We start from the raw sequence: 57,671 nt of genomic DNA on the forward strand, positions 1-57,671 counted from the left end.
GCGAGCCAGGCTCGCAAATTTGCCGATCGTGTTCCAGTCCATGGTACGAACGCGAAAACCAAAACGTCGATAACCCGTTCAGGCTATCGACGCAAGTGGCAAGGACTTCGGTGCTCTGCGCTGGTCAGTGACCTGTCAGCGGTTCCCGGCTCCATCCGGAACGAACACATAACCCACGCCCCAGACTGTCTGGATATAACGCGGCTTGGACGGATCGGGCTCGATCAGGCGACGCAGACGGGAAATCTGCACGTCGATGGAGCGCTCCAGAGCATCCCACTCGCGGCCACGGGCCAGGTTCATCAGCTTGTCACGGGTCAGCGGCTCGCGAGCATGCATGACCAGCGCCTTGAGAACCGCAAACTCACCGGTAGTGAGCATGTGTACTTCATCGCCACGCTTGAGTTCGCGGGTCGCCAGGGACAATACGTAGTCACCGAAGCTGACCGACTCGTCTTCGCTGCCGGGCGCACCGGGCACCGGCGCGGCCTGACGACGCAGGACAGCCTTGACGCGGGCCATCAGTTCGTCCGGGTTGAAAGGTTTGGCCAGATAATCGTCTGCGCCCAGTTCCAGCCCCTTGATACGGCTCTGCTCATCGCCTTTGGCAGTGAGCATGATGATCGGCACCTGATTGTTGGCTGCACGCAAACGGCGGCAAGCAGACAGGCCGTCTTCTCCGGGCAACATCAAGTCCAGAACCACAAGGTTGAAAACCTCGCGGGACAGTAAACGGTCCATTTGTTCGACGTTCGCCACCGCACGGGCACGATAGCCCTTACTGGTGAAAAAGCGCTCTAACAGGCTGCTCAACCCCGGATCGTCATCGACGATCAGGATTTTTTCGCCTTCAGCATTTTGTGCAGTGCTGCTCATCGGATGCTCCTTTGATCTCGGGGCGCATTATGGCGTAGCTGCGGTGATGCGCACCGTGTGCATTGTTAGCAGATTTTACTGGAGCCTACATAAATGAGTGCTTCTACATGAGCAAAACCGCTCGCATTATCCGGCCAATCCCATAATTGGACCTGGGCGGGTATACTGCGCGGCCCTCAAAGTCGGGCAGTGCCTGACTATGGCGGTTCGCCGGTATTGTGACAAGGCTGGCGAGCGACGGGCAGGCAAGACAGTTTTTTGTACAGAATCCAGTTTTTTGCTCACAACTCCAGGTGGTCTTATGGACAGCATCAACAGCCGCATCGCCGAAGAACTGGGCGTGCGCCCTCAACAGGTCGCAGCGGCCGTGGAACTATTGGATGAAGGTTCGACCGTTCCCTTCATTGCCCGCTATCGCAAGGAAGTGACCGGTAGCCTTGATGACACGCAACTGCGCCATCTGGAAGAGCGCCTGCGTTACCTGCGCGAGCTCAGCGAGCGTCGCGTCAGCATCCTGGCCAGCATCGAAGAGCAAGGCAAGCTGACCCCGGAACTGGCCCGCGACATCAATCTTGCCGACACCAAGACCCGCCTCGAAGACTTGTACCTGCCTTATAAGCAGAAGCGCCGCACCAAAGGCCAGATCGCACTTGAAGCGGGCCTGGGCGAACTGGCGGACGGCCTGTTCAACGATCCGTCCCTGACTCCGGAAACCGAAGCCGCACGCTTTGTCGACGCCGAAAAAGGCGTGGCCGACGTGAAGGCTGCGCTGGAAGGCGCCAAGTACATCCTCATGGAGCGCTTCGCCGAAGACGCCACCCTGCTGGACAAACTGCGCAGCTTCCTGATGCAGGAAGCCGTGATCAGCGCCCGCGTAGTGCCTGGCAAGGAAGAGGAAGGCGCCAAGTTCCGCGACTATTTCGAACACGACGAACCGCTCAAGAGCATGCCTTCGCACCGCGCCCTGGCGATTTTCCGTGGCCGTAACGAAGGCTTCCTCAGCTCGGCGCTGAAAGTCGGCGAAGAACTGCCGGGCACCCTGCACCCGTGCGAACTGATGATCGGCGAGCGCTTCGGCCTGCAGAACCAGAACCGCCCGGCCGACAAGTGGCTGGCCGAAGTCGTGCGCTGGACCTGGAAGGTCAAGCTCTACAGCCATCTGGAAACCGACCTGCTGGGCGAACTGCGCGACAGCGCGGAAACCGAGGCGATCAACGTTTTCGCCCACAACCTGCACGACCTGCTGCTGGCCGCTCCGGCCGGCCCGCGTGCCACGCTGGGCCTTGACCCGGGCCTGCGCACCGGCTGCAAGGTTGCGGTGGTCGATGCCACCGGCAAGCTGCTCGACTACGCCACCGTTTACCCGCATGTGCCTAAAAACCAGTGGGATCAGACCATCGCCGTACTGGCCGCACTCTGCGCCAAACACTCGGTAGACCTGATCGCCATCGGCAACGGTACCGCCAGCCGCGAAACCGACAAGCTGGCCGCTGAGCTGATCAAAAAGTATCCAGCACTGAAAATGACCAAGGTCATGGTGTCCGAGGCCGGCGCTTCGGTGTACTCGGCTTCCGAGCTGGCCGCCAAGGAGTTCCCGGACCTGGACGTGTCGATCCGTGGCGCCGTCTCCATTGCCCGCCGCCTGCAGGACCCGCTGGCCGAACTGGTGAAAATCGATCCGAAGTCCATCGGTGTCGGCCAGTACCAGCACGACGTCTCGCAACTGAAACTGGCCCGTGGCCTGGATGCAGTGGTCGAAGACTGCGTGAACGCCGTCGGCGTCGACGTGAACACGGCTTCGGTGGCCTTGCTGGCGCGTATTTCCGGCCTGAACACCACGCTGGCGCAGAACATCGTTGCCCACCGCGATGCGAACGGTGCTTTCAAGACCCGTGCCGCGCTGAAAAAAGTCAGCCGTCTGGGTGAAAAGACCTACGAACAGGCTGCCGGCTTCCTGCGCGTAATGAATGGCGAAAACCCGCTGGACTCGTCTGCCGTTCACCCGGAAGCCTACCCGCTGGTACAGCGCATTGCGGCTGAAACCGACCGTGACATTCGTTCGCTGATCGGCGATGCCAGCTTCCTCAAGCGCCTGGACCCGAAGAAGTTCACCGACGAAACCTTCGGTCTGCCAACGGTCACCGACATTCTGCAAGAGCTGGAAAAGCCGGGCCGCGACCCGCGTCCGGAGTTCAAGACCGCCGAGTTCCAGGATGGCGTCGAGGACCTCAAGGACCTGCAACTGGGCATGATCCTCGAAGGCGTGGTCACCAACGTCACCAACTTCGGTGCCTTCGTCGATATCGGCGTGCATCAGGACGGTCTGGTGCATATCTCGGCGCTGTCCGAGAAGTTCATCAAGGACCCGCGTGAAGCGGTGAAGGCTGGCGACGTGGTGAAGGTCAAGGTCATGGAAGTCGACATCCCGCGCAAGCGCGTAGGCCTGTCGATGCGCATGAGCGACACTCCTGGCGAGAAGATCGACGGTGCCCGTGGCCCGCGTCCGGGTTCCGCCCCGCGCCAGCAAGGCAGCGCACCACGCAAGGAAACCACCACCGCGGCTCCGGCCAATAACGCCATGGCTTCGCTGTTCGCCAATGCCAAACAGTTGAAGAAGCGTTGATGGATATTCCGGAAGACCTGACCCACAGCGCCTACTTCAAGATGCTCGGCTGCGAGCTGCGGCGTCTTGATGAAGGTGTTGCCGAAGTCGCGCTGCCGCTGGAAGCGCATCTGCGCAACCGTGGCAACGTGATGCACGGCGGGGCGATCTTCAGTCTGGTGGATATCAGCATGGGGCTGGCCTGTTCCAGTTCCCATGGCTTCGACCAGCGCAGCGTCACCATCGAATGCAAGATCAACTATGTACGCGGCGTGTCCGAAGGCGAGGTTTTATGCACCGCCAAGGTACTTCACGCCGGACGCCGCACACTGGTCGTCGAAGCCGAAGTGGTCCAGGACGATAAACTGGTCGCCAAGGCGCAAGGCACCTTCGCTGTCATCTAAAATTTACGAAAGTGTGATGGAAGCAATCACTTGCTAGCTCTATAGAACCGATTTGGGGTAATTTCGGCACCATTAGCGTGGTGTCGGACCCATTTTGGTCCTACGACAAAGAGCCGTGATCGTGAGCAGGCGTTAAAGACCCGACCAGGCGACAACGCCAGTTCCTTTCTTCACCCTTGTAGACCGTTCTGTCCACCCCCATATTGGGGCGACCGATGCGTGAAGGAATCCACCTTGAGCGAATTTCTCAACCGCCGCCTGGCTCTTCTTGGCGAGCGTAACAACCTCTCTCTGCTGGAGCAGTGCCTGCACGGTATCGAGCGAGAATGCCTGCGCGTTACCGACCAGGCACGTCTGGCACAGACGCCTCACCCGCAATCCCTGGGTGCAGCACTGACCAATGGACTGATCACCACCGATTATTCCGAATCGCTGCTGGAGTTCATCACGCCGGCCCTGACGGACCCCGCACAGACCCTCGACAGCCTCGACCGGATTCATCGCTTCGCCTACAGCAAGCTGAACGACGAATACCTCTGGAGCCCTTCGATGCCGTGCCCGTTGCCGGCCGAAGAAGATATTCCGATTGCCTATTACGGCACCTCGAACATCGGCAAGCTCAAGTACGTGTACCGCAAGGGTCTGGCGCTGCGTTATGGCAAGACCATGCAGTGCATTGCCGGGATTCATTACAACTTCTCGCTGCCGGAAGACGTCTGGTCGCTGCTCAAGCAGACCGAAGACTTCGACGGCGACGCCCGGGATTACCAGTCGCATTCCTACATTGCGCTGATCCGGAACTTCCGTCGCTACAGCTGGCTGCTGATGTACCTGTTCGGCGCTTCGCCGGCACTGGACGCCGGTTTCCTGCGGGGCCGCGCCCACCAGCTGGAGCATTTCGACGCCGATACGCTGTATCTGCCTTATGCCACCAGCCTGCGCATGAGCGACCTGGGTTATCAGAGCAAGGCACAAGCCGACCTGACGCCGTGTTACAACGATCTGGTGAGCTACACCGACAGCCTGCGCAAAGCGGTGGCAACGCCTTACGCGCCGTATGTGGAAACCGGCACCCACGACAGCAATGGCGAGTGGATACAGCTCAACACCAACGTGTTGCAGATCGAAAACGAGTACTACTCCAACATTCGTCCCAAGCGCGTGACCTATTCGGGCGAACGCCCCATCCAGGCGCTGGTGGCCCGTGGTGTGCAGTACGTCGAGGTTCGTTGCCTGGACATCAATCCGTTCCTGCCGACCGGTATCAATCTGGAGCAGGCTCGCTTCATCGACGCTTTCATCCTGTTCTGCGCCCTTGAAGAAAGCCCGCAACTGGCAAGCCACGAATGCTCCGACGCGGGTTCCAACTTCCTGTCGGTGGTCAAGGAAGGCCGTCGTCCAGGCCTGACATTGCAGCGCAATCATTCGACTATCGAACTGAAAGCCTGGGCCACCGAACTGCTGGAGAAGATCACGCCCCTGGCACAGTTGCTGGACAAGGCCCAGAACAGCGACGAGCACATCAAATCGATTGCAGCCCAACAGGCCAAGGTCGATGACTCGTCACTGACGCCATCGGCACAAGTGCTGGCCAGCATGCGGGCAAATGAAGAAGGCTTCACCGCCTTCTCGTTCCGCCAGAGCCAGAAACATGCCGAATACTTCCGCAGCCACCCGCTGGGCGCAGAAGATCAGGCTCAGTTCGAAGCCCTGGCCAAAACCTCCATTGCGGAACAGGCAGAACTGGAAGAAACCGAAGAAGTCGTGGATTTCGACATCTTCGTCGGTGCGTATCAGGCGAGCATTCTGTCGATCAGTAACTGATCAGTAGGAATCGGGCGGCGCTCCGCTCATTCGCGAAAACGGTATTTCAAACGATGTTTATCTGTCGGTTGTGATAATGCTTTCGCGGATGAATCCGCTCCCACTTTGCGTGTGTGCCTGTTTTCAATCATGCCAATGCCAGGCAGGTGCATCCAAAGGCCTCTGGCCTTGTACTTCTGTCTGGCCAAGGGTCTTTTGCAGGACGATTTTCTGGCAGTCTTCATGGCGGCTCAGCTCCCTGATCAGGATGCTTGAGTGGGACACCACCCAGACCTGACAGCGCTGTGAAACCCGGATGATCAGCCGCGCCAGTGCTGGCAACAGATCGACATGCAGGCTGGTTTCCGGCTCGTTCAAGACCATCATGGACGGTGGTCGAGGCGTCAGCAGTGCGGCCATGAGCAGCAGATAACGCAGTGTCCCGTCCGAAAGCTCGGCCGCCGTCAGGGGGCGAAGCAGCCCGTGCTGATGAAAGAGCAGGCTGAACAACCCTCCGGGCGTTGCATCGATTTCCAGCCGGGTGCCGGGAAACGCATCCTCAAGCGCCTGATGCAGATCCTCCACTTCGCCCACTTCAATGATGGTCTGCAAAGCAGCCGCCAGGTTGCGCCCGTCGTGGTTCAGCACCGGCGTGCGAGTGCCCAGTTGCGGCTGGCGAACCGGTGCGTCCCGGTCGATGCGGAAATGGTCGTAGAAACGCCAGCCCTTTATAAGCCCACGCATTTCGGCGATTTCGGCAAAGTTTCTCGGGCTGCCCAGTTGCGCAAACAGGCTGTCGAAGGGTTGCCCATGTTGCTGCAGAATTTCCCAGTCCCGACCCTGACGCGCCCGGATCATCGGCCCCTTGCGATCCACCAGCAAGGAAGCCGGTCGGTATAAAGGCCCGGCCCAGATGCATTCCCGCTTGATCTCCGGGTCCAGCATGAAGGCGGTCGGGTATGGAAGTGGCTCAGGCAATCCCAGGGAAATAGCGAAACCGAAGTCCTCGGTGGCAAAACCCAGGCGCAGGCGTTTCGACTCTCGCCGCACGGATGCCTCCAGCGGCACTTCACCCCGTTTCATGCGCGAGCTTATGACTTCAGGACCGGCCCACCAAGTCGAATCAAGCCCGCCTTCATGGGCCAGGGCTTCCACCACACCGCCCTGAGCCGTCTCCGCCAAGAGCCGCAAAGCCTTGTAGAGATTGGACTTGCCGCTCCCGTTATCGCCCGTCACAAGATTGAGCCGCCCCAGGGGCACGACCAGGCTATTGATCGAGCGGTAATTGGCAACGGCCAGAGTTTTCAACATTGGCGTAACGACTCCTGAATCCATGGAGCCGCACTATCGCCCACCGGTCGGAAGCACTGCAACCGGTGTTCTGACCTGCTGGAGAAAACAATCGCTCTCCTGCATCAAGCGGTAAAACGGCCTACAACCTGATGCCGATCAACTCACTTTGTGGGAGGCAGCTTGCTGGCGACTTTCACAAGGCACTGAAAATGTGTTGCCTTCAGCAAGTCGTCGCGGCCAAGGCCCCTCCCACAAGTAACAGCCATGCCTCACTGATCGGAACCAGGCCTACAACCCACCCACATGAAACGCCTTCACTTCCAGATACTCGTCCAGCCCGTAGCTCGAACCTTCGCGGCCCAGGCCTGACTGTTTGATCCCGCCGAAGGGCGCGACTTCCATGGAGATGATCCCGGTATTGAGCCCGACCATGCCGAACTCCAGTGCCTCACCAAAACGCCATGAGCGGCGCAGGTCCTGGGTGAAGTAATAAGCGCCCAGCCCGTAAGGCGTGGCGTTGGCCAGGGCCAGAGCTTCGGCTTCGTCACTGAAGCGCATCAGCGGGGCGACCGGGCCGAAGGTTTCTTCGTTGGCGAGCAGCATTCCGGCATGAGTATCGCCCAGGACCGTCGGTTGCACGAACTGGTTATCGCCATCCGGAAGACCGCCGTACAGCAGCTTCGCGCCCTGGCTCAGGGCGTCGTCGATGTGTCGGGCGACCTTGTTCACTGCCGCGGTGTTGATCAGCGGACCAATGGTGACGCCCTCCTCCAGACCGTTGCCGACCTTGAGTTTGGCGACCTCTTCCACCAGTCGCTGGGCAAAACGATCATAGATGCCGTCTTGCACCAGAATGCGGTTGGCACAGACGCAGGTCTGCCCGGCGTTACGGAATTTGCTGAGCATGATGCCGGCCACGGCCTGTTCCAGGTCGGCATCGTCGAACACGATAAACGGCGCATTGCCGCCCAGTTCCAGGCTCAGGCGCTTGATGTGCTCGGCACTCTGGCGCATCAGCAAGCGCCCCACAGGCGTCGAGCCGGTAAAGGAAATCTTGCGTACCGCCGGGTTGCCGGTCAGCTCTTCGCCAATACCGGTGGGTAAACCGGTAATGACGTTGAACACGCCCGCCGGAATACCCACGCGCTCGGCCAGCACCGCCAGCGCCAGGGCCGACAGCGGCGTCAAGTCCGACGGTTTGACGATAATCGGGCAACCCGCTGCCAATGCCGGTGCGCATTTGCGGGTGATCATCGCGTTGGGGAAGTTCCAGGGCGTGATCGCAGCGCAGACGCCCACAGGTTGCTTGAGGGTCATCAGGCGGCGGTCGGCGCTGGGCGTCGGGATGGTTTCGCCATAGGAGCGGCGCGCCTCTTCGGCGAACCATTTGACGAAGCTGGCCCCGTAACGGATTTCACCACGGGACTCGTTGAGCGGCTTGCCCTGCTCAAGGGTCATGATCAGCGCCAGGTCTTCAAGGTTGTCGAGCATGGCCTGACACCAGCGCTCCAGCAGCAGCGCACGCTCGGCGGCAGGACGTGCGCGCCAGGCAGGCCAGGCACGCTCGGCAGCCTCGATGGCGCGACGAGTCTCAGCGCCCGACAAGGCCGGAACCTGCGCCAGGCTTTCGCCTGTTGCCGGGTCAGTCACCGTCAGGGTTGCACCGTCATCGGCGGTCATCCACTGCCCATCGATGTAAGCGCGTTCTACCAGCAGGCTGGGGTCTTTCAACTGATTCTTGAGCATGATCGAGTCCTGTTCCGGGATGACTGCCAGTCTAAGCAGCCGCCACAGTCCAGGATGCTGAAAGCGGCGAACCAGCAGCGTCGGATGCTGAAATTCGCCGCCCCACGGCAGCCTCTACTGCCGCAACGAACCCAGCAGACTCTGCAGGAAACGCTCGCCAGCGGTCATCTGGCTGACCTCGATAAACTCGTCGGGTTTGTGGGCCTGCTCGATGGAACCCGGCCCGCAGACCACCACCGGCACATTGAGACGTCCGGCGAACAGGCCGCCTTCGGTGCCATAGGAAACCTTGATGTGCTGCGTCCCAGGCTCGGCGAAGGCATGCAGCAGGCGCACGGCCTCGACGCTGGGGTGTGTTTCCAGCGCGGGGTACTCGTTCATGATTTCAATTTCGATGTCCGCCACGCCGGACAATTGCCGGGCCTCGCGCACCAGCACTTCGGCGCGCTCACGCAATTGCGCCAGCAGCAGATCGGGATCATCCCCTGGCAGGTTGCGGTACTCGAACTCCAGGGTGCAGAGGTTTGGCACGATATTCAGCGCCTTGCCACCGTCGATACGACCGATATGCACGGTGCTGTAAGGAATGTCATAGCCTTCGTCCCGCGCGCCCTGCTGCTCGACCAGTGCCTGGCTCTTGCGCAGCTCGGCAATGAAATCGCTGGCCAGATGAATCGCGTTGACCGCACGAGGCGCCAGGGAGGAATGCGCTTCCTGGCCACGGCAGTAGGTGCGATAGGAACTCTTGCCCTTATGGCCGATGGCGAACTGCATCAGGGTCGGCTCACCGACCACGCATAGAAAGGGTCGTAACGGCGCCAGATGCAGCACGTCCAGCAAGCGCCGCACGCCGACGCAGCCAATCTCTTCGTCGTGGGACAGCGCCAGTTGCAGCGGACGGCTGAGGGTCATGTCCGCCGCATCGAGCATGGCGTCGATGGCCAGGGCAATGAAGCCCTTCATGTCGCAGGTGCCACGGCCATAAATGCGCCCGTCGCGTAGCGTCGCTTCAAACGGCGGCACGGTCCAGGCCTGACCGGCAGCAGGCACCACGTCGGTATGGCCGGACAGCAAAACACCCGGTTGTTGCCGTGGACCGGTGCTGGCAAACAGGTTGGCCTTCTTGCCGGTTTCGTCCTTGACGATCAACGACTCGATGCCCTTGCCCGCCAGCAGGTCGCGAACGTATTCGATCAGCGCCATGTTCGACTCCGACGACACCGTATCGAAAGCAATCAGGCGCTTGAGGATTTCCAGTGCACGGGGCGTCATGAGGCTTTACTCGCTTGCTCGTTGGCCATGGCGAAACGACGGATGTCGAATGGGCTGATGGACGTGGTGGTGCTACCGGTGCTGATCAGCTCGGCCATCACATCTCCAACCCCCGGACCAAGCTGGAAGCCGTGCCCGCAGAAGCCGAAGGCATAAAACAGGCCATCAACCGCGCCGCTACGCCCCATGACCGGCAGCGAATCCGGCGTATAGCCTTCGATGCCGCTCCACACCCGAATGATGTTCAGGTTGCCCACACCGGGCAGCAACCGGCGCATCTGCTGCACCTGATTGATGATGCTGCGCGGCTCGACATAGGCGCGCCGGTTGATCATGTCCGGTTTGCTGCGAAAGCCACCGCCAATGATGATGTTGCCCCGCGGGATCTGCCGGAAATAGATCACTTCGTGGGCAATCTTTGTGTAAACGCCAATCACCGTCGGCAGCGCGTAAGGCACAGGCTCGGTCACCGCCATTTGCGGCCCGTGGGTGTCCAGTGGAACCGGTTCGCCGAACTGCTCGGACAGCTTCTGACCCCAGGCGCCTGCAGTGATCAGCAGGTTGTCGGCGGTAAAGATCCGGCCATCGGTGGTGGTGACTTCAAATTCGCCACCGACCTTTTGCACGTGGGCGACCTCGGTGCGCTCCTCGATCCGCGCGCCGGCCCGAATCGCGGCACGGGCAAAGGCCGGTGCGGCCAGACGCGGGTTGGCGTGACCGTCGTGAGGCGCGTAGGAGCCGCCCTTCACATCAGGCCCAAGAAACGGGAAACGCTCATGCAGCTCTTTGCCACTGTAGACCTGCAGATCCAGCTGCCGGGCTTCGGGGGCGGCGGCATAGGCTTCCAGTTCCGGGATTTCATCTTCGCGGTAGCAGACCCGCATGTGCCCTGAAGGAATGAACTCCAGATCGTCGTCAATCAGTTCCGGCAAGCGCTTCCACAAACCCCACGAGCGGTTAGCCAGCTCCAGTTGACCGAGAAAACGGCCCTGACGACGGACGTTGCCAAAGTTAACGCCACTGGCGTACTGGCCGATCATGTCGCGCTCCAGCAAGGTTACCGACTGGCCACGCTGGCGCAGGAAGAAGGCCGAAGACGACCCCATGATCCCGCCACCAATGATCAGCACATCGACTTTCGGCTGCTTCATGACACCACCTCATCTGTGAGCATGGACAAGGGTTTGACCGGCGCCTGCCCGCGCTGCCGCCCGACCTGTTCGACCGGCACGCTCGCAGCGGCAGCAATCACTTCAGCGCCCGCCTGTGAGCAATAACGTCCCTGACAGCGCCCCATGCCGACCCGGCTGAACGCCTTGGCGCGGTTGACCTCGCAGGCGCCTTTCTGGCGCACGACGCCCCGCAGTTCGCCCGCGCTGATCATCTCGCAGCGGCAGACAATCGCATCGTCAGGCAAGGCCGCGGCCTGGGCAGCGGGCCATGGAAAGGCTTCGGTCAACCCGACACGGAAACGATCCATGACCTCAAGGTCCTTGCGCACCTGGGCCTGACGCCCCGGATCCACCGGTATATCCAGATCCTGCAACACGGCCAGGGCCGCCAGACGTCCCGCCTGCTCGGCAGCGTCGGCACCGCGAATCTTCGCTCCATCGCCAGCGGCGTAAACACCTTTGACCGAGGTCCGGCCTTCGTCATCGACAGCCAGCAGCCATTGGCCGGAATCCTTATCGAAACGCAACTGGCAACCTGCAAGGTCGGCCAGCTGCGTTTCAGGACGCAGGTGATACCCAAGGGCCAGGGCATCGCAGTCGACCGTCAGGGACGAACCATTGGCCAGACGAACCCGCACCCCACTGACGCCTTGCTGTTCATCACCCAGAATCTGTTCAGGCTGAACGCCCATGTGTACCGGCACCTTGGCGCTATAGAGCTGAGCCAGCAGTTTCATGCCGTTGAACAGCAACCCCGGACGCGCCAGCAGTTTGGGCAGTGCGCCGATTCGCTTGCTGAAGGGCGATGTATCGAGTACTGCCGCCACGTCGGCACCCGCTTTCACGTACTGGCTGGCGACCAGATACAGCAACGGGCCGCTGCCCATGAACACGACCTGGCTGCCGATGGATACCGACTGCGCCTTGAGGGCAATCTGCGCGCCGCCCAGGCTGTATGTCCCCGCCAGTTGCCAGCCCTTGATGGGCATCAACCGGTCGGTGGCACCGGTACACAGAATCAGCGCATCGAAATCCTGCACGGTATGCAGCCCTTGGCTGACACAGCACAACTGGCCTGGGGTCAGGTTCCAGGCCAAAGTGTCGGGCCGATAGTCGATCTTTGAGCGCAGGCGGTCGAAGCTTTCATGCAGCGCACGGGCCTTGGGCGCTTCGGTGCCATACAGCGCCGAATAGTCACGCTTGAAACCTTCGGGCTGACGTCGGTAGATCTGCCCGCCGTCACGGCGGTTCTCATCGATCAGAATCGGCTTGAGGCCCGCCGCCAGCAGCGTCTCGGCACAACGGGTGCCCGCAGGCCCGGCACCGATGATGACGACCCTGGCAGCCTTGGGGTCTGCAACGCCTAACCGTGAAGTGGCCATGTCGCCTCCGGTTGTGTAGTGACGATATCCAGCCCGTCGCGGACTTCATTGGAGCAGGCGCGCAGGCGTTCGCCGCTGCGGGTCCATACCCAGCAATCCTGGCAGGCGCCCATCAGGCAGAAACCGGCCCGACGTCCCGGATCGAATTCGGACTGGCGCAAGGCTGCGCCCTGGGTCAGCAAGGCGACCATCAGGGTGTCGCCCTGCAAGGCTTCGACGGACTGACCATCGACTTTGAGGCTGACAGTGGGCCGATCACGCTCGCCCAACCTTACGAAACGCCCTTTCATGCATAGGCTCCCACGGTCACGTTATTCAGGTTCTCTTGTGCGCCCTGCAGTTCGGCGCTTTCACGATGACAAAGGATTTCGCTGCCACCACCGATCTGACGGCGACCCGGCGCGGTCTTGTTGCACAACCCCTCGATACGGACCGGGCAGCGATTGAGGAAGGTACACAGCTCGGTATCACGGGCCGGGGCGCTGGTCGGCGGCAGCTTGCCGCAATTGGAAGAACAACCTTCCAGCCAGCCCTGACGCAACTCCGGCACCGAACTCACCAGCAAGTCCGTGTAAGGATGGAAAGGCGCCTTGCTGAAGGATTCGCAACTGCCCTCCTCGACCTTGTGGCCGCTGTACATCACCACAATGTCGTCGCACAGGGCGCGTACGGTGGAAATGTCATGGCTGATGAACAGGTAAGAAACCCCCAGCTCGCGCCGCAGGTCGCCCAAGAGTTCAAGAATCGCTGCGCCGACCACGGTATCCAGCGCCGAGGTCACTTCATCGCAGAGGATCAGGTCCGGCTTGGCCGCCAGGGCGCGGGCCAGGTTGATACGCTGTTTCTGGCCACCGGACAGTTCGTTGGGGCGGCGCTCGGCCAGCTCACGGGGCAGGCGCACCAGATCCATCAGCTCATCGATACGCTGGCGCAAGGCCTGACCCTTGAGGCCGAAGTACATTTTCAAAGGCCGGGCCAGGATGGTGCTGACGCTGTGCATCGGGTTGAGTGCCGTATCGGCATTCTGGAACACCATCTGGATACGGCGGAACTGGTCTGGCGTACGCCCGGCAAGGGTGCCGGACAGTTCGGCACCATCGAATACCAGGCTGCCCCGTGCCGGGTCCAGCAAACCGGCGACCACACGCGCCAGGGTCGACTTGCCCGAACCGGACTCACCGATCACGCCGATGGCCTGGCCACGGCGAATGGTCAGGTCGATGTCTTCGAGCACGCGAATCATCGGCATGCCTTGCAGGTTCTTCTTGCCGTAACCGGCGGTCATGCCCTTGATGGTCAGCAGCACACGGTCACTTGCCACATCGTCGGGCGGGCTCAGGGTTGCATCCGGTCGGGCCGCGGCCAGCAGGCTGCGGGTGTAGGCTTCTTCGGGACCTTTGAGCAGTGCCGAGGTGCTGCTTTTCTCGATGATCTGCCCGCCATTGAGCACAACGATCTGATCGGCCATCTGCGCCACGACCGCCAGGTCATGGGAGACATACACCGCCGTCGCGCCCCGCTCGCGCACCACGCGCTTGAACGCGCGAAGCACGTCGATCTGAGTGGTCACGTCCAGCGCCGTGGTGGGTTCGTCGAGAATCACCAGCAAAGGGTCGCTGATCAGCGCCATGGCCGCCATGACCCGCTGCAACTGACCACCCGACACCTGATGCGGATAACGCTGGCCGATCTGCTCCGGGTTGGGCAGTGCCAGATCGCGGAACAGCTCGACAGCCTTGGCTTCCAGCGCCGCCCGGTTGCCCAGGCCGTGAATCAGCGCGCCTTCGATCACTTGATCGATCAGCCGTTTGGCCGGGTTGAAAGCGGCGGCAGCACTTTGCGCGATGTAGGACACCCGATTGCCGCGCAAACCCTGCAATTGGCTTTCCGGCAGGCTGAGCATGTCGTGTTCGCCAATCTGCACCACACCGCTGGCCAGACGGCAGCCGCGTCGCGCATAGCCCAGCAGCGCCAGGGCGATGGTGGTCTTGCCGGAACCGGACTCGCCGATCAACGCCAGCACTTCGCCTTTTTCCAGTGCGAAACTCACGCCTTTGACGATCTCGGTTTCGCCACGGTCGCCGCTGGCAACCACGCGCAGGTCTTGCACCCTTATCAATTCACTCATCTCATCGACCTCCCGAGCGGCGACTACGGCTTGATGACAGCCGGTCGATGAAGAGATTGACCCCGATGGTCAGCGTGCCGATGGCCAGTGCCGGAATCACGATGGCAGGAGCGCCCTGATTGAGCCCGCCGATGTTCTCACGCACCAGCGAACCCAGGTCGGCATCCGGCGGCTGCACGCCCAGCCCCAGAAAACTCATGCCGCTGAGCAGCAGCACGATGAAACCGAAGCGCAGACCCAGGTCGGTCATCACCGGGTTGAGCATGTTGGGCAGGATTTCGTGGCAGGCGATGTAGAGGCGGCTTTCTCCACGAGTACGAGCCACCTGCACGTACTCCAGCGCCTCGATATTCACTGCCAGGCTGCGCGCAATGCGAAAGGCGCCGGGCATGAAACTCAGGACCGCCGTGCAGATCAGCAGAGTGATGGACGAACCGAAGGCCGACACCATGATCAGCGCAAGCATCTTGCTGGGGATCGAGATAAAGGCATCCATGAGACGGCTGATGACTTCGTCCAGCCATTTGGGCGCAACCACTGAAATCAGCGCGAAGAAAGTGCCGATACTGCTGGCGAGTATCGCGGCAACCAGAGCCAGGCCAATGGTGAAACGCGCACCGACCAGCACCCGACTGAGCATGTCACGGCCCAGATAATCGGTGCCGAACAGATGCGTGGCACTGATGGCATCGAACACGTTGTCGGAAACCACTTCTCCCACCGAATACGGCGCCAGCCATGGGCCAAACAGCGCGACCAGCAGCCACAGGAAACACATCGCCGCGCCAATCAGGCCCAGCCAGGAAGGGCCGTGGGATATCTTGCCCAGCGCCAGGTCCGGCGCGGCTGGCGTCGACTTCACAATGACGTCTCTCATTGGGTTCTCAGCCTCGGATTGGAAAGGATTGCACACAGGTCGGCCAGCAACACCAACCCCAGATAAGCCGAGCAGAACAGCATGGTGCAGGCTTGCACCAGCGCCATGTCCCGGTTGGTTACGGCATCGACCATGAGGCTGGCGATGCCGGGATAGTTGAAGATGGTTTCGACAATCACCACGCCACCCAGCAGGTAGGAAAGGCTCAATGCCACGGCATTGGCAATCGGCCCGATGGCGTTGGGCAAGGCATGTTGCAGCACGATGCGCGTGGGGCTCACACCCTTGAGCCGGGCCATCTCGACGTAAGGGCTATCGAGCTGGTCAATGACGGCAGCGCGGGTCATGCGCGCCATCTGGGCGACGATGACGCAACACAGGGTCATCACCGGCAAGGCATACGTGCGGATGAATTGCAGCGGCGAGCTGACATCGCTGGCGTAGGACAACGCCGACAGCCAGCCCAGGTTCACGGCAAAGATCAGCACTGCCAGGGTCGCCACCAGAAACTCGGGCACCGCCACCAGCGCCAGGGTGATGAAACTCAGGGCGCTGTCCAGACGACCGCCCCGGCCCATGGCCGAGCCGATGCCCAGTGCCAAGGCAACCGGCACCGACACCAGCGCGGTGGTGGCCGCCAGCATCAGGGTGTTGGGGAAACGCCCGGCGATCAGGTCGGTCACCGGCATGGCGTTGGACACCGACTCACCCATGTTGCCGCCCAGCAGGTTCATCAGCCATTGCAGGTAACGCACCACACCCGGCTGATCCAGACCCAGCTTGATGCGCAGGGCCGCAACCTGTTCAGGGGTCGCGAACTGCCCGAGGGCGGCTTGCGCCGCGTCGCCGGGCAACACTGCCGTAATGGCGAACACCACCACGGAAACAATCAACAAGGTCACGATCGCAGCGCCCAGGCGCTGGACGATCAGCCAGAATGTGTTGCTATTCATCTGCCTGCTCCCGCATCAGTCCACAGCCGTTGTCACGCGTCCAGCCACACCTGCTCGCTGAACATGTACCCCATGAAGCCGCCCAGCGGGTTGCTGGAGTAACCCTGGATACGCTTGTCCACGCCGTCGATATTGCTGATGAACACCGGGATGCCGATGCCGCAGTGCTGACTGACCAGCGCCTGCATGTCGCCATACATCTTGCCGCGCTTCTCGTCGTCGGTTTCGCCACGGGCCAGCATCAGCAACTGGTCGAACTGGTCGTTCTTCCAGGCCGACTCGTTCCACGGCGCGGATGACTGGAAGAACTGCGAAAAGATCACGTCGGCATTCGGGCGCGGGTTGATGTTGCCGAAGCTCAGCGGATGCTTCATCCAGTGGTTGGACCAGTAGCCATCGCTGGGCAGACGGTTGACGTTGAGGGTCAGGCCGGCCTGTTTGGCCGACTGTTGCAGCAGCACGGCAATGTCCACCGAACCGGTTGCAGCCGGCGATGCCGCCACCGGCATGGTGATCTTTTCCAGCCCGGCTTTCTTGAGCAGGAACTTGGCTTTTTCCGGGTCGTACTGACGCTGCGGCAGGTCGGCATTGAAGTAGCGCGAACCGGGCGCAATCGGGTGATCGTTACCCACTCGTGCGTAACCACGGAAGACCGCCGACTTGACCTGCTCGCGATCCAGCAGGTACTTCATGGCCTCGGTGAATTCCGGGCTCTTGCCGGGCATCTGGTCCTGGCGAATGATCAGGTCGGTGTAGTTGCCCGACGGCGCATCCACGACCCGGTGACCGGCGCTGGCGGCAATGCGGGTGGTGGAGCGCGGGTTGACCTCGTTGATCATGTGCACGTCGCCGGACAGCAGGGCATTGACCCGCGATGGCTCGTCGCCGATGGCAATGAACTCGATCTCGTCCAGATACGGCAGGCCCGGTTTCCAGTAGTTCGGGTTGCGGGCGCTGACGGAACGCACGCCCGGCGTGAACTCCTTGACCGTGAACGGGCCGGTGCCGATGCCCTTGCTGAAATCGGTGGTGCCTTCGGGCACGATCAACAGATGCGACACCGCCAAGATCGACGGCAGCTCGGCGTTGGGAGAACTCAGGGTGATCTGGACCTCCAGCGGGCCGGTCGCCTTGATCTCGGAGAACTGCGCCATCAGCGGCATGACTTTCGAGCCGGTCACCGGATCCTTGTGGCGCGACAGGGAGAACACCACATCGGCGGCGCTCAGCGGCTTGCCGTTGTGGAAGGTGACGTCCTTGCGCAAGGTGATGGTCCACACCGTTGCGTTGCTGTTTTCGATCTTTTCGGCCAGCTCCGGATGCGGCACCAGATGGCTGTCGAAACGGGTCAGGCCGTTGTAGAACATGAAGTGGCGAACATAGTCGGTGGACAGCGCGCCCTTGGCCGGGTCGAGGGTATCGGCCGTGGAGCTGGACATGCCTGCCACACGAATGCGTCCGCCCGGCTTGCCTTTCACAGGCGCCGCATCGTCATCGGCAAACACTTTCCCCGCCGCACCGAACAGGCTGCTGGAGCCTGCCGCCATGACACCGGCGACACCCAGCATGCGCAATGCATCGCGGCGCGACAGACCGCGGTTGAGTCCCTCGAAAACCCGCAGGCTGTCCTGGCCGGAAATCAACGGGGAATCATTTTTCTTGTCAGCCATATCAGTTCTACCTGTCGAAAAAGGGAATGTCCGAGTTGCTCACGGTTGACCGGAGCGTCCTTTAAGCACACGCGACGACGGTGAAACAAAAACTCAGTAGCGACTGTCCTGATAGCGGTAATACGCTCCCACCAGCGGCAGGAACCACGGTTTACCAAAATGGCCGGGAATCGCTGGCCAGCTCAGGTCGCGCCAGGGGTTGGCCTGTGCCTTGCCTTCCATGACTTGCGCCATGATCTGGCCCATGTGCACCGACATCTGCACGCCATGGCCGCTGTAGCCCATCGAGTAGAAAACCCCGTCATGCTCGCCTGCACGGGGCAGACGGTCGGAGGTCATGTCCACCAGCCCGCCCCAGCAGTAATCGATCTTCACGTGGGCCAGTTGCGGGAACATCTGCACCATGGCCGCCTGCAGCACCTTGCCGCTCTTGGCATCCGAGCTGCTGTTGGACATTGCAAAGCGCGCACGACCGCCAAACAGCAAACGGTTATCAGGCGTAAGACGGAAATAGTTGCCGATCAAACGGCTGGTGACATAGGCACGCTGGTTGGGGAACAGACGGTTGATCAGTTCCTGAGGCAGCACTTCAGTGGCAATCACGAAACTGCCCACCGGAACGATCCGGCGCCGATACCAGCCCAGCCCGCCGTGCTGGCAAGCGCCCGTGGCCAGCAACACTTGCCCGGCCTGTATCGAACCCTTGGAGGTGTTGACTACAAAGCCGTTGCCGCGGGCCTTCCAGTCCTTGACCAGAGCGTCCTGATAGACGCGAGCGCCATGGCGCACCGCCGCATCGGCCAGCCCCACGCCAAAACGACCCACATGAATCTGCACGCCGTTGCGCTGCAACAGGCCGCCATGAAACTCGTCAGAATCGATCTCAGCGCGCACGTCCTGAGCCGAGAGCAACTCGACATCGGCATCCACTTCACGCCGGATCAGCTCGCAGGTGCGGGCCAGCCCTTCGTAATGACCGGGCTTGGCGGCCAGCTTGAGCTTGCCGTTGCGCTTGATGTCACAGGCGATGCTCTCCTGCTCGATCACATCGACAACGCTCTGCACCGCGCTTTCATAAGCCTTGTAATACTCGCGGGCCTGCCCGGCACCCAGGCTCTGGCTCAACGAGGCATAGTCCTGGGCAACGCCGGTATTGCATTGCCCGCCATTGCGGCCGGACGCTTCGCCGATCACACGGCCCGCTTCCAGAACCACAACACTGGCGCCTTTCAAGGCCAAGGCACGAGCTGCCGCAAGTCCGGTAAAACCGCCCCCGACAATCACCACATCTGCCTGCCCTTCCACAGCACCTTCGCAGGCACCGGTAAAGGCCGGAGCAGTATCGAGCCAGTAGGACTCACTGTGCATCTCGTTCTCCTTGTCGCTTGATGGAAAGCACCTTGAACACGCCGCCTTTACAGACCGACCAGCCCGGCCAGACCGCCGATGTCCGGGATCTGGTGATACTCATAGAAACTGTTGGCCGGCTGTTCGTGGCCTCGGGCCACAAATGCCTTGTTCCTGATCTTCATGTCATGGGCTGAAAACAGGTCGTAACGGAAACTCGAAGACACATGCAAAATGTCTTCCGGGCCACAGCCGAGGTTGTCGAGCATGAACTCGAACGCTGCCAGACGCGGTTTGTAGACCTGAGCCTGTTCGGCGGTGAACACCTTGTAGAAAGGCGCGCCGAGCTTGTCGACGTTGGACATGATCTGGCTGTCGCTGGCGTTGGAGAAAATCACCAGCGGGATCTTGTCGGCGATTTTCGACAGGCCGGCAGGTACATCGGCATGCGGGCCCCAGGTGGGAACGGCGTCGTAATAGAGCTGGCCTTCGCCACGGTATTCAACGTTCCAGCGCTTGCAGGTACGTGCCAGAGCGACCTTCAGGATTTCGTCATACGGCATCCACTCACCCATGACCTGATCCAGGCGATAGGCCGAAAAGTCTTTCACGAACTGATCCATCTGCTCGGCAGGTACACGGTCGGCGAACAGCTCGCGGGTCATGGTGCCCATGTGGAAGTTGGTCAAGGTGCCGTAGCAGTCGAACGTAATGAATTTTGGTCGAAGAAAGCTCATTTTGTGCGGTCCTGAAGTTCGTTGAGGTCATGGCAAGACGCGCAATCAACCCGGTCGAAACGATCGTTGATGCACGCTGAAGCACACCCTCATTACAACACCGTGAAATCAGCATATGGCGTTAAAAGTGCTGGCTGCTTGATAGAAAGCACCGTTTTAAGGTGCGCGCTCAGCAGACTTTGCGGGGCGCTCCAGCCTTGGGCAAACCCCGGTTTCAGGCGCTTTTATGACCCTTTTCGGGGCGCTGTCGCTCAAACACGGGGGTTTGCGCCGCAGAAACTGCGTTTGGGGTTCTTCGCGAATGAATTCGCTCCCACTGGGCCCGCGTCTGCCCTTGTGTGCGAATTCATTCGCGAAAAAAAACGGGCGCTTCCTACTAGAGGAAGCGCCCGCCTGACAGACCTTGAAAAGATCAGCCGATATCGATCAGCACACTCTTGAAACGCAGGTTGGCCTCGAACGCCTCCTTGCCCAGATCCTTGCCGATCCCGGAACGCTTGTAGCCTCCGGTGGGCAGAATGTAATCGTTGCTGCGGCCATAACGGTTCACCCACACCGTCCCGGCCTCCAGGCGACGAATCAGGCGCAAGGCACGGTTCAGGTCCGCCGTGTGCAGCCCGGCCGCCAGCCCGTAGGTGTCGTGCTCGGCCAGGCTCAAGGCCTGCTCTTCGTCATCGAAAGCCTGAATGGTCAGCACCGGCCCGAAGACTTCTTCACAAACGGCCGGGTTCCGGTTGTCCAGCCCTGTCAGCAGAGTGGGCTGGTAATAGGCGCCGCCCAAGCCTTCGAACAATCCGCCACCGGTCAACACCTCGGCACCCGCCTCGCGGGAGCGTTGCACGATGTTGTCGATGCGCATGGCCTGCTGGCGAGAAATGATCGGTGTCAGCGTGCTGTCTGGCGACCAGGTCGGGCCGGGGCGCAGCTCCTTGAAGTACGCCTGCAGATGCTCGACGAAAGGCGCCATGATCGAGCGCTCGATAATCAGTCGCGAACCCGACACACAGACCTGCCCGGCGTTGCCGGTAATGGCCAGTGCAACGGTGCGGGCTGTCTTGGCGATATCCGGAATATCGGCAAACACCAGTTGCGGGCTTTTGCCGCCCAGCTCCAGCGTCACCGGCTTGGGACCGACCAGTGCGCAGGTGGACATGATGCTCGACCCGGTCGCTGTCGATCCGGTGAAGGTCACTTTCGAGACAAGCGGATGCCGACACAAGCCATCGCCAGTGGTGCGGCCATCACCCTGCACCACGTTGAAGATGCCCGCAGGAATCCCGGCCTTCACCGCCAGCTCGGCATAACGCAAAGCCGAAAACGGCGTCAGCTCCGAAGGCTTGAGCACCACGGCATTACCTGCTGCCAGCGCGGGCGCGACTTTCCATGAAGCCATGCTCAGCGGGAAATTCCACGGCGCGATGGCTGCGATCACACCGTAAGGCTCGGCAATCTGCATGCCCAGTCGATCCGTCTGGGTAGCTGCAACTTCCCCGCCGTGCTTGTCCGCCAGCTCGGCGAAGAAACGAATGCCTTCGGCCACATAAGGAATGTCCCAGGCCAATACATCCTTGTGCGGACGTGTAGAACCCACCGCTTCCAGAGGCCCCAACACCGCGCCATCGGCTTCGATCAGGTCGGCCCAGCGACGCATGACCCGGGCACGTTCACGAGGCGGACGACTGGCCCAGTCGCTGCGCTTGAACGCCTGCCAGGCATCGCTCACGGCTTCGTCCACCAGCGCGGCATCGGCAATCGGCAGCTCTGCATAGACCTGGCCATCGGAGGGACGGGACACCGCCATACCCGATTGCGCATCGCGGTATTGGCCGGCAATGAAATGAGCGCTGCGCACAGCAATAACACGAGGATCGAAGCTATCCATGAAGGACTCCAGCCAATGACAAGCGAGGTGTCCATGCTAGAAAAAAACCGCAAGCATTTGCTGCCGACCTTTTACCCCGTTTAAGAAGTAACTGCGGTCTGGAGCGCTCGCGATTATTGAATCTGCCGAATGCTTGCACCCCTCTTGTCACCCTTGCTCACAGGTGGGATACAGCAAGCCTGCCGCAGACTTTTATAGCTTTTCACGGAGATACCTCATGCTCGCTCAACAACGCATCGACTATGAATATCGCCCCATGACCGCCGACGATGTCGGTCATGCCCACACCCTGTCCCTTGACCTGAAATGGCCGCACCGGCTGGAAGACTGGGCCATGCTGCAACGTGTCGCCCAGGGCTTTGTGGCGATCCATAACGGCAGGCTGATCGGCAGCGCCTTTGCCTGCCATCAGGGCGACTATTCCACCATCGGGCTGGTGATTGTCAGCGACGACTATCAAGGCAAAGGCGTGGGCCGCAAGCTGATGGAAATGGCCGTGGGCAGCGTCGCACCGCGTACCGCCATCCTCAACGCGACACTGGCTGGCGCGCCGTTGTACGCCAAGATGGGCTTTGTCAGTTTTGGCGAAGTCGAGCAACGTCAGGGGCAGGCGCAAGTACCGTCCGTAACCCCATTGAAAGCAGGCGAACACTGCCGCCCGCTGAGCGATGCAGACAAGCCTCGCGTGCTGGAACTGGCCAATGCCGGCAGCGGCCTGGATCGCACCGTCACCCTGGGCGATGCGCTCAACAATGTCGAACATGCCGTGGGCATCGAACGTGACGGCCAGCTTCAAGCCTTCGCCATCATGCGGCCTTTTGGTCGCGGCCTGTGCATCGGCCCGCTGATCGCCGAAGACGTCGAGCAAGCCAGACACCTCATCGAACAACTGCTGGCCAAGGTGCCTTATGCCTTTGTGCGCATCGATATTCCGGTGGACAGCGGCCTGCCGCAATGGCTGGAAGAAGCCGGCCTCAAGCGCGTGGACAGCGTGACCTGCATGAGCATGGGTGCCGTACCGCAACCGTCACAGGGTGTTCGTCAGTTTGCCCTTATCACTCAGGCCATCGGCTAGATTCCAGGAGATTCAGCGCACATGTCACACCCAACCGCCTTGTTGCTGGCCCATGCCGATAACACCCCTGTCGACACCGAATTCACCTCCGGCCCGTTGAGCCCAAACGACCCGTTCGCCAGCCAGCGCCGCATCGCCTTCATCGATGACCAGGGCATTGCTGCCGGCCTGGTGAACCTCGGCGAATCGTTAAGCATGAAGCATTACCCCTACACCGAAATGCTGGTGGTACACCGTGGCGCAATCACTTTGCGCTCGGGGCAAACCAGCATCACCGTCAGCCCTGGAGAAAGCGCCGTGATCGGGCGCGGTACCGACCTGCGCATTGAGGCACAGCCACACAGCATCTGGGCCTTTTGCGCCGCAACCCAGGCGAGCGGCCCGGACAAGCCCGGCATCACCCTGATCGAGCGTTACGCCCCGCTCACGCCGTCATCGCCACCGGAAGCCGGCATCCTGATCGGCACAGCCCCGCAATGTCGCAGCAACAACATCTTTGAAGATACAGCCAGCACCTTGCGCATCGGCGTCTGGGACTCGACCCCTTACGAACGCTTCGCACGCCCGCACAAGATCCACGAACTGATGCACCTGATCGAAGGCAGCGTTGACCTGCAACTGGACAACGGCCCGACCCTGAGCGTAAAGCCGGGCGATACCGTATTCGTCGCCCAGGGCGCACCATGCAAATGGACCAGTACTGTGTATGTACGCAAGTTTTATGCAGTGACCTGACATTGAAAACAGGCGCTCTTCACTTTCTTGAAGGGCGCTGCAACACTTCTGAAACAAAAAGACTTATTACTTTATTTCTTCAGAAAATTATTTTATCGGCTACCGCTTTTGTATTGCCCATGATACAAACCCTGCCGTGGATAGAGTGATGCTGAGTATTCGTATCAGTATCGGCACAGGGAAATGTGCATGTTTTATTGCCCGCTGGTTACCCCGCACTCTTCTCGTCTCTGAATCCATACCTGAAACATATGAAAACCCGGCATGACGGCGGGCCATCGCTTTATTTTCATACGCAAAAACAACAAGAAGTTGACACTTTTACTCAAGGAGCTTTACTGCTATGAAATTTTCAAAACTGCTGTTGTCCTCTCTTGCACTGGCCACAATGACTGTCGCTGCAACCGCACAGGCGGGTCCACCGGTTACTGTGACGTTCAAGAATCTGGGAACGGCTGCTGCGGAATACAAGGTTGTTTCTACCAATGAGCGATCGACCCAGTTGAACGCCAAGGAGACGATCGATGCCGTTGTCGCTGCCGGCGGCTCTGACACCTATGTTGTTCAAACCGCTTTGCCAGACTCAGGCTATGCCAGCGTTCGCTACGCCATCGGAACAAAGGTCTGTGTATTCTCAACAACCTTCATCAACGCCATTTCAACAGGTGGCGTGAAAGTCCCGAAATGGACCCGTACAGCGACGCCTAGCGGCGGCGCCGTCTGCACAGCAACCTCTAGCGTCACCAACCTGTCCACTTACGCCTGGTCTGCTGAATTCACAATGAAATAAGCCTGTACACGTGTGCATCAGTGCCTGATGCACACGCTCCTGCGACAAAAACTAAAGCTTGCTCCTCTCATGCCGACACAGTGGCGATAGAACCATGGACAGGATCACCGCTGCGAGGAAGCACATATGATCGATACCAACTCCATCTCGTCTTTTCTTGCCAGCAACACGATCAAGACCGTCGCAAAAACGGCTTCCGTGGCCACGGCCAGTGTCGATCCGAAAGCACTGTCTTCAAAAACAGAAAATTCGGACACTGCAACACTTTCAACCTTGGCCAAACAGCTGAATGACAGTGCCGCTCGCGCCGAATCTCGCGACTCGACACTGGGCAGCAAAGAGCTGGGGAAATTGGCCACCAGCATCATTTATAAACTTGTTGGCCCCGAATACTCGGATAACCGAAAGATTCACGATGCCGAAGTTCCGGATACCGATGATCCCGAACTGCTGGAAAGAGCCAAGCAAGCGACACAATTCATGAATGGTACTGGCTCAAACCCTTTTGCCAGCTTGTCCCAGGATCAGTTGCGATTAGTCATTTACGATGAAAGTGGTGATTACACCATCAACGAGCGAAATGCAGCATTTTCCGAAAACCACGACCGTGAGCAAGTATGGAAAAGGGCTATTGCCAAACAATACGTAGACGAATACAACGAAACCGGCAAGAGCACCAACACACTGGTCGAAATGCTCGCGCATTACAACGACCTGCCGCCGATAGAAAAAGCACAATACCCCAGTAACTATGTGGCCAACCTGACAGCGGGCGACAGTTCGGCTCTGGATATTTTCAATAGCGGGAAGAACAGCGCAGTCAACGTATCGGACAGTAAAGAAGTCTGAGCAGGCAATCACGTGTACAAGCACATTGCCTGTCCCCGTTTCATGTAGTGAACGTTAGCTAACGCTGGCAAACGGCATCCATCCCGTTTACGCTCTCGACTCAGCGCACGGGACGCGCAACTATGTGAATGGATGCCATGCAAGAAAAACGCAACTCATACGAGCACTTCAGTGCCAATGAGGAAGACGCGGCGCATTACGTGCGACGCCACTCATCGAACTTTTCGACGTTCTACCGCAACCTGTTGGCCTTGCTCATATTCATGGCCCTGAGCAGCTACGGCGTACTCTATTACAGCGGTGTCTTGCGGCTGATCGCGAACAATTCCGCCTCGCCCCCGATTCACAAGGTCACGCAGACCACTGCCTCTACCGCGCCCGCTCAAACCTCACAACGCCCTCAACCGCTGGCCGATTGCATAGGCCCGGACAATCTCATCGACGAAGCCGTTGCAACCTGCCGCTTTGGACAGTTCCCCCGGGCGACCCAAAACCATGAGGCCCAGGGCATGGTGTCCGACAGGTTCATGGCGCAATACATGGCCGACCAGCAAGCGCCACAAGCCGGACGCGCCAGCGTGGAAAGCGTCGAATGGGCGACTGTGAACCAATGGGATAAAAAGCGCACCTACCGGGCGGTCTGGAGCATTACCGACAACCGCATCGAAGGCAGCAGCGTCTGCACCAACTGGCCCAGAGGCTCGATCGAATACCGCGAATGCCGAAAAGGCGCGAAGGTGTATTTCAGAGAGCAATGCAAAAGCTGGAGCCGGCAATGGGACCGAAGCCATGCCGGCTCAAGCAAGGCTGCGCAGCAACGTTATTGCAGCGCAGGTGAAGGGTTCAATCCGTTGGGGTGAGCCCTGTTATTGCGGCGTGTCAGGCTTTCAGCTTTCGTGAAAGGAAATCGCGAATGTACCCGGCAACCTCCGGAGCGTGGGTTTCCAGAGCGAAGTGTCCTGCGTCCAGAAGATGAACTTCGGCAGTCGGAATATCCTTACGATACGCCTCGGCTCCTGGCGGGATAAAGGCCGGATCATGCTTGCCCCAGACAGCCAGCAATGGCGGCTGGTGTTTGCGCAAATACTGCTGAAATGCCGGATAGGCTGCCACGTTGCTACGATAGTCGAGTATCAGATCGAGCTGAATCTCTTCCGCGCCCGGCCGCGCCATGTAAAGGATGTCCAGGTTATAGCCGTCCGGTGACAGTTTTCTCGGATCGGAGCCCGTTCCATATTGCCAGTCACGGATCGTTTCCGGCGATAACGAAGCACGGCATGCCTCACGATTGGCCGCCGTCGGTTCGCGCCAATAGGATTGCCAAGCCCCCCATTGATCGCTGAAGCCTTCCATGTAGGCATTTCCGTTCTGACTGATGATGGCCGTGACTTTTTCAGGATTGGCGACGGCAAGACGCAGGCCTGTGGGCGCGCCGTAATCGAAAATGTAGAGGCTGTATTTCTTCAGATCCAGAGCCTGGGTAAAGCCTTCGATTACCTTGTAGAGGTTTTCAAAGGTGTAATCAAACTGACCGCGCGGTGGTGCTTTGGTGTTACCGAAACCTGGCAGGTCTGGCGCGATCACGCGGTACTGACTTGCCAGCAACGGCATCAGGTTACGGAACATGTGGCTGGATGTCGGGAAGCCGTGCAACAGCAACAACACCGGCGCATCCTTGGGGCCGGCTTCGCGATAGAACACCTCGACCTCGCCAACCTTTTGTGTTTTGAACGTAATACGGAAGGCATCATCAACGGGCAAAGCGCTTTTTCTGGAAGCAGAACCTTGAGCGGTAGCTCCGGCAGCACCTGCCGCCGAAACGACAAGCGCCGAAGCAGCACCCACTGCCGATGCCATGAGGATTTTGCGCCGGCTGACATCCAGCGTGTCACTGCCCGTCCGGGAGTTGGAATGGTTCATGGTTAAACCTCAACAGAATGGAATTGAGGTCCATACTAGGCATTGCGTAATTCGCAGAGAATGACCACGTACGTCAATTCACTGTTGCAGAGACTGCAATACCGACAGGAAACCTATGGACCGAATTCAGGAAATGACCCTTTTCTCCGCTGTGGCGGAGCAATCCAGCTTCGCCAGCGTGGCTCGCCATTTCGGTCTTTCTACCGCCACGGTGACTCGTGCAATCGCTCAACTGGAAAGCCGCCTGGGAGTTCTGCTGGTCGTGCGCACAACCCGCAGCCTGCGCCTTACGGAAGCAGGACAGCGTTTTGCGATGGACTGTCGTCGCTTGCTTGCAGACCTTGAGGAGGCGCAAAGCGCAGCGGCAGGCGTCCACGCCAATCCCAGTGGGCTACTGACGATCACAGCACCACAGATGTTTGGCGCATTGCACGTCACGCCGGTGCTGACTCGCTTTCTTGAAAAGCACCCCACCGTAGACATTCGCGCCATCCTGGTGGATAGAGTCGTCCACATGCTGGATGAAGGCATCGACGTAGCCATACGAATCGGTGCCCTGCCCGATTCATCACTGACGGCTATTCCTGTCGGCAGCTTACGCCGCATGGTTTGTGCATCCACAGCCTATCTATCGGCGCATGGCACCCCGCAACACCCTGACGATCTGCGGCTGCATTCAACCATTTCAACATCAGCTTCCGAACGCTCAGCCAAATGGGCTTTCCGGGTCGATGGACGCGACCATTCAGTAGACGTTGCTTCAAGACTTCGCCTGACGTCCTTCAACGCAGCCATCAGCGCAATGATGCAAAACTGGGGGCTGACTCAGGTGTCGTCGTACCAGGTACGTGAGCACCTGCAGAATGGGAGCATCCAATGCGTGCTGGAAGCCTTTGAAATTGCCCCGGAGCCCGTGCATGTGATCTATCTGGAAGGTCGCCGTGGATCATCCAAGGTGCGCGCCTTTGTAGACTTCTGCGTCGAGGCCCTGAGGCGCGATTTAAGCCTTGGCAGTTGAAGAGCTTCGCGACTGAAGTCGCTCCTACCCGGCGCTGCAGGAGCGAATTCATTCGCGAAGGCCTCAGGTCACCTCAATCTTGTTTAGCGAACGCTCAACCAGCGCATGAGCCATTTCCACCAGATAGATCACCGAATACGCCAGATCACGTTTCTGGCCACTGAGCTGGTCACCGGTTTCATAGGCCGCAGCCGAAGCACTGCGCAAGAGGTCGAAAACCCGCAGGAGGGTTTCTTCGAGTTTGATGGGTTCGGGGGTTACTTTTAGCATTTCGATTTCTCCCTGCGCTGAATGGGAGCCAGCTTTTATCGTTCTCACACGACAAAGGGTGGCAACTGTGTACAGGGTGAGAAACCGGTGCAGGGACCCGGCCAGACCGAAGTCTGCCCGTACACAGCCGCCATAGAGCGCGCCGAAAGACGACGAACAATTGACTGCTCATTACCCAAACAAACGGGTTCTCACACCCGATCGCTGATTTGTCAGCGAAGGAACGCAGCCTAGTTCCCGGATTTGGCAGGCACAAGCGGGGTTGGATTGTCAGGGAAGTTTCACGCAGAAGATACGGACGAGTCTTTCGAAATCGTCACATTTCTTGAGCCAAAAACCCTCGTGGGAGGGAGCTTGCTCGCGACAGGGCAGTGAAGTCAGCACATATTTCAGCGCCTGAAAAATCGCTTCGCGGCTAAAGCCGCTCCTACACGGTTTGCGTTGATGTTGTGGGAGCCAATTCATTCGCGAAGGCTTCAGATGGGTTCGGGGGTTGCTTTGAGCATGATGAAACTCCTACACATTCCGGAGCCATCCCTTAACGTTTCCACACGACAAAAGGTGGCAGCTATGAACGGGGTGGAAAACCAGGCTGTAGGCACCCGGCCAGACCGAAGTCTGCCCGCACATAGCCGCCATAGTGCACTCGCCGATTACATATCCGGCAAGCAACTTGGTGACGCTTGTGCGCCTACAGAAAAGAACAGGTTTCCACACCCGATCGCTGATTTGTCAGCGAAGGAACGCAGCCTAGTTCCCGTATTTGGCAGGCACAAGCGGGGCTGGATTGTCAGGGAAGTTTCACGCAGAAGATACGGACGAGTCTTTCGAAATCGTCACATTTCTTGAGCCAAACCCTCATGGGAGGGAGCTTGCTCGCGACGGGGCAATACAGGTATCCACAGAATCACCGCAAACCGAGTAGGAGTGGCTTTAGCCGCGAAGCGATCTTCGGGCGCTGAAATGTGTGCTGACTTCACCGGCCCCGTCGCGAGCAAGCTCCCTCCCACGGAAACTCACTTCACGCCGCAGCCCCAAATAAAAAACCGCCCCGAAGGGCGGTTTTTTGTGCAACTGACCCGAATTACAACTTCGGACCAGCAGCCTTGATGGCGTCGCTCACGTCGAACTTCTTGAAGTTCTCGATGAACAGACCAGCCAGGCCTTTGGCGGCCTCGTCGTAGGCAGCTTTGTCAGCCCAGGTGTTGCGTGGGTTCAGCAGACCGGTTTCAACGCCCGGTACCGACTTCGGTACGTCGAGGTTGATGGTGTCCAGGTGCTCGGTTTCTGCGCCGATCAACGCGCCGCTCTGGATCGCTGCAATCACGCCACGAGTGGTCGGGATGTTGAAGCGTTTGCCGACGCCGTAGCCGCCGCCGGTCCAGCCGGTGTTGACCAGGTAGACCTTGGAGCCGAAGCCGCGGATGCGCTTGATCAGCAGCTCTGCGTATTCGCCAGCCGGACGCGGGAAGAACGGTGCGCCGAAGCAGGTGGAGAAGGTGGACTTGATGCCAGCGCCCGAACCCATTTCAGTGGAGCCGACCAGTGCGGTGTAACCCGACAGGAAGTGGTAGGCAGCCTGTTCTTCGCTGAGGATCGACACAGGTGGCAGGACGCCGGTCAGGTCGCAGGTCAGGAAGATCACGGCGTTTGGCTCGCCGCCCAGGTTCAGCGGTGCGCGTTTTTCGATCAGTTCACGCGGATAAGCTGCGCGGCTGTTCTGGGTCAGGCTGTCGTCGGCGTAGTCGGCTTTCTTGGTGACCGGGTCCAGAACGACGTTTTCCAGTACGGCGCCGTGCTGGATGGCTTTCCAGATGACAGGCTCGTTCTTCTCGGACAGGTCGATGCACTTGGCATAGCAACCGCCTTCGATGTTGAACACAACGCCCACGCCCCAGCCGTGTTCGTCGTCACCGATCAGGTAACGGCTTTCGTCAGCGGACAGGGTGGTCTTGCCAGTGCCGGACAGGCCGAAGAACAGGGTCACGTCGCCCTCTTCGCCCATGTTGGCCGCACAGTGCATCGGCAGAACATCGACTGCTGGCAGCAGGAAGTTCTGGACCGAGAACAGGGCTTTCTTCATTTCGCCAGCGTAGCGCATGCCAGCGATCAGCACTTTCTTGGCGGCGAAGTTGATGATGACGGTGCCGTCGGAGTTGGTGCCGTCGCGCTCTGGCTCGCAGACGAACCATGGGGCGTTCTGGATCTGCCACTGGTCCTTCTCGGCCGGGTTGTACTGCTCAGGGTTGATGAACAGGCAACGGCCAAACAGGTTGTGCCATGCAGTCTCGGTGGTCATCTTGACTGGCAGGTAGTGCGCAGGATCGGAACCTACATGAACGTGGGAAACGAAACGCTCGCGCTCGCTCAGATAGGCCGCAACGCGGTCCCACAGAGCATCAAATTTGTCAGCCGGGAACTTGCGGTTGATCGTGCCCCAGGCGATTGCGTCCTGAGTGCTCGGCTCTTCAACGATGAAACGATCGGCTGGCGAGCGGCCAGTGCGATGGCCTGTTTGCACAACCAGCGCGCCGGTGTCGGAAAGCTCGCCTTCACCACGGGCAAGGGCTTCCTTGACCAGTTCGTCGATGCTCAGATCGGTGTACACAGCGTTGTTTGCTTGCGTCATCAGGGTCCCCGTCGGCCAGTGGCCGAGTGCTTCAAACGGTTTTGTAGTAAAAAAACAACCACTACTACAGCGGAAAAGTGGGCGGGATTATGCCAGAAAAGCCCAAAAATGGTAGGACCCTCCTGTCAGAACCGCATTACAACCGCCCACACGATGTTCTGAGACAGTTTCTCTGGCGATTAGTGGCGCGTGTCAGATGGAGAATCGACACCACCGCCAGCAAACAGCTGGGCGACGTCAGCGGCATCGAACAAATAGCGCTCATTGCAGAACTGGCAGTCGATCTCGATCGCGCCGGCATGCTCCTGAACCAGTTGCTGTGCATCCTCCAGACCCAGGCTGACCAGCGCATTGGCAGAACGCTCACGCGAGCAACTGCAACGGAAGCAGATCGGCTGGATATCGAACAGGCGAACCGGGTCTTCGTGGTACAGGCGATGCAGGATGGTCTGGTTGTCCAGGCCCAGCAATTCCTCGGCCGACAGGGTGCTGGCCAGGGTGATGACATGTTCCCAGCTGGCGTCGCGCTCTTCGGGGTCGGTGATCTGTGCCACGGGAAGCTGTTGCAACAATAGACCACGGGCGCGATGTCCGTCGGCCTTGAGCCAGAAGCGGGTACCAAGCTGCTCGGACATCACGAAGTAGCTGGAGAGGCTTTCCGAGAGGTCGACGCCGTCCAGAGCCACGATGCCCTGATAACGCTTGCCCTTCTTGGGGTCCACGGTCAGGGTCAACGAACCTTCCGGCATCAGGTCTTGCAGGCCGGCACCCGGAGCGATCAGGGATTCGTCATAACGGGCAATGCCGCGCAATTCCCGCTCGCTGGAGCACTCGACCATCAGCAGCGGCACAGCGCCGCTGGAGCGCGCCTGCAGAATCAGCAAGCCGTCGAATTTCAGTGTCCCCACCAGCAAGGCAGCAGCGGCCATCAGCTCGCCGAGCAGTTGCGCGACCGGCTCCGGGTAGGGGTGCTTGGCAAGCACTTCGGCGTAACTGCGCTCCAGCGCGACCAGTTCTCCACGAACGTCGCTTTCGTCAAAGATGAAGCGCTGGGTGAAGTCGATGTCCGGTAAATCATGCATAAGAAGAAGGTATCTGAAGGAATGACAATTGATGGCAGTGTCAGGCATCCATGGATGCACTCTGCCATACCGTTGCTGGGCATTTTATGGGCTACGGAGCGCTCTTCCAAGCCGGATGGCGATTCGTGCTGATTACTGGCGCACAGTTTCAGTCGCCGTGATTGCTGCCGTGAAACTCGAAAAGCTGGCGACGCTGCTTCTTGGTCGGTCGCCCGTCGGTGGTCACGCTCAGGTTGCCCGCCTTGCGTTGTGCGGCTGCGTGTTCGCGTTTTGCGATGCTGTCGGGTGTTTCGCGATACAGGGTTTGCGCCTCGGGCGCGCCGCGCCGCACGATGGACAACGCCTCAACCACGACCGTGCGCTCATCGAAACCGGTGCGTACCAGAATCTCGTCACCGATATGAGGCTCCTTGCCCGGCTTGCAACGCTCGCCACGGCAATGCACCTTGCCGCTTTCTATAGCAGCCTTTGCCAGCGCCCGGGTCTTGAAGAAACGCGCCGCCCACAGCCATTTGTCCAGACGAACCTTGTCATCGTCTTCTTCAGTCTTTTTTGCCATGTGAATTCCTCACTCGTGAAACAGTCAGAACTATCGGGTTCAGTATAGAAAGTGACTGCATGCAGTCGCCGGTCTACGTACACTCCCTGCGCCCTGTCGAACATGAAGCAATCAATCCTTGCGTGTCAAAGCCGGTCAGTGCGAATTTATTCCCAACCTCAGCATGGAAGAGCGACATGACAGAGTTCCCGACCTCATTGACCGCACCCCGAAAGGGCTGTGAAGGCTGCACCGGCAGCCCGGAACTGGACTTCTCGTTCGAGTTTGCCTACCAGCCGATCGTGGACCTGCGCGACCAGTCGGTATTTGCGCATGAAGCACTGGTCAGAGGCCCCAATGGCGAGGGTGCCTATTCGGTCCTCGACAAGGTCACGGACACCAACCGCTACCGCTTCGATCAGGGCTGTCGCACCAAGGCCATCGCGGGCGCGGCCCAACTGGGAATGACCGAGCGTTTATCGATCAACTTCCTGCCCAATGCCGTGTACCGTCCCGAGCTGTGCATCCGCACCACCCTGGAAGCCGCACGCCAGCACAACTTCCCGCTTGAGAACCTCATATTCGAAACGCTGGAAACCGAGCATGTAAATAACGATGGCCATTTGAGTAATATTTTGCGCGAATATCGCGAATTCGGTTTCATGACCGCCATCGACGATTTCGGCGCCGGCCATGCCGGGCTGACGCTTCTGGCGAATTTCCAGCCCGACCTGATAAAACTCGACATGGATTTGATTCGCAACGTCCACCGTGATCGGGCGCGTCAGGCTATCGTTCGTGGTGTTGTCACAATGTGTGCGGAGTTGGGCGTTACAGTGATCGCCGAAGGCATCGAACACGCCGAAGAACGGGACTTCCTCGCTGACTGCGGAATTTTCCTGATGCAAGGCTACTGGTTCGCCAAGCCTGCGTTCAAAGCACTGGCCCAGGTTGATCCTGGTGTCTGGAAGACGTCTTGAATCATATGGAATCGCATTGAAGACATTCGATCATCTGACAGTTGTCGGCCTGCGTGAGTGGGTGGCGCTACCCGATCTGGGAGTAGCGGGCCTGCGAGCAAAAATCGATACCGGTGCAAGCACTTCAAGTCTGCATGCCACCGAGATCGAACCTTTTGAACGCGACGGCCAGAAATGGGTTCGTTTCAATGCTCATCTGGGCACCGTGGTGCAGTTGCGTCATCGCCGATGCGAGGCCCAACTGGTCGCCATGAAAACGATCAAAAGCTCCAATGGCCAGGCGCAGGTTCGCTATGTGATCCGCACCACGCTGGCCCTGGGTGATCGCGTCTGGCCAGTGGAATTCACCCTGGCCTGCCGCAAGTCGATGCGCTATCGACTGCTATTGGGTTCAAACGCCTTGATCGACGGCCAGCTGGTGGTCAATCCGGGCATTACTTACGTTCAAGAAAAGCCGGTGTTCCCGGCCTCTACTTCCTCAGGTGCTGCATGAAGATCGCTGTGCTTTCGCGTAATCCGCGTCTGTATTCCACCCGTCGTCTGGTCGAAGCTGGTATCGAGCGTGGCCACGAGATGGTGGTGATCGACACCCTGCGCGCCTATATGAACATCGCCAGCCACAAGCCGCAGATCCACTATCGCGGCAAGCCGCTGGAAGGCTTCGATGCGGTCATCCCGCGCATCGGCGCTTCGGTAACGTTCTATGGCTGCGCGGTGTTGCGCCAGTTCGAAATGATGGGCGTGTTCCCGCTCAATGAGTCGGTGGCCATTGCCCGCTCCCGGGACAAGCTGCGCTCGCTGCAATTGCTGTCGCGCCGTGGCATCGGCCTGCCGGTTACCGGTTTTGCCCACTCGCCGGACGATATTCCCGACCTGATCCAGATGGTCAACGGCGCACCGCTGGTCATCAAGGTACTCGAAGGCACCCAGGGGATCGGCGTCGTGCTGTGTGAAACAGCCACAGCCGCCGAGTCGGTGATCGAGGCGTTCATGGGCCTCAAGCAGGACATCATGGTTCAGGAGTACATAAAGGAAGCGGGTGGCGCGGATATCCGCTGCTTCGTGGTCGGCGACAAGGTCATCGCTTCGATGAAGCGTCAGGCCAAGCCGGGGGAGTTCCGTTCCAACCTGCACCGTGGCGGCAGCGCCAGCCTGATCAAGATCACCCCGCAGGAACGCATGACCGCCCTTCGCGCCGCCAAGGTCATGGGCCTGAGTGTCGCGGGCGTGGACATCCTGCGCTCCAACCATGGTCCGCTGGTGATGGAAGTGAACTCGTCGCCGGGGCTGGAAGGTATCGAAGTGACGACCAGCAAGGACGTGGCCGGCATGATCATCGAGTATCTGGAGAAGAACAGCGGGCCGCACATGACGCGGACCAAGGGGAAAGGGTAACTAACCAACGCTGTAGGAGCGAATTCATTCGCGAATAAATTCGCTCCCACAAAGTTGAATTGAATGAATTTTGCCCAAAAAAAAGCGCCTCTCGAGGCGCTTTTTTCGTTTACTGCACGGTTGGCGTTTCGCCGGCTTCCTGCATGCGTTGCAGCTCTTGAGCATACAGCGCGTCGAAGTTGACCGGGGACAGCATCAGCGCAGGGAACGAGCCACGAACAACCAGGTTGTCGATCGCTTCACGAGCGTAAGGGAACAGCAGGTTCGGGCAGAACGCGCCCAGGGTGTGGCTCAGGGAAGCGTCGTCCAGGCCCTTGATCAGGAAGATACCGGCTTGCTGGACTTCAACGATGAAGGCAACTTCATCACCGTTGTTGACGGTTACGGACAGGGTCAGCACCACTTCGTAGAAATCGCCTTCCAGCTGCTTCTGACGGGTGTTGAGGTCCAGGCTGACGCTTGGAGTCCATTCCTGACGGAAGATTGCCGGGCTTTTCGGTGCTTCGAACGACAGGTCGCGAACATAAATACGCTGCAAGGAAAACTGAGGGGAGTTTTCTTCGTTGGTAACGCCGTTGGTCGATTGCTCGGTCATGTCGAATCCTTATGAAAAATAGGGTGTGAAGTTGAACTCAGTTTTCAAGCCACTGGTCGAGCTTGCCTGCGCGCTCAAGGGCAAAGAGGTCGTCGCAGCCGCCGACGTGCCTGGAACCGATCCAGATCTGCGGAACAGAGGTACGACCGGCCTTCGCAACCATTTCGGCGCGAACCTGCGGTTTGCCATCGACTCTTATCTCGTTGAAGGCAACTCTCTTGCTTTGCAGCAACTGCTTGGCGCGTGTGCAATAGGGGCAATAGTCGCTGGAGTAGACGATGACTTCAGGCATTTCATTTCACCAAAGGCAAGTTATCGGCGCGCCAGCTGGAAATACCGCCAGACAATTTGGCTGCCTTGAAACCCGACTTCAGAAGCTCGCGGGCTGTGCTACCTGCATGCTGCCCGAATGCATCGACTATGATCAACGTCTTGTCCTTGTGTTTTTGCAGTTCAGACGTGCGGGTCAGCACTTTGTCCTGCGGAAAATTCAGGGAGCCGACGATATGGCCAGTCGCGAAATCCTTGGTGGAACGCACGTCGATGACCACGCCCTGGTCGCTGTTGACCAGAGCTGTCAGCTCGCGTGTGCTCAGGCTGCGACCGCCCTTGCTCAATTCATAGGCAATCAGCAATGCCAGCAGAATGAAGAAAGCACCGGTGATCAGGTAGTGGTTAGTGGCGAATTCAAGCAGATGAGCAACCATCAGTAGGTTCCAGGGCGTTAAAATGTCGGCCAGTATACACAGCACCCAAGGTGCGCCAAAGTCCGTGCGGCAGTGACGTGGTTTGAACTTGCCCCTAAAATGCGGATCTTTTTTGTACTTTCTTTAACCAGCCTCGAGTGGGTTCTATGACTGCCACCCCAAAACCTCTGGTCCTTATCATCCTGGATGGCTTCGGACACAGCGAAAACCCTGAAGGCAACGCCATTCTGGCCGCCAAGATGCCAGTCATGGATCGTCTCTACAAAACCATGCCCCACGGCCTGATTTCAGGTTCGGGCATGGATGTGGGCCTGCCGGACGGGCAGATGGGCAACTCCGAAGTCGGCCATATGAATCTGGGCGCCGGGCGTGTGGTTTATCAGGACTTCACTCGGGTGACCAAGGCCATTCGCGACGGCGAGTTCTTCGAGAACCCGACCATCTGCAAGGCCGTGGACAAGGCTGTAGAAGCGGGCAAGGCCGTTCATATCCTGGGCCTGCTGTCCGACGGTGGCGTTCACAGCCACCAGGATCATCTGGTCGCCATGGCCGAACTGGCTGTAAAACGTGGTGCCGACAAGATCTACCTGCATGCTTTCCTCGATGGCCGCGATACGCCGCCGCGCAGCGCGAAAAGCTCCCTTGAGCTTCTGGACGAAGCCTTCGCCCGCCTGGGCAAGGGCCGCACGGCGACCATCATTGGTCGTTACTTCGCCATGGACCGCGACAATCGCTGGGACCGCGTATCAACCGCCTACAACCTGATTGTCGACAGCACGGCAGAATTCCAGGCTGAAACCGGCGTTGCCGGGCTGGAAGCGGCCTACGCCCGTGACGAGAACGACGAATTCGTCAAAGCCACCCGCATCGGCGAGCCGGTCAAGGTCGAAGACGGCGATGCCGTGGTCTTCATGAACTTCCGCGCCGACCGTGCCCGCGAGCTGACCCGGGTTTTCGTCGAAGACGATTTCAAGGATTTCGAGCGCGCCCGTCAGCCGAAGGTCAACTACGTGATGCTGACCCAATACGCTGCCAGCATTCCCGCGCCATCGGCATTTGCGGCCGGTAGCCTGAAGAACGTGCTGGGCCAGTACCTGGCCGATAAGGGCAAGACTCAGCTGCGCATCGCTGAGACCGAAAAGTACGCCCACGTGACGTTCTTCTTCTCCGGTGGCCGCGAAGAGCCGTTCCCGGGCGAAGAGCGCATCCTGATCCCGTCGCCAAAGGTCGCCACCTACGACCTGCAGCCGGAAATGAGCGCGCCGGAAGTCACCGACAAGATCGTCGACGCCATTGAAAACCAGCGTTATGACGTGATCGTCGTCAACTATGCCAACGGCGACATGGTGGGTCATAGCGGCGTGATGGAAGCGGCGATCAAGGCCGTGGAATGCTTGGACCTGTGCGTCGGCCGCATCACCGAGGCCCTGGAAAAGGTCGGTGGCGAAGCCCTGATTACAGCCGACCACGGCAACGTCGAGCAGATGACCGATGACTCCACAGGCCAGGCGCACACCGCGCACACCTCGGAGCCGGTGCCTTTCATCTATTTCGGCAAGCGTCCGTTGAAAGTCCGCGAAGGCGGGGTTCTGGCCGATGTCGCGCCGACCCTGCTGCAACTGATGGATCTGGAAAAGCCGCAAGAGATGACCGGCCATTCGATTCTGGTCGCGGAGTAAGTGCTCTGAACCGGCATTTCGACATCAGGAAATGCCGGTTTTTTGTGTATCAGGCCCCAAAGCAGTGGCTGCGGGGCGTTTTTTTTGTGTCGTATGGCGGGCATACTAGGCCTGTCATTTTTTCTCACAATTCCTCGGTATCGCCCACCCTCATGCTCCGCGCCTTGATTGCCCTTGTCCTGCTTTGCCTGCTCAATCCGGCGTTCGCCGATGACGAGCGTGCGCAAACCCAAAAACAGATAGACGCTGCGCGCCAGGATGTTGCCGAGCTGCAGAAAGTCCTGAACAAACTCCAGGAAGAGAAAGCGGGCGTCCAGAAGGACCTTCGCGCCACTGAAACCGAAATGGGTAAGCTGGAAAAGCAGGTCGAGGTCCTGCAAAAGGAACTAAAAAAGACCGAAACCGAGCTCCAGCGGCTCGACAGTGAGAAAAAAAAACTCAACACCGCTCGCGCTGAGCAGCAACGCCTGATTGCCATCCAGGCCCGTGCCGCCTATCAGAGTGGCCGTCAGGAATACCTGAAACTGCTGCTCAACCAGCAGAACCCCGAAAAATTCGCCCGTACCCTCACCTATTACGACTACATCAGCCAGGCCCGGCTGACCCAGTTGAACAATTTCAATGAAACCCTGCGCCAGCTGGCCAGTGTCGAGAAAGACATCGACCTGCAGCAGGCGCAATTGCTGGTCCAGAAAAGCAACCTGGACAGCCAGAGCGAAGAACTGGCCAAAGTCCGCCAGGAACGCCAGCAGGCACTCGCCAAGATCAATCAGGATTACAAGGCCCGGGACCAGAAGCTCCAGGCACGCCAGCAGGATCAGGCCGATCTGGCCAAGGTGCTGAAGACCATCGAGGAAACCCTCGCCCGTCAGGCTCGCGAAGCCGAGGAAGCGCGTCAGAAAGCACTGGTTGCGGCCCGGGAAGCCGAAGAGCAGCGCCAGCGTGCCGCCAGCAGCAGCCGAAATAATGATGAACCCGCGCCGAAGCGACCAGTCAAAGCCCCCGGCGCCATGGTTTCCAGTGCCGGCGCGTCGTACGGCGGCGCTTTTGCCGAAGCCAGGGGTAAACTTCCCTGGCCTGTCGATGGTCGATTGCTTGCCCGCTTTGGTGAAGCCCGTGGAGATGACGAGCGGACCAAGTGGGATGGTGTGATGATCAGCGCTGCTGCCGGAAGCCAGGTCCATGCCGTGCATGGCGGGCGTGTGGTTTTCGCTGACTGGTTGCGCGGCGCCGGTCTTCTGGTCATTCTCGACCATGGCAACGGATATCTGAGCCTGTATGGTCACAACCAGAGCCTGCTCAAGTCGGCAGGCGACATCGTGAAGGCCGGTGAGGCAATATCCACCGTAGGCAATAGCGGCGGTCAAGACACATCAGCGTTGTATTTTGCTATTCGTCAGCAGGGTCGCCCCAGCGATCCAGCCCAATGGTGCCGCACTCAAGGATAAGTCGGCCCCAATATCTGTAGGAGTTCGTTAGACATGCTGCATTTGTCCCGCCTCACCTCGCTGACCCTGGCTATTGCCATTGTGATTGGCTCGCCTCTGGCACTGGCTGCCGAAAAAGCCACGCCAGCACCAGCGCCAGCAGCTGTCGCGCCCGCCAACGCCAAGGCACCGCTGCCGCTCGATGAGCTGCGCACCTTTGCCGAAGTCATGGATCGGGTCAAGGCCGCTTATGTCGAGCCGGTGGACGACAAGACCCTGCTGGAAAACGCCATCAAGGGCATGCTCAGCAACCTTGACCCGCACTCGGCCTATCTGGGCCCGGAAGACTTCCAGGAGTTGCAGGAAAGCACCAGCGGCGAGTTTGGCGGCCTGGGTATCGAGGTCGGCATCGAAGACGGTTTCGTCAAGGTGGTTTCCCCGATCGACGACACCCCGGCATCCAAGGCCGGCATCGAGGCTGGCGACCTGATCGTCAAGATCAACGGCGCACCGACTCAAGGTCAGACCATGCAGGAAGCGGTCGACAAGATGCGGGGCAAGATCGGTGAAAAGATCACTCTCACGCTGGTTCGCGATGGCGGCACGCCATTTGACGTGACGCTGGCTCGCGCCACCATTCAGGTCAAGAGCGTCAAGGCGCAGATGCTGGAGAACGGCTACGGCTATATCCGCATCACCCAGTTCCAGGTCAAGACGGGCGACGAAGTCGGCAAGGCACTGGCCAAGCTGCGCAAGGACAACGGCAAGAAAATGAGCGGTCTGATCCTGGACCTGCGCAACAACCCGGGCGGCGTACTGCAGTCGGCGGTGGCCGTGGCGGATCACTTCCTGACCAAGGGTTTGATCGTCTACACCAAGGGTCGCATCGCCAACTCCGAACTGCGCTTCTCCGCCGACCCGGCAGATGCCAGCGAAGGCGCGCCTCTGGTGGTGCTGATCAACGGCGGCAGCGCCTCCGCCTCGGAAATCGTCGCCGGCGCCCTGCAAGACCAGAAGCGCGGCATCCTGATGGGCACGGACAGTTTCGGCAAAGGCTCGGTGCAAACCGTATTGCCGCTGAACAACGACCGCGCCCTGAAGATCACCACGGCGCTGTACTACACGCCTAACGGTCGCTCCATTCAGGCTCAGGGCATCAACCCGGACATCGTTGTGCGCCGCGCCAAGGTCACCAACGAAGCGGACGGCGAGAACTACAAGGAAGCCGACCTTTCCGGCCACCTGGGCAATGGTAACGGCGGTGCCGACAAGCCGACCGTCAAGGGCGGCGCAGCGGCCAAGGCGCGTCCGCAGGATGAAGACTTCCAGCTCAATCAGGCGCTGAGCCTGCTCAAAGGCTTGAGTATCACCCGCGGCAACTAAGGCATGCGTTTTCTCTCATGCCTGCTGCTGGCCTTCTCGCTGACCGGTGTTGCCCATGCGGCACCCGACGGCGAGAAGGCTGACAAGCCGCCCGCCATCTATCTGAGCCTGATCATCGACGATCTGGGCCAGAACCCCGCTCGTGACAGCCGCACTCTCGCCCTTCCCGGCCCCGTGACGCTGGCGATCATGCCCGACACGCCTCATGCCACCGATTTCGCCCGACAAGCCCACGCTGCCGGCAAGACGGTCATGCTGCACATGCCGATGGACCCGGCGACCGGCCCGTATGCCTGGCATCCCGGCCTGCCCTTGCCCGAGCTTGAAAGCCGTCTGAACGCCGCGCTGCTCAAGGTGCCTTATGCCGCAGGCATCAATAATCACATGGGCAGCCGCATGACCAGCGAGCCAGTGGCCATGGCCTGGCTCATGGAGGAATTGCAGCGCCGGCACATGTTCTTCGTCGACAGCCGCACCAGCGCCAAGACCGTGGCCGCCGCCGCAGCCCAGCGTATCGGGCTGGCAAGTGTGTCTCGCGATGTATTTCTGGACGATGAACGCACAGCCGAGGCCATTACCCGGCAATTGCAGATCGCGATCAAACTCGCCCATAAACAGGGATCGGTGGTCATCATCGGTCACCCTTACCCCGTGACCCTCGATGTGCTGGAACGCGAGTTGCCCAAGCTCAAGGCACAGGGCGTTGAATGGATCGAGCTGCGCCACATGATCAGCGAGAGAGGCAACAAGGCCATGGCCGGGCATGGGAAGGAAGGGATCTACCGCTGATTACCGACCTGAACGGCTTGAATCTTCCACACGCGCTGTAGGCTCCGCCTGCTTTAAATGTCCCCTGCCATTGCTGCCTTGATAACAGCATCAGCCCCCGCTTAAAGGGACTGATCGTCATAGCTGTTATCAAGGAAGAATCATGAATCTTCGCGTTTTTGCTGGCGCCTGCTGCATCGCCAGCCTTATGCACTTGCCCACCGCCATGGCCCAGGATCTGGGCGAAGGCCTGATTTCTCTTGCCCCGTCAAAAGTGCTGCTCGAAGCAGATGGCCAGAGCACTCACTGGAACGGAATCGGCCGCATAAAGAGCACAAAAGGCTCGCATTGCACCGCCACCCTGATCGATACACGTAGCCCCGGCAGCCCGGACGACGCGCCTGCCTACCTGCTTACCAACGGCCACTGCATCTCTCGACGCAACGGGCTGATCATCACCGACAGTGAAATCGAGGGGACCGTCCAGTTCAACTTTTTCACTGACAGCCTCGCCTACAGCTATCCATTGAAACGCGTTAACTGGAGCAGCATGCAAGGTGTGGATCTGGCGATTGTCGAGTTGCAGCCGACGCTGGCATCGCTGATCGCTGACGGCATCCAGCCACTTCGCCTTACCAACCAGATGCCGGAGGACGGTCGCGAAATCCTGTCCATTGGTGCCCCGCTCTATATCGGCACAGGGCACCTGCGCATGGCGGCCTGCGTTCATCAGTCTTCAGGAGAAATCCTGCAGCGACCCTGGGTCTGGCGTCACACGGTCAGTAACCAGTGCAAGGATATCGCTCAGGGCTCATCCGGCAGCCCATTGCTGACCCGTGATACCGGCGAAGTGTTCGCAGTCTTGAATTTCACCAACCAGCCATCACCCGAAAGCTCTGCGGTAAAGGGTGAAGTGACGTTACCACCCGGTTTCCCGCCCCAGGCTACCGACAGCAACTTTGGCATCCCGGTCACGAGCCTGAACGAATGCTTCATTGATGGCGTGCTCACTACCGATCCCCAGCAGTGCCGGCTCTTTCCTGTGCACTCGATCATCTTTGAGTCACCACCCAGACAATATGTGAAGGTCAGGCTGGATGCTCTGGGCAATGAGGTTTATCCATCGTGGGGCCTGCATTTCAAGGTGGATAAACCTTTCTATCGCTACAAGAAGGCCGACTCGCCGCTGGAATGTGAGAATCCGGTGGGCTACAGCGCCGCGATAACGTCCCGTGATGCCCGTATCGATGACCCGATAGACGCACGGGTCGGCATCAACTGGCTATGTATCATCGGCGTCTCGTCCGCCGATGACCGGCCCAGCCACGGGATGATGCGCAACGCCCTGACACTGGCTGTGGAGTTGCAGGCAGCAGGCCCCACAAGCGACCCGCAAATGCATATTGAAAAGAATCGCTTCGGTACTTATGAGGTCAACTGGTTAAGTGACCCCGGACGCATCGATTACTACACCGCGAAGATCGGCCCGCCCGCAATAACGGATTGCACAGAGCCGCAAGGCTTCAAAAGACGCCTGGGCAGCAATCTGGTACTGCGTACCAAGTCACTGCCCGTGAAAATCTGTACTTACGCCCACGATATCAACGGCCAGCGCTCCAGTGTGCGCGAGGACATTGTGTCCGTGACCCGATGAAGTGTTATTGATAACGCGCCTGAACCTTGTCCACCCAGCCTTCGGCGCGCATGTCATCCAGCTGCTTTTGCAGACGGCTGACAACGTCGTCGGGCGTTTCCTTGTTCAGTGCCAGAAACAGCTCGGCCGTATGGAAGCGCAAGACCGTTTTCAACCCCGTGATGCCTTCCTGCCTGGCCAGATAACGACCAACAGGATCGGCAGTGGCCCACAGGTCGATCTGGCCAGTGGCAAGTTTTCTGGCATTGTCCTGATCCCGCAGCATCAGCACCGGGGTGAAGCTCTTGAGAATCAGGCTCTGGGCAACCGCATCACCTTTATAGGCGCCGACCTGATAAGCCTTGGCCTGCTCCAGATCTGTCAGGGTGATGGTGCTGTCCTCACGGGCCAGCATGACCCAGTCAACCGGGCCGATGGGGCCCACCCATTTGAAGAGTTTTTCCCGCTCGGGCGTACGCACGGTGGAGAACACACCATAGCCGCGCTTTTCCAGCGCCAGCTTGTAGATGCGCTCCCACGGAAAACGCAGGGTCAGGTTGTAGCTGATACCGGCCCGCTTGAACATCTCGCGCACGATCTCGACAGCGATGCCATCGAGGTTGTTTTCCTGTGCGAAGTTCTTGCCGTCCACCGCCATGTTGTAGGGCGGATAGTTTTCGGTCAGCAACACGATCGAAGGCGTCGGCGCATCACTGCCCCGAGCACTCAAACTCAGAAGAGCGCTGGCGCCCAGTAGTGCAAGAAAAAGACGTTTGAACATATTTCGGCACTCGAGCATGACGACCTCGTGCAGAGTGCCGCTATACCATGACAGTGTCTAGCAGTGTCGCTGCAACCGGAAAACTCATGACAGGGCGAGCAAGGGCTGCCCGCCTGCCAATCAACGAACGACGATACCGCGCTGAGCCATGTAGGCCTTGGCTTCGGGCACAGTGTATTCGCCAAAGTGGAAGATGCTTGCCGCCAGAACAGCGCTCGCATGCCCCTCAATGACGCCCGCCGCCAGATGCTCCAGGTTGCCGACGCCACCGGAGGCAATCACCGGAATGCCCAGTGCATCGCTGATGGCCCGGGTAACGCCCAGGTCGAAACCGTTTTTCATGCCGTCCTGGTCCATGCTGGTCAGCAGGATTTCACCGGCACCCAGGTCTTCCATCTTTTTCGCCCACTGCACGGCGTCCAGACCGGTCGGCTTGCGACCGCCATGGGTGAAGATTTCCCAGCGCGGGGTTTCGCCGGGCAGGGAAACCTTCTTGGCATCGATAGCGACCACGATGCACTGCGAGCCGAAACGGGAAGCCGCTTCGCCAACGAATTCCGGGTTGAACACCGCCGCCGTGTTGATCGATACCTTGTCGGCACCGGCGTTCAGCAGGTTGCGGATGTCCTGGACGGTACGCACGCCACCGCCGACGGTCAGCGGAATGAATACCTGACTGGCCATGCGCTCGACGGTATGGAGCGTGGTATCACGGCCATCAACGCTGGCGGTGATGTCCAGAAAGGTGATTTCGTCCGCGCCCTGCTCGTTGTAACGACGAGCAATTTCCACCGGATCGCCCGCATCGCGGATGTTCTCGAACTTGACGCCCTTGACCACTCGACCGTTGTCGACGTCCAGGCAAGGGATGATGCGTTTGGCCAGGGCCATGGGGTCAGTCTCCAAAACAGATCAGACCCGTAGGAGCGAATTCATTCGCGAAATCAGCGTGTCAGACAATGAAGATGTCGACGCTGAAACCGCTTCGCGAATGAATTCGCTCCTACGGTTGGATTAGCGTTGTTCCAGATCGCACAGCGCCTGCGCCTCAGCCACATCCAGCGTGCCTTCGTAGATCGCGCGGCCGGTGATTGCGCCGATGATGCCCGGTGCCTTGGCGTCCAGCAGGGCCTTGATGTCGCCCAGGTTGTGGATGCCACCGGAAGCGATGACCGGAATACGGGTCGCAGCAGCCAGCGCGGCGGTGAACGGGATGTTGCAGCCCTGCATCATGCCGTCTTTGGCGATGTCGGTATAAACGATGGCCGAAACACCATCAGCCTCGAAACGCTTGGCCAGGTCGATGACCTGCACGGTGCTGACTTCAGCCCAGCCGTCGGTGGCGACGAAACCATCCTTGGCGTCCAGGCCGACGATCACTTTGCCAGGGAATGCGCGGCAGGCTTCAGCCACGAACTCTGGCTCCTTGACGGCCTTGGTGCCGATGATGACGTAGCTCACGCCCGCCTTGACGTAGTGCTCGATGGTTTCCAGCGAGCGAATGCCGCCGCCGATCTGGATCGGCAGTTGTGGATAACGCTTGGCAATGGCCGTAACGACGTCGCCATTGACCGGCTGACCTTCGAACGCACCGTTCAGGTCGACCAGATGCAGGCGACGGCAGCCACCGTCGACCCATTTGGCAGCCATGCTCACCGGATCATCGGAAAACACCGTGGAATCTTCCATGCGGCCCTGGCGCAGGCGTACACAGGCGCCGTCTTTAAGGTCGATCGCGGGAATAATCAGCATACTTTTTCCTTCGTCAAAGAGCGGCAAGCGTCAAGCGTGCGTGTCTGTCTAATTCAATTCTTGCAGCCTGAAGCCTGAGGCGTTCAGCTGCTCTTTTCGAGCGACCACAGATCGCTTTCGATGCTCTCGAAACGCTCCTTGAGGAGCTGCTGGGCATCGAAAACCGCTCGGTTGTAATAGTGCGGGGCAATCTCGCTGGTAAAGAACTCCAGCACCTCGGCCACTTCAAACGACCCCAGATCCATTTCAAAGCGCTGGGCGAACAACCGCTTGAGCTTGTCGATGGCCTGCTGCTCCTGTTCAGGAGTGAGGGTAAGAATCGGGGCCTTGGCTCTGGCTTTACTCATGGCGATTACCAGCGACCGTCCCAGGCCACGAAGTTCTGCAGCAATTGCAGGCCATGGGTATGGCTCTTCTCGGGGTGGAACTGCACGGCAAAGCGCGAGCCGTCCGCCAGGGCTGCGGCGAAATCGACGCCGTAATGCCCGCTGCCCACCACCTGACGCTGGTTGGCCGCCTGGATATAGAAGCTGTGGACAAAGTAGAAGCGCGCCCGGTCCGGGATGTCGTGCCACAGCGGGTGATCCACCGACTGGGTCACTTCGTTCCAGCCCATGTGCGGCACTTTCAAGTGCTCGCCCTGCTCTTGCAGGTCCTTGCCGAAGAACTTCACCTGGCCGGGGAACAGGCCGATGCAGTCCACGCCGCCGTTTTCTTCGCTGCGATCGAGCAAAGCCTGCATGCCGACGCAGATCCCCAGAAAAGGACGATCCTTGCTCACTTCACGCACCAGTGCATCGAACTCCAGGCGGCGAATTTCAGCCATGCAGTCGCGAATCGCGCCCACACCCGGAAACACGATGCGGTCGGCTTCGCGAATCACTTTGGCATCGCTGGTGATCAGCACACGACCGGCGCCCACATGCTCGAGCGCCTTGGCGACCGAGTGCAGGTTGCCCATGCCGTAATCGATGACAGCAACCGTCTGCATCAGAGCACACCCTTGGTCGAAGGCATTTGCCCGGCCATGCGCTCATCCAGCTCGACCGCCATGCGCAGGGCGCGACCGAATGCCTTGAAGACGGTTTCGATCTGGTGGTGAGTGTTGGTGCCGCGCAGGTTGTCGATGTGCAGGGTCACGTTGGCGTGGTTGACGAAGCCCTGGAAGAATTCCTGGAACAGGTCCACGTCGAAGCCACCGACCACGGCACGGGTGTAAGGCACATGCATCTGCAGGCCCGGACGACCGGAGAAGTCGATGACCACGCGGGACAGGGCTTCATCGAGCGGCACATAGGAATGGCCATAGCGACGGATGCCTTTTTTGTCCCCGATAGCCTGGCTGAATGCCTGGCCCAGGGTGATACCGACGTCTTCCACGGTATGGTGGTCGTCGATTTCCAGGTCGCCTTTGCACTCGATATCAAGGTCGATCAGCCCGTGCCGGGCGATCTGGTCGAGCATGTGCTCAAGGAAAGGAACTCCGATATCGAATCGGGCCTTTCCGGTGCCATCCAGGTTGATCGAGGCTTTGATCTGGGTTTCCAGGGTATTGCGCTCGACGGATGCCTTACGTTCGGCCATCACCAGCTCCGCAAAATCATTGGGCGAAAAAGATGACCATTATAGGCCCAGATGCGGCCGGCATGAAGCAAACAGACGAGGGGAAGGCAAGATGATGGCGGTTTGTCGGAGTTGAGGGGGCAAAATCGACGATTTCACGCCCCTCAAGCCTGCCGACACACGCTTGCGGAAGGTTTTACGCAGGTTTTCCGGCAAACAGGCTGCCCAGCGCATCGCAGAACTTGCCGATATTGGCTTCGTTCAGCCCGGCCATGCACACCCGGCCGCTGCGAATCAGGTACACGCCATATTTTTCACGCAGCTCATCGACCTGTTCAGGGCTCAGGCCGGTGTAACTGAACATGCCGCTCTGGCGAAGGATGAAGCTGAAATCACGGCTCGGGACTTTCTGTTCCAGTGCGGTCACCAGCTTCTGACGCATGTCGATGATGCGCAGGCGCATGTCTTCGACTTCACTCAGCCACTCGTCGCGCAGTTGCGGGGTGTTAAGTACACGGGCAACCACCTGCGCGCCATGGGCTGGCGGGCTGGAGTAGTTGCGGCGCACAGTGGCCTTGAGCTGCCCCAGTACGTTGGTGGCTGAAGCCACGTCCTCGCAGACGATGGACAGACCGCCGACCCGCTCGCCATACAGCGAGAAGATTTTCGAGAACGAGTTGCTGATCACGGTGGTGATGCCAGCGCTGGCCATCGCCCTGATCGCATAGGCATCTTCATTCATGCCCTTGCCGAAACCCTGATAGGCGGTATCGAGGAACGGAATGAGCTGGCGGCTCTTGATCAGCTCGATCAGTCGGTCCCACTGCTCCACCGACAGGTCGGCGCCTGTGGGGTTGTGGCAGCAAGGGTGCAGCAGCACGATGCTGCGCGCCGGCAAGGTCTGCAGCTTGTCCAGCATGGCTTCGAAATCAACGCCACCCGTGCTGGAATCGAAGTACGGGTAAGTGTGAACCTTGAAACCCGCACCACCGAACAGCGCGTGGTGGTTTTCCCACGTCGGGTCGCTGACCCAGACCTGGGATTCAGGGAACGCATACTTCAGGAAGTCCGCACCGACCTTCAACGCACCGGAGCCGCCCACGGTCTGGATGGTCGCCACACGACCTTCAAGCAACGCAGGATGATCGGCACCGAACAGCAGGTTCTGCACGGCCTCGCGATAAGGAGCCAGACCTTCCATCGGTAGATAGAGAGAAGCGGCCTGCTGCTCGCTTTCGGCCACTTGCTGCAAAGCACGGATTGCCGAAGCCAGAGGCGGGATGCGCCCTTCGGCGTCATAGTACAGACCGATACTGAGGTTGACCTTGTCCGCACGCGGGTCCTTCTGGAAGGTTTCCATCAGCGACAGGATCGGATCTCCGGCGTAGGACTCTACGTGGGCTAGCATGCGCAACAACTCCTCTTGTTTAGTGAATCAGGCCGAATAGCGATCGGATCGGTGGTTTTGCGCAATGATGAAATTCAGCAGCACGGCACCGACTATGGAAGCTACCAGAGTCGGCAGGCTGATGAACGTCAGGGAAGCGACAAGCACGCAAATATCCACACCCATCTGCAGCCAGCCTGCCTTGAAACCATATTTATCCTGAAGATACAGCGCAAGAATATTCACGCCACCCAGGCTGGCCCGGTGCCTGAACAGGATCAGAAAACCCACCCCCAGAATCAGGTTACCCAGCACCGAGGCATAAAAGGGCTGCAACTGATCGATGTGGATGAACAGGGCATGCTGATCGGAAAAGAAGGATACCAGCCCCACGGCACAAAAGGTCTTGAGCGTGAACAGCCAGCCCATCCGGCGAAAGGACAGGTAATAGAACGGCAGGTTGAGGGTGAAGAACGCCACGCCGAAAGGCACGGCAAAGGTGTAGTGGAAAAACAGTGCAATGCCTGCCGTACCACCCGTCATGACACCCGCCTGGCGCAGCATCAGCACGCTGAAGGAAATCAGGATGGTGGCGATGACCAGGGCGAATACGTCTTCCTGGGCCGAGTGACGGGTATCAAGACTGTTGGGCACGGCTGTATGGGTTGTCATCTGGGCGCTCAGGCAGGATCGATGCAGGTGAATGACAGCGCTCTTGACCCAGCAACGCCATGGCAACTCACGATATGAGCATAAATCCTACACAATACGACCAATCTTAGCCAACAAATACAACTTTACGCACACTAACAACTATAAAAACAACATATATGCATCATTTACGCACACCAATAACGCGCATGTGCCATAACAGTGCAGCGCTTTATACTGTCACCACGCTGTTTTCCTTCAGGCGCTCCAGAACAACTGCTGTCTTTATATGCGCAACGCTGTCGCTTGCAGTAATACACTCCATCAACTTGTTGAGACTATCGAGGTCGGCAACAGCAACCTTGAGCGTATAATCCGCGTCCCCTGTCGTCTTGTATGCGTCGATGATCGAACTGAGGTCGGCAACCAGTGCCTGGAATATCTCCCGATATTGCGTGTTGTGGCTGACCAGACGGACTTCGATCATTGCCAAAACCTCGCGGCTCAGGGCTTGTGGAGCGATGCGGGCGTGATAGCCCAGGATCAGATGGTCCTGCTCCAGACTGATTCTGCGACGCGAGCATTGCGATGCCGAAAGCCCGACCAGATCGCTCAGCTCCTGATTGGTCAGGCGGCCATTGGCCTGAAGCAGGGTCAGGATCTTCAAGTCGAAGTCGTCGATTTCATTCATTTTCATTGAGGGCAATCGCTCGTACCAGAGAGTTCAGGCCGGGAAGCCTATCAGTTTCAAAGCATCAACAGCGACCGCCCGAAGTGCATCACCGGACCACAAGAGAGATGGCACCTGTCTTGCAATCGAGGCCAATCGTAAAGCCAATGATGGCCATACCAGCCGATCCGTTATTAATACTTGCAGGGATTTTCAATGACCCAATCAACGCCGCCCGATCAACTGCATCGGGGTTTGAAGAATCGGCATATCCAACTGATCGCGCTGGGTGGCGCCATCGGTACGGGGTTGTTTCTAGGAATTGCTCATACCGTCAGCATGGCTGGCCCTTCGGTGATTCTGGGTTATGCGATTGCAGGTCTGATCGCATTTTTCATCATGCGCCAGTTGGGCGAGATGGTGGTCGAGGAGCCGGTCGCCGGAACCTTCAGCCACTTCGCCAACAAATACTGGGGCAACTTTGCAGGCTTCATGTCCGGCTGGAACTACTGGGTCCTGTATGTGCTGGTCGGCATGGCCGAGCTTACCGCGGTCGGGGTGTACGTCCAGTACTGGTGGCCAGACGTCCCTACCTGGGTTTCGGCAGCCGTGTTCTTCGTGATCATCAACCTGATCAACCTCAGCAGCGTAAAGCTGTACGGTGAAATGGAGTTCTGGTTCTCCATCATCAAAGTGCTGGCCATCGTCGGCATGATTGTCTTCGGCGCCTATCTGCTGGCCAGCGGCAATGGCGGCCCGGACGCTGCCGTAGCCAACCTGTGGCAATACGGCGGCTTCTTCCCCAATGGCGTCAGCGGACTGGTGATGGCCATGGCCTTTATCATGTTTTCGTTCGGCGGCCTGGAGCTGATCGGCATCACCGCAGCCGAAGCGCAGGACCCTCAGCGCAGCATTCCGCGCGCGACCAATCAGGTGATCTACCGCATCCTGATTTTCTATGTGGGCGCGCTGGTGGTTCTGCTGTCTCTGTACCCATGGCAGAAAGTGGTGACCGGCGGCAGTCCTTTCGTGATGATCTTCCATGAGATGGACAGCGATGTAGTCGCGACCGTACTGAACGTCGTGGTCCTGACGGCTGCACTGTCGGTCTACAACAGTTGCGTCTACAGCAACAGCCGGATGATGTTCGGCCTGGCCAAGCAGGGTAACGCACCCAAGGCGATGCTCAAGATCAACGCCCGTGGCGTACCGGTCAATGCCCTGGCGATTTCGGCGCTGTCTACAGGCACCTGTGTACTGATCAACTACCTGATGCCGGAGCAGGCCTTCAAATTGCTGATGGCTCTGGTGGTGGCGGCTCTGGTACTCAACTGGGTCATCATTACCATTACCCACCTGAAATTCCGTAACGCCAAACGCCAGGCCAACGAAACCACGCTGTTCAAGAGCTGGGGCTATCCGGCCACCAACTACATCTGCCTGGCTTTCCTGTTCGGTATTCTGGTGATCATGCTGTTCACGCCGGGGATCAGCATCTCGGTGTACATGCTGCCAGTCTGGCTGATCGCACTGGGCGCGGCCTACGCCGTCAAGACCCGCAACGCACCTGCCGCCTTCGCGGACAAGTCAGCCACCCGATAAACAGGCATAAAAAAAGCGCTTGCACATCCTGTGCAAGCGCTTTCTTTTTACCCGACTGTTTTAGTTGAACAGTACGGCCGTCTTTTGCAGGGTGACCCACACGCCCCACGCCAGAGGAACACCAACAGCCAGCCAGGCCAGAATAACCAGCGGCTTGCTGCCTTCAGACGCTTTCCACTCCAGAGAAGTGGTGACAGAAGCGTTCTTGTCGAGGCCGATGGCTTGTTCAGCAGCCAGTTCGGCGTCAGTCATGAAGTACTTGTCGGCAACCGGACGAATCAGCAGGTTGCAGATGAAGCCCAGTACCAGCATGCCGGCCAGGATGTACAGCGTGATGTCGTAGGCTGCAGCACGGGCAACGCCGTGGCTGAGCTGATATTCACGCAGGTAGTTGACCAGAACCGGACCCAGTACACCGGCAGCCGCCCAGGCGGTCAGCAGACGACCGTGGATTGCACCGACCATTTGCGTACCGAACAGGTCAGCCAGATAGGCAGGAACGGTCGCGAAACCACCGCCGTACATCGACAGCACGATACAGAAGGCACCCACAAACAGCGCGATGCTGCCCAGATGGCTCAGGGTCGGAACCGATGCATACAGCACGAAGCCCAGGGCAAAGAACACAAAATAGGTTGCCTTGCGGCCGATGTAGTCGGAGCACGAAGCCCAGAAGAAACGACCACCGATGTTGAACAGGCTCAACAGACCGGTGAAGCCTGCCGCGATGGCAGCGATGGCTTTCAGTTGATCGGCATTCAGCTGGCTGAAGGTCAGATCGTTACCCAGCAGTTTACCGGCGAACACTTCCTGCAGCAGTGGCGAAGCCATGCCCAGGATACCGATACCGGCCGAAACGTTCAGGCACAGCACCAGCCATACCAGACGGAATTGCGGAGTTTTCCAGGCCACGCTGACGTGCACGTGACGATTGGTGATCATCGCGTTGCTGGCCTTCTTGGCAGGAGCCGTCCAGCCTTCAGGTTTCCAGCCGGTCGGTGGAACGCGGTAGCCCAGGGCGCCGCCCATCATGAAGACGAAATAAATCACCGCCATCACCGCGAAGCTCTGCCATACGCCCACGCTTTCAGCCGAAGCGAAGTAGCCCATCAGCGCGGTTGCCAGTGGAGCACCCACCATCGCACCGCCGCCGAAGCCCATGATCGCCATGCCGGTCGCCATGCCGCGCTTGTCCGGGAACCACTTGATCAGGGTCGAAACGGGGGAGATATAACCCAGGCCCAGGCCGATACCACCGATCACACCGGAACCGAGCCACATCAGCCAGATCTGGTGAGTGTAGATACCGAGCGAGGAGATCAGCAGACCGCCACACCAGCACAGAGCCGAAACCACACCGGCCTTGCGCGGGCCTGCGTGTTCGAGCCAGCCACCCCAGATGGCAGCAGAGCAGCCCAGGAAGATGAAGAACAGTGTGTAGATCCAGCCCAGCATGGAGATCTGCCAGTCACAGGTCGACGCGAACATCTGTGCGAAGAAACCCATGTCAGGTGTGCAGGCAACCGGCGCAGTGATACCGATAGCCTTGGAAAGCGGCAACCAGAATACCGAGAAGCCGTAAGCCATACCGATACAAAGGTGAATTGCCAAAGCAGCGGGCGGAACCAGCCAACGGTTGAAACCGGGCTTGGCGATGATGCGTTCCTTGGACAAGAACGCAGGTTGAGCGGTGGCGCCGCCCAAAGCTGTACTTGTGCTCATTGTGATTACCCCCAGATGTGTAATGCTCGCAGGATTAATGCGCTGGTCCGCTCACAGTCTCCATGCCTGACGGCCATGACTGTTTTTTTATCGGGCGGTATCCAGAGGCGTGGCAAAAGGCCGCACCTTACCAGCGATGGCGAGAGACTAACACTTACCAAGGGCCGTAAGTATCTTGTTACATCAATTAATTACTTACCCAATCCACGCCATCTATGAAGTAATAGACACAATCAATTGCAGACAGAGGAAATACAATGCCGGTCTTAGTTGGGATTATTAATTCCCCCACTTATCAGGATCAGGAAGATCTGCAAAAGATATATCGCGACGCACCGCAATGGCTGTTTGCCCCCTTCAGCGATGCGGCGCAATTGATTGAAATGAGCCTGAGTGACGGAACACTTCTGGCGGGACGCTTCAATGACCGGCTGCTGGGCGCTGCACGCCTGGAGCAGACCGGTGATATCTGGCGGCTGTCACATCTTTGCGTGCGCGCCCTCACCCGTCGGCGCGGTGTTGCAGAGCGACTGGTGGCCCATGCACAGAAATCGGCCCGCGATGCAGGTTGCGAACTACGCTTGCAGACAACCGCCGAGCTTCCTGAAGTCCTGGCCCTTGCGGCCAAGCTCGACGTGCCGCTGGAAATCGCAAGCATCTGACCCCGCGCAGCAGCCCAAGGCATCCAAAGCCCCCGACACTCGTTAGAGCGGTATACTCGTGGGCTATTTTTTGAACGATCGATAACAAGGACTCGCCCATGAAAGCGTTCGGCAAAATCCTGGGACTGTTTATTCTCGGGTTGTTGCTGATCATCGTGGCTCTCGGCTTCGCCTTGACCCATCTGTTTGATCCCAACGACTACAAAGACGAGATTCGCCAACTGGCACGCGAAAAGGCAAACGTCGAGCTGACGCTCAACGGCGACATCGGCTGGAGCCTGTTTCCCTGGCTGGGCCTTGAGTTGCATGACGCCAGCGTCGCCAACCTGAGCGCGCCCACGGCGCCATTTGCCGACCTGCAGATGCTCGGGTTATCGGTTCGTGTACTGCCGCTGTTGCGTCGCGAAGTCCAGATGAGCGATGTGCGGGTAGAAGGCTTGAACCTGCGCCTCAACCGCGATGAAAACGGCCATGGCAACTGGGAAGACATCGGCAAGCCGGCCACCGCCACTGCTGCCACGCCGACACCCGAGCAGCCTTCGGGCACAACGCCTGTGCCGCCAGCGGACAAACCCTCGCGCCCCGTCAAGCTGGATATCGACAGCCTGACGGTCAATAACGCCCGGGTCGAGTACAGCGATGCCCGCAAAGGCCGGACCCTCACTGCCGAAAGCATTCAATTGAGCACCGGCGCCATCCGCGAAGCCTCGGACATCCCGGTCAAACTTACCGCGTTCCTCAGCACCAACCAGCCGGTTGTGCGCATCAGGACCGAACTGGTAGGCGACGTGCGACTGGACCGCGCCCTCAAGCGCTATCAATTCGAAGACATGCGCCTGTCGGGCGAAGCGGCTGGCGAACCCTTGCAGGGCAAGACCGTGACCTTCGCCGCTCAGGGCCAGTTGCTGGTCGACCTTGCCGCCAACATCGCGGAATGGAACAGCCTCAAGATTTCCGCCAACCAGTTGCGCGCTCTTGGCGAACTGCGTGCCCGCGACCTGGACAAGACTCCGCAGATCAGCGGCGGCCTGTCCATCGCCCAACTCGATGTGCGCACCTTCTTCGACAATATCGGCCACCCGCTGCCTGCCATGGCCGACGGCGCGCTGAGCAAGGTCGAAATGGTCACCCGCCTGAACGGTACGCCGAACAGCCTCGCGCTCGAAGAGCTGAACCTCAAGGTCGATGACAGCACCTTCACAGGCCGCGTCGCCATTGACGACTTCGCCAAGCAGGCACTGCGTCTGCAACTCAAGGCCGACACTTTCAATGCCGATCGTTACCTACCGGCCGAGAGCGAAGAAAGCAAAGGTGCCAAGGCGGCGCGTCAGTCCGAAGTGCAAAGCGGTGAAGCCGCCGCCCTCGCTGGCAACACGCCGCTGCCGGACCAGCCTACCAAGGCCGCCTGGAGCACAGCCAAGCTGCTGCCTCTTGAGCGTCTGCGCACCCTCGACGTCCAGGCCGACCTGAACTTCGGCAAACTGACCCTCGACAAACTGCCCATCGACAATGCCGTGCTCACCACCCAGGCACAGAACGGCGTCATCAGCGTCGAAAGCCTGCGCGGCGACCTCTACAACGGCAACTTCGACATCAAGAGCAACCTCGACGCCCGCCAGGACATTCCTCTGGCCAGCGTGCAGGCCAAGGTCAACCGGGTTCCGGTCGAGCGTCTCCTGCAAAGCCAGGGGCAGACACCACCGGTCAAAGGCCTGCTGAACCTCAACAGCGACCTGACCGCCAAGGGCAACAGCGAAAAAGCCCTCGTCGACAGCCTCAACGGCACGGCCAGTTTTGTGCTCAACAATGGCGTGCTGGTCAACGCCAACCTTGAACAGCAACTGTGCCAGGGCATCTCGACCCTCAACCGCAAGACGCTCAGTGGCGAACCTCGCGGCAAGGACACGCCCTTCCAGCAGCTCAACGGCAACCTGACCATCCGCAATGGCGTGGCCAGCAACCCTGACCTCAAGGCTCGCATCCCGGGCCTGACCGTCAACGGTAACGGCGATGTCGACCTGCGCGTGCTGGGCATGAACTATCGCCTGGGCATCATCATCGAAGGCGACAAGAGCGACATGCCGGACCCGGCCTGCGAGGTCAACCCGCGTTATGTGGGCATCGAGTGGCCAGTCCAGTGCCGAGGCCCGCTTGAACTGGGTGCCAAGGCGTGCCGTATGGACAAGGAAGGCATCGGCCAGATCGCGGCGAAGCTCGCTGGCGACCGGATCAGCGAGAAGCTCGAAGAAAAGCTGGATGAGAAGCTCGGTGACAAGGTCAATCCGGAACTCAAGGACGCCCTCAAGAACCTGTTCAAACGATGAGAGCCGATTCTGCAATGCAACCCGAGCAATTCTCCCAGGCAGTACTGAACTGGTACGACCGTCATGGCAGACACGATCTGCCATGGCAACAAGGCATTACCCCGTACCGGGTGTGGGTGTCGGAAATCATGCTGCAACAGACCCAGGTCAGCACGGTACTGAACTACTTCGACCGCTTCATGGAGGCGTTGCCCACCGTGCAGGCCCTGGCTGAAGCGCCGGAAGACGAAGTGCTGCATCTGTGGACCGGGCTGGGTTACTACACCCGCGCCCGCAACCTGCAGAAGACGGCAAAGATAGTGGTTGCCGATCACGGCGGTGAGTTTCCTCGTGACGTGGAACAACTCACCCTGCTGCCCGGCATCGGTCTGTCGACGGCGGGCGCCATTGCCAGCCTGAGCATGGGCATTCGAGCGCCAATTCTCGACGGCAACGTCAAGCGCGTCCTTGCCCGCTACACCGCGCAGGAAGGCTACCCGGGCGAGCCCAAGGTCGCCAGGCAGCTTTGGGCCACCGCCGAGCGCTTCACGCCCCACAGCCGTGTGAACAACTACACCCAGGCGATGATGGATCTGGGCGCCACGCTCTGCACCCGCAGCAAACCCAGTTGCCTGCTGTGCCCGCTGGAGCGTGGCTGCGAAGCGCACCTGCTGGGCCTGGAAACCCGCTACCCGATTCCCAAGCCCCGCAAGACCGTCCCGCAGAAGCGCACCCTCATGCCGATGCTCGCCAACCGCGACGGCGCGATCCTGCTTTATCGTCGCCCTTCCAGCGGTCTGTGGGGCGGTCTGTGGAGCCTGCCGGAGCTGGATGACTTCAACGACCTCAAAGACCTGGCGCTGCAACACTCCCTGGAGCTGGGCCAGCATCACGAACTGCCGGGACTGGTCCACACCTTCAGCCATTTCCAGCTGAGCATCGAACCCTGGCTGGTACAGGT

The 57,671-nt window shown here is 59.4% G+C and carries 53 protein-coding genes (1 of these 53 only partly in view); 21 read left to right on the top strand and 32 right to left on the bottom strand.

Features of this window, described 5'->3' with window-relative positions:
• Positions 1–135: 135 nt before the first annotated feature.
• The gene (gene ompR, locus KQP88_RS23785) at positions 136–876 is read right to left on the bottom strand and encodes an osmolarity response regulator transcription factor OmpR (RefSeq protein ID WP_025262398.1); all 741 of its coding nucleotides are present in this window, start codon (positions 874–876) and stop codon (positions 136–138) included.
• A 301-nt stretch (positions 877–1,177) separates the two neighbouring features.
• On the opposite strand from ompR, the gene KQP88_RS23790 reads away from it, so the two are divergent.
• The 3 genes from KQP88_RS23790 (at position 1,178) to gshA (ending at position 5,706) form a co-directional block, all read left to right on the top strand.
• Positions 1,178–3,499, top strand: a complete 2,322-nt coding sequence (locus KQP88_RS23790; RefSeq protein ID WP_216704348.1) for a Tex family protein — start codon at positions 1,178–1,180, stop codon at positions 3,497–3,499.
• Complete coding sequence (locus tag KQP88_RS23795; protein ID WP_025262400.1) at positions 3,499–3,882, top strand: PaaI family thioesterase; 384 nt, start codon at positions 3,499–3,501, stop codon at positions 3,880–3,882. Before KQP88_RS23790 ends, KQP88_RS23795 begins: the two co-directional genes overlap by 1 nt.
• A 234-nt stretch (positions 3,883–4,116) precedes the next feature.
• On the top strand, positions 4,117–5,706 hold the full coding sequence (gene gshA / locus KQP88_RS23800; RefSeq protein ID WP_216704349.1) for a glutamate--cysteine ligase: 1,590 nt from the start codon (positions 4,117–4,119) through the stop codon (positions 5,704–5,706).
• Between the two features lie 123 nt (positions 5,707–5,829).
• Here gshA and KQP88_RS23805 read toward each other — a convergent pair whose 3' ends face one another.
• From KQP88_RS23805 to KQP88_RS23865, 13 genes are all read right to left on the bottom strand, one after another.
• Positions 5,830–6,996, bottom strand: a complete 1,167-nt coding sequence (locus tag KQP88_RS23805) for an AAA family ATPase (RefSeq protein ID WP_216704350.1) — start codon at positions 6,994–6,996, stop codon at positions 5,830–5,832.
• Between the two features lie 270 nt (positions 6,997–7,266).
• The gene (locus KQP88_RS23810; protein WP_216704351.1) at positions 7,267–8,724 is read right to left on the bottom strand and encodes an NAD-dependent succinate-semialdehyde dehydrogenase; all 1,458 of its coding nucleotides are present in this window, start codon (positions 8,722–8,724) and stop codon (positions 7,267–7,269) included.
• 114 nt (positions 8,725–8,838) lie between these two features.
• Positions 8,839–9,996, bottom strand: a complete 1,158-nt coding sequence (gene argE, locus KQP88_RS23815) for an acetylornithine deacetylase (protein WP_216704352.1) — start codon at positions 9,994–9,996, stop codon at positions 8,839–8,841.
• Positions 9,993–11,147: an NAD(P)/FAD-dependent oxidoreductase gene (locus KQP88_RS23820; RefSeq protein WP_216704353.1), complete on the bottom strand. Its 1,155-nt coding sequence runs from the start codon at positions 11,145–11,147 to the stop codon at positions 9,993–9,995. Before KQP88_RS23820 ends, argE begins: the two co-directional genes overlap by 4 nt.
• Positions 11,144–12,550, bottom strand: coding sequence for an FAD/NAD(P)-dependent oxidoreductase (locus tag KQP88_RS23825; RefSeq protein ID WP_216704354.1), 1,407 nt, complete (start codon positions 12,548–12,550; stop codon positions 11,144–11,146). The genes KQP88_RS23820 and KQP88_RS23825 overlap by 4 nt, the downstream gene beginning before the upstream one ends.
• Positions 12,532–12,840 (bottom strand): (2Fe-2S)-binding protein, encoded by a 309-nt coding sequence (locus KQP88_RS23830; RefSeq protein WP_216704355.1) that lies wholly within the window; start codon positions 12,838–12,840, stop codon positions 12,532–12,534. The genes KQP88_RS23825 and KQP88_RS23830 overlap by 19 nt, the downstream gene beginning before the upstream one ends.
• A complete protein-coding gene (locus KQP88_RS23835; protein WP_200993797.1) occupies positions 12,837–14,678 on the bottom strand; it encodes an ABC transporter ATP-binding protein in 1,842 nt (613 codons plus the stop codon). The genes KQP88_RS23830 and KQP88_RS23835 overlap by 4 nt, the downstream gene beginning before the upstream one ends.
• Position 14,679: 1 nt before the next feature.
• On the bottom strand, positions 14,680–15,555 hold the full coding sequence (locus KQP88_RS23840) for an ABC transporter permease (RefSeq protein WP_216704356.1): 876 nt from the start codon (positions 15,553–15,555) through the stop codon (positions 14,680–14,682).
• On the bottom strand, positions 15,552–16,508 hold the full coding sequence (locus tag KQP88_RS23845) for an ABC transporter permease (protein ID WP_025262410.1): 957 nt from the start codon (positions 16,506–16,508) through the stop codon (positions 15,552–15,554). Before KQP88_RS23845 ends, KQP88_RS23840 begins: the two co-directional genes overlap by 4 nt.
• Positions 16,509–16,540: 32 nt before the next feature.
• Positions 16,541–18,178: an ABC transporter substrate-binding protein gene (locus KQP88_RS23850; protein ID WP_200993799.1), complete on the bottom strand. Its 1,638-nt coding sequence runs from the start codon at positions 18,176–18,178 to the stop codon at positions 16,541–16,543.
• 93 nt (positions 18,179–18,271) lie between these two features.
• Positions 18,272–19,546, bottom strand: coding sequence for an NAD(P)/FAD-dependent oxidoreductase (locus tag KQP88_RS23855; protein WP_216704357.1), 1,275 nt, complete (start codon positions 19,544–19,546; stop codon positions 18,272–18,274).
• A 47-nt stretch (positions 19,547–19,593) separates the two neighbouring features.
• The gene (locus KQP88_RS23860) at positions 19,594–20,262 is read right to left on the bottom strand and encodes a haloacid dehalogenase type II (RefSeq protein ID WP_216704358.1); all 669 of its coding nucleotides are present in this window, start codon (positions 20,260–20,262) and stop codon (positions 19,594–19,596) included.
• A 412-nt stretch (positions 20,263–20,674) separates the two neighbouring features.
• On the bottom strand, positions 20,675–22,144 hold the full coding sequence (locus tag KQP88_RS23865) for an aldehyde dehydrogenase family protein (RefSeq protein WP_216704359.1): 1,470 nt from the start codon (positions 22,142–22,144) through the stop codon (positions 20,675–20,677).
• A 217-nt stretch (positions 22,145–22,361) separates the two neighbouring features.
• Between KQP88_RS23865 and KQP88_RS23870 the strand changes: the two genes are divergently transcribed.
• The 5 genes from KQP88_RS23870 (at position 22,362) to KQP88_RS23890 (ending at position 26,453) form a co-directional block, all read left to right on the top strand.
• Positions 22,362–23,219 (top strand): GNAT family N-acetyltransferase, encoded by an 858-nt coding sequence (locus KQP88_RS23870; protein ID WP_216704360.1) that lies wholly within the window; start codon positions 22,362–22,364, stop codon positions 23,217–23,219.
• 21 nt (positions 23,220–23,240) lie between these two features.
• A complete protein-coding gene (locus KQP88_RS23875) occupies positions 23,241–23,954 on the top strand; it encodes a cupin domain-containing protein (protein WP_216704361.1) in 714 nt (237 codons plus the stop codon).
• Between the two features lie 343 nt (positions 23,955–24,297).
• Positions 24,298–24,744, top strand: a complete 447-nt coding sequence (locus KQP88_RS23880; RefSeq protein WP_200986522.1) for a hypothetical protein — start codon at positions 24,298–24,300, stop codon at positions 24,742–24,744.
• 126 nt (positions 24,745–24,870) lie between these two features.
• The gene (locus KQP88_RS23885) at positions 24,871–25,593 is read left to right on the top strand and encodes a hypothetical protein (protein WP_216704362.1); all 723 of its coding nucleotides are present in this window, start codon (positions 24,871–24,873) and stop codon (positions 25,591–25,593) included.
• Positions 25,594–25,856: 263 nt separating this feature from the next.
• On the top strand, positions 25,857–26,453 hold the full coding sequence (locus KQP88_RS23890) for a hypothetical protein (protein WP_216706036.1): 597 nt from the start codon (positions 25,857–25,859) through the stop codon (positions 26,451–26,453).
• 19 nt (positions 26,454–26,472) lie between these two features.
• Here KQP88_RS23890 and KQP88_RS23895 read toward each other — a convergent pair whose 3' ends face one another.
• Positions 26,473–27,354 carry an alpha/beta fold hydrolase gene (locus tag KQP88_RS23895; RefSeq protein WP_025262420.1) on the bottom strand — a complete coding sequence of 294 codons (882 nt, stop codon included), beginning with the start codon at positions 27,352–27,354 and terminating at the stop codon, positions 26,473–26,475.
• A gap of 274 nt (positions 27,355–27,628) precedes the next feature.
• Between KQP88_RS23895 and KQP88_RS23900 the strand changes: the two genes are divergently transcribed.
• Positions 27,629–28,531: a LysR substrate-binding domain-containing protein gene (locus KQP88_RS23900; protein WP_216704363.1), complete on the top strand. Its 903-nt coding sequence runs from the start codon at positions 27,629–27,631 to the stop codon at positions 28,529–28,531.
• A gap of 63 nt (positions 28,532–28,594) precedes the next feature.
• On the opposite strand, the gene KQP88_RS23905 is transcribed toward KQP88_RS23900, so the two are convergent.
• The 4 genes from KQP88_RS23905 to KQP88_RS23920 form a co-directional block, all read right to left on the bottom strand.
• Positions 28,595–28,801, bottom strand: coding sequence for a DUF6124 family protein (locus KQP88_RS23905; protein ID WP_216704364.1), 207 nt, complete (start codon positions 28,799–28,801; stop codon positions 28,595–28,597).
• Between the two features lie 1,084 nt (positions 28,802–29,885).
• Positions 29,886–31,430, bottom strand: coding sequence for a phosphoenolpyruvate carboxykinase (locus KQP88_RS23910; protein ID WP_200986523.1), 1,545 nt, complete (start codon positions 31,428–31,430; stop codon positions 29,886–29,888).
• 179 nt (positions 31,431–31,609) lie between these two features.
• Positions 31,610–32,512, bottom strand: coding sequence for an Hsp33 family molecular chaperone HslO (gene hslO, locus KQP88_RS23915; protein WP_216704365.1), 903 nt, complete (start codon positions 32,510–32,512; stop codon positions 31,610–31,612).
• Positions 32,513–32,660: 148 nt separating this feature from the next.
• On the bottom strand, positions 32,661–33,071 hold the full coding sequence (locus KQP88_RS23920; protein ID WP_025262425.1) for an RNA-binding S4 domain-containing protein: 411 nt from the start codon (positions 33,069–33,071) through the stop codon (positions 32,661–32,663).
• A gap of 176 nt (positions 33,072–33,247) precedes the next feature.
• Between KQP88_RS23920 and rimA the strand changes: the two genes are divergently transcribed.
• Genes rimA through rimK form a run of 3 tightly spaced genes read left to right on the top strand, consistent with a single transcriptional unit; the run spans position 33,248 to position 35,425 of the window.
• Positions 33,248–34,030, top strand: a complete 783-nt coding sequence (rimA, locus tag KQP88_RS23925; RefSeq protein WP_216704366.1) for a S6 modification regulatory phosphodiesterase RimA — start codon at positions 33,248–33,250, stop codon at positions 34,028–34,030.
• 16 nt (positions 34,031–34,046) lie between these two features.
• The gene (gene rimB / locus KQP88_RS23930) at positions 34,047–34,523 is read left to right on the top strand and encodes a retropepsin-like aspartic endopeptidase RimB (RefSeq protein WP_025262427.1); all 477 of its coding nucleotides are present in this window, start codon (positions 34,047–34,049) and stop codon (positions 34,521–34,523) included.
• A complete protein-coding gene (gene rimK, locus KQP88_RS23935; RefSeq protein WP_025262428.1) occupies positions 34,520–35,425 on the top strand; it encodes a 30S ribosomal protein S6--L-glutamate ligase in 906 nt (301 codons plus the stop codon). Before rimB ends, rimK begins: the two co-directional genes overlap by 4 nt.
• 109 nt (positions 35,426–35,534) lie before the next feature.
• On the opposite strand, the gene secB is transcribed toward rimK, so the two are convergent.
• From secB to KQP88_RS23950, 3 genes are read right to left on the bottom strand one after another with little or no spacing between them, the layout of a single operon-like run.
• Entirely contained in the window at positions 35,535–36,020 is a 486-nt protein-coding gene (gene secB / locus KQP88_RS23940) for a protein-export chaperone SecB (RefSeq protein WP_117167479.1), read from the bottom strand.
• Between the two features lie 37 nt (positions 36,021–36,057).
• Positions 36,058–36,312 carry a glutaredoxin 3 gene (gene grxC, locus KQP88_RS23945; protein WP_025262430.1) on the bottom strand — a complete coding sequence of 85 codons (255 nt, stop codon included), beginning with the start codon at positions 36,310–36,312 and terminating at the stop codon, positions 36,058–36,060.
• Between the two features lies 1 nt (position 36,313).
• Positions 36,314–36,727: a rhodanese-like domain-containing protein gene (locus KQP88_RS23950; RefSeq protein WP_025262431.1), complete on the bottom strand. Its 414-nt coding sequence runs from the start codon at positions 36,725–36,727 to the stop codon at positions 36,314–36,316.
• Between the two features lie 146 nt (positions 36,728–36,873).
• Between KQP88_RS23950 and gpmI the strand changes: the two genes are divergently transcribed.
• From gpmI to KQP88_RS23975, 5 genes are all read left to right on the top strand, one after another.
• A complete protein-coding gene (gpmI, locus tag KQP88_RS23955) occupies positions 36,874–38,406 on the top strand; it encodes a 2,3-bisphosphoglycerate-independent phosphoglycerate mutase (RefSeq protein ID WP_216704367.1) in 1,533 nt (510 codons plus the stop codon).
• 152 nt (positions 38,407–38,558) lie between these two features.
• A complete protein-coding gene (locus tag KQP88_RS23960) occupies positions 38,559–39,854 on the top strand; it encodes a murein hydrolase activator EnvC family protein (protein ID WP_095068294.1) in 1,296 nt (431 codons plus the stop codon).
• A 33-nt stretch (positions 39,855–39,887) separates the two neighbouring features.
• The gene (locus tag KQP88_RS23965; protein WP_216704368.1) at positions 39,888–41,216 is read left to right on the top strand and encodes a S41 family peptidase; all 1,329 of its coding nucleotides are present in this window, start codon (positions 39,888–39,890) and stop codon (positions 41,214–41,216) included.
• Positions 41,217–41,219: 3 nt separating this feature from the next.
• Positions 41,220–42,005 carry a divergent polysaccharide deacetylase family protein gene (locus tag KQP88_RS23970; RefSeq protein ID WP_216704369.1) on the top strand — a complete coding sequence of 262 codons (786 nt, stop codon included), beginning with the start codon at positions 41,220–41,222 and terminating at the stop codon, positions 42,003–42,005.
• 142 nt (positions 42,006–42,147) lie between these two features.
• The gene (locus KQP88_RS23975) at positions 42,148–43,638 is read left to right on the top strand and encodes a trypsin-like serine peptidase (protein WP_216704370.1); all 1,491 of its coding nucleotides are present in this window, start codon (positions 42,148–42,150) and stop codon (positions 43,636–43,638) included.
• A gap of 4 nt (positions 43,639–43,642) precedes the next feature.
• Here KQP88_RS23975 and KQP88_RS23980 read toward each other — a convergent pair whose 3' ends face one another.
• The 9 genes from KQP88_RS23980 to KQP88_RS24020 form a co-directional block, all read right to left on the bottom strand.
• Positions 43,643–44,398, bottom strand: coding sequence for a substrate-binding periplasmic protein (locus tag KQP88_RS23980; protein ID WP_122321633.1), 756 nt, complete (start codon positions 44,396–44,398; stop codon positions 43,643–43,645).
• Positions 44,399–44,518: 120 nt separating this feature from the next.
• Positions 44,519–45,289: an imidazole glycerol phosphate synthase subunit HisF gene (gene hisF, locus KQP88_RS23985; protein ID WP_025262438.1), complete on the bottom strand. Its 771-nt coding sequence runs from the start codon at positions 45,287–45,289 to the stop codon at positions 44,519–44,521.
• Between the two features lie 123 nt (positions 45,290–45,412).
• Positions 45,413–46,150: a 1-(5-phosphoribosyl)-5-[(5-phosphoribosylamino)methylideneamino]imidazole-4-carboxamide isomerase gene (gene hisA, locus KQP88_RS23990; RefSeq protein ID WP_095068268.1), complete on the bottom strand. Its 738-nt coding sequence runs from the start codon at positions 46,148–46,150 to the stop codon at positions 45,413–45,415.
• A gap of 83 nt (positions 46,151–46,233) precedes the next feature.
• On the bottom strand, positions 46,234–46,497 hold the full coding sequence (locus KQP88_RS23995) for a DUF2164 domain-containing protein (protein WP_095068267.1): 264 nt from the start codon (positions 46,495–46,497) through the stop codon (positions 46,234–46,236).
• 5 nt (positions 46,498–46,502) lie between these two features.
• Positions 46,503–47,141, bottom strand: a complete 639-nt coding sequence (gene hisH, locus KQP88_RS24000; RefSeq protein WP_025262441.1) for an imidazole glycerol phosphate synthase subunit HisH — start codon at positions 47,139–47,141, stop codon at positions 46,503–46,505.
• Positions 47,141–47,734, bottom strand: coding sequence for an imidazoleglycerol-phosphate dehydratase HisB (hisB, locus tag KQP88_RS24005; RefSeq protein ID WP_025262442.1), 594 nt, complete (start codon positions 47,732–47,734; stop codon positions 47,141–47,143). The genes hisH and hisB overlap by 1 nt, the downstream gene beginning before the upstream one ends.
• Before the next feature lie 175 nt (positions 47,735–47,909).
• The gene (locus KQP88_RS24010) at positions 47,910–49,121 is read right to left on the bottom strand and encodes an amino acid aminotransferase (RefSeq protein ID WP_216704371.1); all 1,212 of its coding nucleotides are present in this window, start codon (positions 49,119–49,121) and stop codon (positions 47,910–47,912) included.
• Positions 49,122–49,148: 27 nt separating this feature from the next.
• Positions 49,149–49,772, bottom strand: coding sequence for a YitT family protein (locus tag KQP88_RS24015; protein ID WP_122321629.1), 624 nt, complete (start codon positions 49,770–49,772; stop codon positions 49,149–49,151).
• Positions 49,773–49,983: 211 nt separating this feature from the next.
• Positions 49,984–50,448, bottom strand: coding sequence for an Lrp/AsnC family transcriptional regulator (locus KQP88_RS24020; protein WP_232924609.1), 465 nt, complete (start codon positions 50,446–50,448; stop codon positions 49,984–49,986).
• Positions 50,449–50,637: 189 nt separating this feature from the next.
• On the opposite strand from KQP88_RS24020, the gene KQP88_RS24025 reads away from it, so the two are divergent.
• On the top strand, positions 50,638–52,023 hold the full coding sequence (locus KQP88_RS24025) for an amino acid permease (protein ID WP_216704372.1): 1,386 nt from the start codon (positions 50,638–50,640) through the stop codon (positions 52,021–52,023).
• Positions 52,024–52,083: 60 nt separating this feature from the next.
• Here KQP88_RS24025 and KQP88_RS24030 read toward each other — a convergent pair whose 3' ends face one another.
• Positions 52,084–53,745: an OFA family MFS transporter gene (locus tag KQP88_RS24030; protein WP_200986528.1), complete on the bottom strand. Its 1,662-nt coding sequence runs from the start codon at positions 53,743–53,745 to the stop codon at positions 52,084–52,086.
• Positions 53,746–54,002: 257 nt separating this feature from the next.
• Between KQP88_RS24030 and KQP88_RS24035 the strand changes: the two genes are divergently transcribed.
• From KQP88_RS24035 to mutY, 3 genes are all read left to right on the top strand, one after another.
• Positions 54,003–54,407, top strand: coding sequence for an acetyl-CoA sensor PanZ family protein (locus KQP88_RS24035; RefSeq protein ID WP_216704373.1), 405 nt, complete (start codon positions 54,003–54,005; stop codon positions 54,405–54,407).
• 98 nt (positions 54,408–54,505) lie between these two features.
• Entirely contained in the window at positions 54,506–56,731 is a 2,226-nt protein-coding gene (locus tag KQP88_RS24040; RefSeq protein ID WP_216704374.1) for an AsmA family protein, read from the top strand.
• 14 nt (positions 56,732–56,745) lie between these two features.
• Positions 56,746–57,671 carry the 5' portion of an A/G-specific adenine glycosylase gene (mutY, locus tag KQP88_RS24045; RefSeq protein WP_025262450.1) on the top strand. Its footprint extends 142 nt past the window's final position, so the window shows 926 of its 1,068 coding nt (coding positions 1–926); the start codon lies at positions 56,746–56,748; its stop codon lies off the right edge, out of view.

This window comes from Pseudomonas lijiangensis (genome assembly GCF_018968705.1).
In the GTDB taxonomy this organism is placed as follows: domain Bacteria; phylum Pseudomonadota; class Gammaproteobacteria; order Pseudomonadales; family Pseudomonadaceae; genus Aquipseudomonas; species Aquipseudomonas lijiangensis.

Bases quoted from the DNA above. Each gene is read 5' to 3' on its own strand.
- ompR (WP_025262398.1), bottom strand. From the start codon at position 876: ATGAGCAGCACTGCACAAAATGCTGAAGGCGAAAAAATCCTGATCGTC.
- KQP88_RS23790 (WP_216704348.1), top strand. From the start codon at position 1,178: ATGGACAGCATCAACAGCCGCATCGCCGAAGAACTGGGCGTGCGCCCT.
- KQP88_RS23795 (WP_025262400.1), top strand. From the start codon at position 3,499: ATGGATATTCCGGAAGACCTGACCCACAGCGCCTACTTCAAGATGCTC.
- KQP88_RS23805 (WP_216704350.1), bottom strand. From the start codon at position 6,996: ATGTTGAAAACTCTGGCCGTTGCCAATTACCGCTCGATCAATAGCCTG.
- KQP88_RS23810 (WP_216704351.1), bottom strand. From the start codon at position 8,724: ATGCTCAAGAATCAGTTGAAAGACCCCAGCCTGCTGGTAGAACGCGCT.
- argE (WP_216704352.1), bottom strand. From the start codon at position 9,996: ATGACGCCCCGTGCACTGGAAATCCTCAAGCGCCTGATTGCTTTCGAT.
- KQP88_RS23820 (WP_216704353.1), bottom strand. From the start codon at position 11,147: ATGAAGCAGCCGAAAGTCGATGTGCTGATCATTGGTGGCGGGATCATG.
- KQP88_RS23825 (WP_216704354.1), bottom strand. From the start codon at position 12,550: ATGGCCACTTCACGGTTAGGCGTTGCAGACCCCAAGGCTGCCAGGGTC.
- KQP88_RS23830 (WP_216704355.1), bottom strand. From the start codon at position 12,840: ATGAAAGGGCGTTTCGTAAGGTTGGGCGAGCGTGATCGGCCCACTGTC.
- KQP88_RS23835 (WP_200993797.1), bottom strand. From the start codon at position 14,678: ATGAGTGAATTGATAAGGGTGCAAGACCTGCGCGTGGTTGCCAGCGGC.
- KQP88_RS23840 (WP_216704356.1), bottom strand. From the start codon at position 15,555: ATGAGAGACGTCATTGTGAAGTCGACGCCAGCCGCGCCGGACCTGGCG.
- KQP88_RS23845 (WP_025262410.1), bottom strand. From the start codon at position 16,508: ATGAATAGCAACACATTCTGGCTGATCGTCCAGCGCCTGGGCGCTGCG.
- KQP88_RS23850 (WP_200993799.1), bottom strand. From the start codon at position 18,178: ATGGCTGACAAGAAAAATGATTCCCCGTTGATTTCCGGCCAGGACAGC.
- KQP88_RS23855 (WP_216704357.1), bottom strand. From the start codon at position 19,546: ATGCACAGTGAGTCCTACTGGCTCGATACTGCTCCGGCCTTTACCGGT.
- KQP88_RS23860 (WP_216704358.1), bottom strand. From the start codon at position 20,262: ATGAGCTTTCTTCGACCAAAATTCATTACGTTCGACTGCTACGGCACC.
- KQP88_RS23865 (WP_216704359.1), bottom strand. From the start codon at position 22,144: ATGGATAGCTTCGATCCTCGTGTTATTGCTGTGCGCAGCGCTCATTTC.
- KQP88_RS23870 (WP_216704360.1), top strand. From the start codon at position 22,362: ATGCTCGCTCAACAACGCATCGACTATGAATATCGCCCCATGACCGCC.
- KQP88_RS23875 (WP_216704361.1), top strand. From the start codon at position 23,241: ATGTCACACCCAACCGCCTTGTTGCTGGCCCATGCCGATAACACCCCT.
- KQP88_RS23880 (WP_200986522.1), top strand. From the start codon at position 24,298: ATGAAATTTTCAAAACTGCTGTTGTCCTCTCTTGCACTGGCCACAATG.
- KQP88_RS23885 (WP_216704362.1), top strand. From the start codon at position 24,871: ATGATCGATACCAACTCCATCTCGTCTTTTCTTGCCAGCAACACGATC.
- KQP88_RS23890 (WP_216706036.1), top strand. From the start codon at position 25,857: ATGGCCCTGAGCAGCTACGGCGTACTCTATTACAGCGGTGTCTTGCGG.
- KQP88_RS23900 (WP_216704363.1), top strand. From the start codon at position 27,629: ATGGACCGAATTCAGGAAATGACCCTTTTCTCCGCTGTGGCGGAGCAA.
- KQP88_RS23905 (WP_216704364.1), bottom strand. From the start codon at position 28,801: ATGCTAAAAGTAACCCCCGAACCCATCAAACTCGAAGAAACCCTCCTG.
- KQP88_RS23910 (WP_200986523.1), bottom strand. From the start codon at position 31,430: ATGACGCAAGCAAACAACGCTGTGTACACCGATCTGAGCATCGACGAA.
- hslO (WP_216704365.1), bottom strand. From the start codon at position 32,512: ATGCATGATTTACCGGACATCGACTTCACCCAGCGCTTCATCTTTGAC.
- KQP88_RS23920 (WP_025262425.1), bottom strand. From the start codon at position 33,071: ATGGCAAAAAAGACTGAAGAAGACGATGACAAGGTTCGTCTGGACAAA.
- rimA (WP_216704366.1), top strand. From the start codon at position 33,248: ATGACAGAGTTCCCGACCTCATTGACCGCACCCCGAAAGGGCTGTGAA.
- rimK (WP_025262428.1), top strand. From the start codon at position 34,520: ATGAAGATCGCTGTGCTTTCGCGTAATCCGCGTCTGTATTCCACCCGT.
- secB (WP_117167479.1), bottom strand. From the start codon at position 36,020: ATGACCGAGCAATCGACCAACGGCGTTACCAACGAAGAAAACTCCCCT.
- grxC (WP_025262430.1), bottom strand. From the start codon at position 36,312: ATGCCTGAAGTCATCGTCTACTCCAGCGACTATTGCCCCTATTGCACA.
- KQP88_RS23950 (WP_025262431.1), bottom strand. From the start codon at position 36,727: ATGGTTGCTCATCTGCTTGAATTCGCCACTAACCACTACCTGATCACC.
- gpmI (WP_216704367.1), top strand. From the start codon at position 36,874: ATGACTGCCACCCCAAAACCTCTGGTCCTTATCATCCTGGATGGCTTC.
- KQP88_RS23960 (WP_095068294.1), top strand. From the start codon at position 38,559: ATGCTCCGCGCCTTGATTGCCCTTGTCCTGCTTTGCCTGCTCAATCCG.
- KQP88_RS23965 (WP_216704368.1), top strand. From the start codon at position 39,888: ATGCTGCATTTGTCCCGCCTCACCTCGCTGACCCTGGCTATTGCCATT.
- KQP88_RS23970 (WP_216704369.1), top strand. From the start codon at position 41,220: ATGCGTTTTCTCTCATGCCTGCTGCTGGCCTTCTCGCTGACCGGTGTT.
- KQP88_RS23975 (WP_216704370.1), top strand. From the start codon at position 42,148: ATGAATCTTCGCGTTTTTGCTGGCGCCTGCTGCATCGCCAGCCTTATG.
- KQP88_RS23980 (WP_122321633.1), bottom strand. From the start codon at position 44,398: ATGTTCAAACGTCTTTTTCTTGCACTACTGGGCGCCAGCGCTCTTCTG.
- hisF (WP_025262438.1), bottom strand. From the start codon at position 45,289: ATGGCCCTGGCCAAACGCATCATCCCTTGCCTGGACGTCGACAACGGT.
- hisA (WP_095068268.1), bottom strand. From the start codon at position 46,150: ATGCTGATTATTCCCGCGATCGACCTTAAAGACGGCGCCTGTGTACGC.
- KQP88_RS23995 (WP_095068267.1), bottom strand. From the start codon at position 46,497: ATGAGTAAAGCCAGAGCCAAGGCCCCGATTCTTACCCTCACTCCTGAA.
- hisH (WP_025262441.1), bottom strand. From the start codon at position 47,141: ATGCAGACGGTTGCTGTCATCGATTACGGCATGGGCAACCTGCACTCG.
- hisB (WP_025262442.1), bottom strand. From the start codon at position 47,734: ATGGCCGAACGTAAGGCATCCGTCGAGCGCAATACCCTGGAAACCCAG.
- KQP88_RS24010 (WP_216704371.1), bottom strand. From the start codon at position 49,121: ATGCTAGCCCACGTAGAGTCCTACGCCGGAGATCCGATCCTGTCGCTG.
- KQP88_RS24015 (WP_122321629.1), bottom strand. From the start codon at position 49,772: ATGACAACCCATACAGCCGTGCCCAACAGTCTTGATACCCGTCACTCG.
- KQP88_RS24020 (WP_232924609.1), bottom strand. From the start codon at position 50,448: ATGAAAATGAATGAAATCGACGACTTCGACTTGAAGATCCTGACCCTG.
- KQP88_RS24025 (WP_216704372.1), top strand. From the start codon at position 50,638: ATGACCCAATCAACGCCGCCCGATCAACTGCATCGGGGTTTGAAGAAT.
- KQP88_RS24030 (WP_200986528.1), bottom strand. From the start codon at position 53,745: ATGAGCACAAGTACAGCTTTGGGCGGCGCCACCGCTCAACCTGCGTTC.
- KQP88_RS24035 (WP_216704373.1), top strand. From the start codon at position 54,003: ATGCCGGTCTTAGTTGGGATTATTAATTCCCCCACTTATCAGGATCAG.
- KQP88_RS24040 (WP_216704374.1), top strand. From the start codon at position 54,506: ATGAAAGCGTTCGGCAAAATCCTGGGACTGTTTATTCTCGGGTTGTTG.